Source organism: Paenibacillus rhizoryzae (assembly GCF_059686995.1).
Window position 1 is genome coordinate 173015 of sequence record NZ_JCAALT010000005.1, and the last position, 57671, is coordinate 230685.

A 57671-nucleotide genomic window follows, 5' to 3' on the forward strand; every position below is an offset into this window, starting at 1 on the left:
GTTGCTCCAGTTTTGTCTCGAGCTCCTGCTGTTCCTTCAGCAGATCCTGCAACGTAGCCGAGTCGCTGCTCGATACTTCCATCTTCGTTTGAACGGCTGCAAGCGCCGCTTCGGCTTTCTCGATATCCGAATCGATGGATTCGAATTCCTTCTGCTCTTTGTAGGTCATTTTGGTCGGAAGAGCAGGGTCGTTGCCGGTCGCGGCCGGCGGAGCCGAAACAGCTTCCGCCTTGCGCTCCGCAACTGCCGCGCCGCCTGTGCCGGCGTTCGTTCCGGAACGATTGCCGTACTGCGCCGCATACTGCTGATAATCCGAGAAGTTGCCCACATGCTGCTCGATGACGCCATCCCCTTCGAAAGCGAAGATGCGATCGGATGTGCGATCTAAGAAGTAACGGTCATGGGATACGGTGAACACGACGCCCGGGAAGTCGTCCAAATAATCCTCCAGCACCGTTAACGTTGTAATGTCCAAATCATTCGTCGGCTCATCGAGCAGCAGCACGTTCGGCGCTTCCATCAGCACACGCAGCAGCTGCAATCTGCGTTTCTCTCCGCCGGAGAGCTTCGCAATCGGCGTCCACTGCTGCGCTGGCGGGAACAGAAACCGCTCCAGCATTTGCCCAGCGGTTATGTTCGTTCCGTCGCCGGTCGTGACGCGCTCCGCACTCTCGCGGATGTAATCGATGACGCGCATCGTCTCATCCATTTCTTCGCGCTCCTGCGAGAAGACGCCGAGCTTCACCGTCGGGCCAAGCCGCACCTCGCCAGCATCCGGCTCCAGCTTGCCGGCGATCAGCTTCAGCAGCGTCGACTTGCCCAGACCGTTACGGCCAACGATACCTACGCGATCCTCGGGAACCGCAATGTAACTGAAATCGCGGATAACCGTCCGCCCCTCGAAGGCTTTAGTCAGCCCTTCCAGCTCGATTATCTTCTTACCGAGCCGCGTGGAAGCCACGGAAACCTCAAGCTTCCCGTTCGCTTTCTCCGGAGCTGCGGCGCTCAGTGCTTCAAAACGCTGAATGCGCGCCTGCTGCTTAGTCGACCGGGCCTGCGCACCTCTTCGCATCCAAGCAAGCTCGTTGCGAAGCAGATTCTTTCGCTTCGCTTCCGACGCCGCTTCCCGCTCCTCGCGGTCGAGCTTCAGTTCAATAAACTTGCTGTAGTTCGCCGTATAGAAATAAGCTTTCCCTTTGTCGAGCTCCAGCGTCCGGTTACTGACACGATCCAGGAAGTACCGATCATGCGTAATCATCAGCAGCGCGCCTTTGCGCTTCTGCAGCATACCTTCCAGCCATGCGACGGATTCGTTGTCGATATGGTTGGTAGGCTCATCGAGCAGCAGCACATCGGCTGGCTGAATCAGCGCCGCAGCCATCGCGACACGCTTGCGCTGACCGCCGGAGAGCGTACCGAGCTTGGCGCCATAGCTTGCGATGCCGAGCTTCGAGAGTGCGATCTTCGCCTCGCTCTCGATGCCCCAAGCATCCAGCTCCGCCATCCGCTGATTGGCGCGAACCAGCCGTTCCTGCAGCCCGGCGTCGCCCGGCAGCAGCTCCAACGCTTGCAGCGCCTCTTCATAGGCGCGCACCGCAACCATTTGCGGCGAATCGCCGCCGAGCACATGCTCCAGCACGGTCTGCTCGGGATCAAACTGCGGATCCTGCGAGAGCATCCGCACCCTTACGCCCCCAGCAACAAGAATAGAGCCCGAATCAGGGGGCTCTGTTCCTGCAACAACTTGAAGAAACGTCGATTTACCGGTGCCGTTGACGCCGATAATTCCGATTTTGTCGCCCGTTTCCACGCCGAACGACACGTCTTGAAACAATATTTTTTCACCGTAGGTCTTTGAAATATGATCAACCGTTAATACGTGCATCTTGTCATTCCCGCCCAACGTTAGTAAATCGCAAAACGCACCGCGCTACGCGTGATTGGTTCGAACATAGCGACAGCCGTTAATCCGTATCTACTCACTTTAAACGATCTGCTAAGCTTCAATCAAATCTTTCTTTGCAAAATCGCCCGCAGCTTGCTCCGCTTTGATCGCAATGGCCGCCATCGTACGAACCGCTTCAACCGGATAGTTACCCGAAGCTGTCTCGCCGGAGAGCATAACCGCATCTGTGCCATCCCATACCGCATTGGCAACATCGCATGCTTCAGCGCGTGTCGGACGCGGGTTGCTTTGCATGGAATCCAGCATTTGCGTAGCTGTAATAACGAATTTGCCTGCGCGGTTACACGCTGCAATCATCCGCTTCTGCGCCATCGGCACGTCTTCAATCGGAATCTCTACGCCAAGGTCGCCGCGAGCAACCATGATGCCCTCAGACGCTTCCACGATTGCGGCAAGCTCATCCAGACCTTCTTGGTTCTCGATTTTCGAAATAATTTGGATATGGCTCGCGCCCTTCTCTGCCAGCAGACGCTTCACTTCAAGCACATCCTCCGCGCGGCGGACGAACGACATCGCGATCATATCGACGCCTGTTTCGATACCGAAGGCGATATGCAGCTTGTCTTTCTCCGTTACGCCAGGCAGGCTTGTTTGAATACCCGGCAGGTTAACGCCTTTACGGGATTTAATGATGCCGCCGTTCAAAATAACGCAAACCACATCGCTGCCTTCAATACGAACCACTTGCAGCTCGATCAAACCGTCATCGATCATAATGCGCGAGCCGACGGCAACATCTTTCGCCAAGTCATAAGAAACCGAAATGCGCGAAGCCGTCCCTGCGATCTGTTCTGTCGTCAACGTCAGGAACTCACCGCTTCTAAGCATGTAAGACGATTCTTGAAGGACCCCTGTCCGAATTTCCGGTCCTTTAATATCCAACATAATCGAAACAGGTACGTTCAACTTGCTCGCTGCTGCCCGAACCGATAAGATCCGTCCGCGGTGGTCATCCAGCTCGCCATGCGCCAAATTCAGTCTTGCTATATTCATGCCTGCTTTCAGCATTTCTTCTAACATGTCAGCCGACATACAAGCAGGTCCCATCGTGCATACAATCGCCGTCTTTTTCATGTCGATCACTCCCAAGTCTAATATCGTTCTGTTACTTTTTATTGTAAGAGAACAATTGCACGATTACATAGGACTATAGTACAGTGGTTGTAAAATAGTACGATCATTGTCTGAAAGCGAGCGTTGCCCCATGTTCCATATCTTCGATATCCGGCAAGAACGCGGCATTCTGCAAGGGGAGCGGCGCGTGCTCGGAATGGATAGCTATACGCTGGTATGGGTCCGTTTCGGCCAAACCAGCTATACCTACTCCGGCCAAACGATCAGCTGCCGCAAAAACGAGCTGCTGCTTATCCCGGCCGGCGTTCCCGCCGCGGAGCTGCATGGCGCGGGGAGCGTCCGCGAGAGCGTTACGGTGCGCTTCAGCCCGGCCGATATTTCGGCGATGCAGCTGCTGCCTATTCTGGCGAGAAGGACACCGCTTCGCTGGGTCACGCATATGCCGGAGCTGTTGCTGGAGAAGCTGCTCTATATCGTGGAGCAGTGGAGTGCCCGCGACCGTTACTTCTCCGTCATGTGCTCGGCGCTGCTGACCGAGCTGATCGTGACGATCAGCCGGGAGTATGACGAGGGCGAGAAGGCGCCGTCCTCCATCCAGCACATTGAGCGGATGAAGCGCTACGTCGAAGACAATTACCGCGGCAAAATCACGAAGCTCGAGCTCGGCACCTGCATCAACGTCAGCCCGAATTACGCAGCGTCGCTATTTCGCAAAGTAACCGGCCTCACCATCAGCGAATACGTGCACCGCAGACGAATGAAGACGGCCCACTACATGCTGCGCCACTCCCAACTAACCGCACAGGATATCTCCGAGCATCTCGGTTATAGCGATCCCTCGTATTTCAATCGTATTTTCAAACGCATTATCGGCAAGCTGCCTTCCGATTTGATCGCGGAGCGCACGGCGCGGGAGTGAGTTGACGTGGTGCGCTCCGCTTGAGGAGGGGACCTCGGAGGCGAGCGTATGATATTCGAACTCTCGATTCCACACAGGGTGGCGAGATGGTTAGCTTGAACCCTGAGAGTTCGATTTCAGGACTCTCGGCTTTATTTCGCCGTAGTTTCGGTGACGAGAGTTCGAAATTGGAACTTTCGACTCCATACTTGGTAGTGGGATTGGTTAGCTTGAGCTCTGAGAGTTCGATTTCGGGACTCTCAGCTTCATTTCGGTGCAGTTTCAGTGATGAGAGTTCGATTTTCGAACTCTCAATTCAACAGAAAGTGGCGGGATTGACTGGTCGGTTCGAGGTGTAAGCAGAATAGCCGCTTACACGGCCCCTTTTCGACCGCTTATGGCGCGCAAATATGGCAGTTCGGAGCGGAACTTGCTGGTTAGTTCATCGCGTAAGCGAAATAGCCGCTTAAGCAGCCCATTTTCGGCGGTTTTGCAGGCCGAGAGCGGATATGCCGCTTATGGCGCGCAAATGCGGCAGTTCGTGAGGGGTTTGGCTGGTTTTGGTTCAATGTGTATAGCGGCATAGCCGCTTACACGGACCATATTCGGCGATAATGCATGCTGAGAGAGGATATGCGACTGGCGCTCGGAGGCAGCTATTGGCCGGAATAGTCATTTACTAGACGTTCTTCTTAAATCGCTAATCATAGAGCAAACGCAATGAAGAAACGTCTGATCCTCACTCGGCGCACACGTTCCTTCCCGCAACAAAAAGGCCGCCAATATAACCTTGGCGGCCTCCCACAAACGTCAACCCATTCCTCTGCCCCACTCCGTGCGCGGTGACTCGAAGTCGACCATATCGTCGATGCTCGGCGACAGCGGAATGGCGACCATACGCAGCGCATCCATTGGGCGAAGCATGGATCGCAACTCATACGGCGTCCGCTGCCCGCGCTGCAGCCAATCGCTGATGTCCTCTTGCTCCAGGATCGCCGGCATCAGCGGCTGATACGGAGACACATGCGAGTTCGCCTCCGTCATCAGCATCGTGCAGGTACGCATCTCTTCGCCGGAAGCCGGACGGAACACATCATAGAGCCCTGCGATCGCAAACGTCCCGCTTCGCATCGTAAGCTTCATCCGATGAACTTCCTTCCCGATGGTGCGGGTCACATAGAACCCTGTGCATGGAATGATGCAGCGCTGTTTATTCGCAATACGCTCATAAATCGGTTTTTCAAACAACTCCGAGCTGTCCATCCGCACCGAATCGCGAGCCCAGTACGGCACCATCCCCCACCTGAACTCATCCAGAATTCTTCCGTTCTTCGTCTCAATAATCGCCGAAACCGAATCCGTTGGGTTAACTTCATACCGGTTAGAAATATAGAACAGTACATTGTCGAGCTCGAACCGCTCCGTCAGCTCAGAAGCTTGAGCCGTTATGGATATTGACTGACACATGGGAAACACCTCCATCTATTTCGGCTATTATTTCCGGTTTAGCCAAAATCATGTGCGCCCATGGACAGATCCGCTATAATATTACTCAACAAGAGGAGGGGAAACGCGGCCAATGCCCGATAAATCCATTCAACATTTCTCCAAAGGAGAGCGGCTGCTGCCCTACTCCTCCCTATTCCAGGCGGATCACGGATCGGAGCAATTGCCGATCTTCGTCAACCGTGTACATGAATCTTTCGACCTCGTCATGCACGCGCATGATTTTATCGAAATCTGCATGGTAACGGAAGGTACCGGCTTTCATTATATCGGGGACGACCAAATGCCCGTATCCCGCGGCGACCTCTTCTTCATTCCGGTCGGCATCTCCCATGTATTCCGCCCCAGCTCCACGGCAAAAGGCCGATCGCTCATCATGTACAACTGCATCTTCACCACGGAACAGCTGGACAAGCTCTTGCAAGACGTTTACGCCGAACCACAAATAACAGACTCACTAAGAGAGCTGAATAAGGCCGGCCAATGGCTTCATGTGCGGGATCGCAACGAAGAAGGCCAGCAGCTGTTTCATAAATTGCATGACGAGTTCACGTCTCGCAAGCCCGGGTTCACCGCTAATCTATGTGCCGCAACCATAGAGCTGCTCATCATGGTCTACCGCAGATGGCTGGAGAAGTCGCAGCCGCAGACCATGCAGCAACAGCAGCCGATTCCCGCGGCATCCGCTTCGATGCAGCAGATCGTGGAGCAGATTGACGCCAACTGCACCTCAGAACTGCACGTAGCCGATATGGCGGCGCAGCTGGGCATAAGCGAGCGGCATTTTCAGCGCGGCTTCAAGAAGGCGACGGGCGTGACTTTTCTGGACTATGTACAGAGCGCACGAATTGATCTTAGCTGCAAGCTGCTGCTGCGCACAGATGCTAAGATCAGTGAAATTGCCGCCCAATCCGGCTACCAGGATATGAAGTTTTTTAACGAGCTGTTTAAGAAGAAAACCGGCGTAACGCCGCGCCAATACCGACGATTTCCCAAGTAACCAAGAGGGAGAGCAACAATCCAGCGATTCTGTGATTCAGCGGCCCAACGTGGCGAGAGTATGAGCGCCGACGAGCGATTCAGCACCGCTTGACGCGATGGTACCGCTTGCCACGATGATACTGCGCGCCTTGAGGTGCGCGCAGTCTGCACGACGCCCCCTCCACTCAGCGCATCTAACAAGCTGCTAACTCGTCAGTATAAAAGCCTCCCCATCCGTAATCGCCACCGTATGTTCATATTGCGCACCGATTGATCCATCCAGCGTCCGGGCCGTCCAGCCGTCCTGATCAATATTGATGTACGGCCTCCCCATGACGAAGATCGGTTCGATGGTGATGACCATGCCTTTGGCGAGTTTCTTGCCGGTACCCGCCTTCCCCTTGTGATGAACCTGCGGCTCCTCGTGTATGTTTCGTCCGATGCCGTGTCCAATGAACGCATCGACGATGGAGTATCCCTCCGTTTCCGCCACGCGCTGCACCGCATTGCCGATATCGCCTATCCGTTTGCCCGCAGTTGCCTGCGCAATCCCTTGATAGAGCGCATGTTTCGTCGCGTTCATCAGCCGCTGAAGATCCGGATTGACATGGCCAACCGCATAGGTCCATGCCGAATCCGCCATCCAGCCGTCAAGCTCCGCGACCATATCGATGGTCACGATTTCCCCTTCGCGAAGCGGAACATCCTTCGGGAAACCATGACAAACAACCTCGCCGGTCGAAGCGCAAGTCGCATAGGGGTAACCTTTGTAGCCTTTCTGCGCGGGCCGTGCCCCATTTTGGCGCATATAGGTGTCCACGAACCGGTCGATTTCAAGCGTTGTCACGCCGGGCCGAAGCCGTTTCGCAATCTCGGCGTGACAGCCCGAAACGATCCGGCCGGCTTTGCGAATAAGGAGCAGCTGTTCATCGGTCTTGTAATGAATCATACGGCATCCCTCCATACAGGATAAAACAAAAAAACCTTGTCCCTATCGTGCCGGGCAAGGTTAATGGTTCAACTTATTTAGCTTACGGATGATCGAAGTCGTCCCATCTCATGCTCAACGAGCATGGTCAGTTCCTCCTCATACCCGCCCATAATACGATACTTGCGGATATAGTCTCGGACAAACTTCCGTGAATCTTTCGGCTGAAAAATTCTTGTTAGTTCCTTGAGGCTTTCTTTGACTTCATTATGGCTGCGTTTCGCCATGAAATCCCCTCCTAGCATCGGCTTAGTGGTCCTAACAATTACTGCACGAGAACGCGCACGGCGGAACTTGAACCGCGGCTGGTACTCCTCATTGATGTCGAACGATCGGCTTGTATGAAGGTGGGTTAGGAGTTTAGGGAACGACAATGAAATCAAATGTTGAAATTGTATCATTGAAACAGTCTCATATGAATTGATGAAATTGTTTCATTTATCAATCAATTATAACATTTTAAACTTAGATATAAAAGCGAACAGAATTAATTTTACAATTCCTTCAGTTTTTGTCGTCTTCTGCAGTCTCTTGTCTGGTCGCAGCCGACTCTACAGCCGACTGAATGAGATCTTCGCTAGGTTGATCGGTTCGGTGAGAGTTCGATGGCGATGCGGCTGACCAGGCACTATTCTTATAGACTCGCAAATAGGCCACTACACCCACAATTGCGACAATGATGCCAAACAAGATAACCACGTTCGTCATCCATGGACTAACCACGTCATTCTCCCCTCTCCCCCGGTTCGTTTTCCAGATATGCTAATTATAGGGGAAAGGGATAACGCTTTCAATGTCACGAACAACCCTCTGCGAAAATGTAACATGTTACAATTAAGTTACTCTGCGAAACGTTCCGCTCCCCCATGCAAGCAGCTCTTCATTATTATCGACAATACGCCCCTGCATTGTGAGTGTTCTTCTCGATTTATGAATAAGAAGCGCTTCACAGCGGATAATTCCTATTCCCGTACTTTGCAAATAGTGGACATTCAGCTGCGTCGTCACCGTCTTCTCGCCCGGACACTCCAAAATAACGACAAGCCCCATCGCATTATCAAGCAATGAGGCCAGCACGCCGCCATGAACGATGCGGGCAAGATTCAGATGTTCCGGACGCACATCCAGCGACACGACCGCCTTCCCCGGTTCTGCATGATCCAGCTCACAGCCAAGGTGTCCCCAGAATGTCGGTTTGGCCGCCTCAGCCAGCGCATCAAGCGCCGCTCGCGCATTATGGGGGCGTATCAACCCCGGTTCCGGTCCCGGCCCCGTTTCCTTCTCGCTCATTCGCTTCCTCCTCCTGCAGCTTGCGCCGCAGCACCTTCCCAATCATCGTCATGGGAAGCTCGGTTCGAAATTCATACAGATGCGGCACCTTAAACACAGCTAACCGATCTCTGCACCACCGATCAAGCTGCATCGATGAAATATTCACATCCTTGCGCAGCACAATAAACGCCTTCACCGTCTCTCCCCGATACGCGTCCTTCACGCCAATAACGGCGGCATCACGCACACCGGGATGCTCGTAGAGCACCTCTTCCACCTCGCGCGGATAGATATTAAAGCCGCCTGCGATAATGATATCTTTGATCCGGTCCACGATCGCGAAGAAGCCGTCACTGTCCATTTGCGCCAAGTCTCCGGTACGCAGCCACCCGTCCTGAATTGTCGCAGCGGTAGCCTCCGGCCTCCCCCAATAACCGAGCATTACCTGCGGGCCGCGCACGAGCAGCTCGCCGACCTCTCCCTGCGGGAGCTCTTCGCCTGTCGTCATATCGACGATTTTGGCTTCTGTGTTAGGGAAGGGCAGACCGACCGTACCGATTTTGCGTTTGGTCCAGATCGGATTGACATGCGTTACCGGCGACGCTTCCGTTAGGCCGTAGCCTTCAATAATTTTGCCGCCGGTTAACGCTTCGAACTGCGTCTGCACCTCTAGCGGCAAGGGAGAAGACCCGCTGACGCATACTCGAATAGAGGATAAGTCATATTTTTTCACATCGGGATGGTTTAAGAGGGCGATGTACATCGTCGGCGCGCCTGGAAAAAGCGTCGGTTTCAGCTTCTTGATCGTCTCCAGCACCACACCCACCTCAAAGCGGGGGAGCAGTATAATCGTGCCGCCAATCATCACGGACAAATTCATAATGACCGTCAATCCGAATACATGAAAGAGCGGCAGCGCGGCAAGAAAACGTTCCTTCCCCTCCTCCATCCGGTAAAACCACGCCACAGACTGCTTGGCATTCGCGATTAAGTTCCGGTTCGTGAGCATGACGCCTTTTGCAATTCCCGTGGTGCCCCCGGTGTATTGAATTAGTGCAACGTCATTAGCGGGATCAACATCCACCTCGGACGGCAGCTTAGGCGCTTTCGACATAAAGGAGGTGTAACGCGTCACGCCGTGCTTACCATAAGCAACTTTCGGATTATTGCCGGAGCGTCTTTGTTTGATCGGGAAAAGCAGGTTCTTGGGAAAAGGGAGCGCGTCTTGAATAGAGGTGACGATGACGGAAAGCAGCTTGGGTACGGGGCCTTCCTCAGGCGTCTTGCCCCGCACCCGTTCCAAACGGGGGTACAGCAGATCCAGCGTCAGTATCGCTGCCGCGCCGCTATCCTTGAGCTGATGCTCCAGCTCCCGCTCCACATAGAGCGGGTTTGTCATGACGACAACGGCGCCGGCGAGCATCACGCCAAAGTAAGCGATGATGGTCTGCGGGCAGTTCGGCAGCATAATCGCGACGCGGTCGCCTCTGCTGATGCCGGCAGCCTGCAGCCCTGCGGCGAATCGCTGGGAAGCGGCCAGCAGCTCGCGGTAGGTTGTTTTTTTGCCGTAGAAATGCAGCGCTTCATGGTTAGGGTATTTGGCGGCGGTTTGAAGCAGCATATCGCTTATGCTTATATTCGGAATTTCCACATCAGGCGCAATTTCACCGGGGTAGCAGCGAAGCCAGGGCCTCTCTTGCGGTTGTTCCATCTCCAAACGCCTCCCCCTACAACGTATATTGCTGGCTGCGGATGACGCGCGCGGCAATGCCGCGTTTAAGCGAGATCGTATCGACAAGCGGGGAGCGTGTCAGCTTCTTCATGACGGCCAGCTGGGTTTGGAGCGCATCCCCTTCTTCCAGGGCAGCTAGCGTTGTTTTGGCGTACCGCTCGATCCGTTCCATCGCCTCCTGAACGAATACGACTGTCATGTCGATTGCATTTTGCGTGGCCGCAGCTGACGCGGAATCGCCGCGCAGCAGCATTTTGCGTGTACGCAGATTGGCGCTTTCCATCGCGAACACTTGAATCATCATATCGGCTAAGAGACACAGCACCTCTTGCTGCTGCTCCAATGCAAGTCCGTACTTCTGCACTGCCATGCCGCCGACGGCGAGGAAGATTTTTTTGGCCTGCTGAATGCGGAACGTTTCTTTACTGAGCGGCTCATCGAATAGAGGAAGAGGCATAGGCTGCAGCAGCTCCGCCTGCAAAGCTCGCGCTTTACGCAGGAGCGGCAGCTCGCCCTTGAGCGCCTTCTTCATCAGAGTGCCGGGAATGAGCATCCGATTGATCTCGTTCGTACCCTCGAAAATGCGGTTGATCCGAGAATCGCGGTAGATTCGCTCTACCTTATACTCCTTGATGTAGCCGTAGCCCCCATGGATTTGGACGCCTTCGTCCGCCACATAGTCGAGCACTTCCGTCGCAAAAACTTTGTTAATGGAGCATTCCAGCGCATACTCGGAAATGGCTCTTGCCGCAATCGCCCCGGCATCCGCGCCTTCGCTCGCCGAACCCTCTACCTCGCTCTCCTTGAGCATTTCGTCGATCCAGCCTGCTGTTCGATAGACCATACTCTCCAGCACGTACGTGGCGATATTCATATCCGCCAGCTTCGCGCCAATCAGCGGGAAGGATGCGATTGCCCGGCCGAACTGCTTGCGCGTATTGGCATATTTGACGGCAAGCCCAACCGTTTCCTTCGCCCCTCCGACGCATGCTGCCGCCAGCTTGAAACGGCCGATATTCAGAATATTAAAGGCGATGAGATGGCCTTTGCCCACTTCGCCCAGCACGTTCCCAACGGGAACCGGCGTATCGTCGAAGAAAATCGGACAGGTCGAGGAGCCTTTAATGCCCATCTTGTGCTCCTCCGGTCCAATGCTGAAGCCCGGCAAGCCGCGTTCCACGATGAAGGCGGTAAAGTGGTCCCCGTTCACCTTCGCGTACACGATGAACAAATCCGCAAATCCGGAGTTCGTAATATATAATTTCGAGCCGTTCAAAATATAGTGCTTCCCGTCCGGCGTCAGCCTTGCCGTTGTGCGCGCACCGAGTGCATCCGAGCCGGAAGCGGGCTCCGTCAGGCAGTAAGCGGCGATTTTCTTGCCGACGGCGAGGTCGGGCAAATACTTTTCCTTCTGCGCCTGCGAGCCAAAGAAGACGATCGGCAATGTGCCAATCCCTACATGTGCCCCGACGGAGAGCGCGAAGGACGAGGCTTCCGCCAATGTTTCCGCGAGCAGCGTCGAGCTTACTTTATCGAGACCCAGCCCGCCGTATGCTTCCGGCACGTCAGCACCGAGCAAGCCGAGCTCGCCGGCCTTCTGCATCAGCTCCACCGTCAGCTTGTAATCGAGCGCTTCGATTTCGGCATCGCGGGGGCGAATTTCGCCCACAAGAAAAGCGCGCGCCGCATCTGCAATCATCCGCTGCTCATCGGTAAAATCCTCCGGGGTGACGACTGCGCCCGGCGACATATCCTCCACGACAAACCGGCCGCCCCATCGATTGTTTTGCGCCATCTGACTTTCACTCCTTTCTATCTGCTTCCTGTAAGGATGCAGCCTGCTTGCCACAAGCGGCTAATGAACCGCTTTGGGGAGAAATGTTTCACTTTGTGCAACATTTCTCCGTTTCTCGTGATGAATACGGGCAAATGATGCTCATTCTGCAACACTTTCGCCCGCTATGGGCTAAATGGCTTGATCCAATTGGGAAATGATGCATTTAGCGCAGCATTTCTCCGTTTTTCGTTGGGAGCCAGCGTAAATGTTGTAATTTGTGCAACATTTACAGCCCAAAGCTGCTAGCTGCCAGCTTTGGGGGAATTAGTAGAGCGCCGGATGAAGGTTTTCGCGACATTTCCCCTCAATCGCGTCTCCTCGGTTCGTTAGAGCCGATTTCCGGCTAAATAAGAACTTCAAGGTTCGTTAGACCGAAAGCAGGGGGGGAAAATCAGGTTCGTTCGGGTGAGTGAGTGAGTGAGTGAGTGATGAGTTAGAATGGTTAATGTGGTTGGTATGGTTGGCTCAAGGTGAAACCTCGAACACGCCTGCCGCGCCCATGCCGCCGCCGATGCACATCGAGACGACGCCGATTCCGCCGCCGCGGCGCTGCAGCTCGTGGATAAGCGAGACGGTCAGCTTCGTTCCCGTACAGCCAAGCGGGTGACCGAGCGCAATGGCGCCGCCGTTTACATTGACGCGATCCGGATCTAAGCCCAGCTGTTCAATAATAGGCAGGCATTGCGCGGCAAAAGCTTCGTTCAGCTCGAACACATCCACCTGCTCTTTCGTAATACCGGCACGGTCCAGCGCCTTCGGAATTGCTTCAATGGGGCCGATTCCCATAACCTCAGGAGCAACGCCCGCTACGCTATAGGCGCGGAAGACGGCAAGCGGCTTCGTAATCCCCAGCTTCTCCGCACGCGCACGGCTCATCACGATTACGGCTGCGGCGCCGTCGCTCATCTGCGAGGTATTGCCCGCCGTAACCGTCCCTTCGCGCGCGAAGGAAGGCTTCAGCTTCGCCAGCACCTCCGGGGTCGTATCTGCCCTGACCCCTTCGTCCCGGTCAAAGAGCAAGCTGCGCGCCCACGGCCGGCCGTTATCGTCTACCCCTTCCCGCTGCACCTGAAGGGGAACGATCTCGCCTTGGAACCGGCCTTCCGCTTGCGCCCGCGCCGCCTTGCGGTGGCTCCCCGCAGCGAAAGCATCCTGCGCCTCGCGGCTGATCCCATAGCGCCGGGCCACCTCCTCGGCGGTGTGGCCCATGCCCATGTACACCTCCGGCATCGCATCGGCAATGCCGGGATGCGGCGAAAGCTTGAAGCCGGTCATCGGGACATGGCTCATGCTTTCCACCCCGCCGGCGAGCACGACCTCTGCCTCGCCGAGCCGGATTCGCTCCGCCGCGTAAGCGATCGCCTGCAAGCCGGAGGCACAGAAGCGATTCACGGTAACGGCCGGCGTCGTTACCGGATAGCCCGCATACAGCGTCATGATGCGGGCGAAGTTCAAGCCCTGCTCGCCTTCGGGCATGGCGCACCCGATAATAACGTCCTGCACATCGCCGTACGTCAGTCCGGGCACGCGGTCAACCGCAGCACGGAGCACCGCTCGGCCAAGATCCTCAGCTCTCGTATCAGCCAGACTGCCTTTCTTTGCTTTGCCTACAGCCGTCCGTACCGCCGACACAATGACAGCGTCGAGCGGATGGTTTGCTTTCAACATTGGCGGTCACCTCCTTGAGCTTAACTTCCTGCTTCTCGCTAATTCCGCAGCGGCTTACCCGTTGCAAGCATATGCCGCATCCTCGCCTGCGTCAGCGGCTCCCCGCACAGGCTGAGGAACGCCTCGCGTTCCAAATCGAGCAAATACTGCTCGCTCACTTCCGCGCCCGGCGCGGCATCGCCTCCGGCGAGTACATGCGCGAGCTTGCGGCCGATGCGCACGTCATGCTCGCTTACTTGCCCGCCAAGGCGCATCGCGTCGACGGCCAGCTGCAGCACGGCACGGCCTTCGCGCCCCGCTACGCGGATGCGGACTCCCGCAGGCTGCGGCGTGTAGCCCGCTTGATCAAGTTCAAGGACGCGCCGCTTCGCCTCCGCCACGCGACTCTCGCCGCGGATAATGACGCGATCCTGCGGCCGCATCAGGCCGATGCGCTGCACGTCGTAGCCGCTGCCCGAAGTCTTCGCCATCGCGATGGTCTCGAACAGCGCATTCACATGCGGCTGCAGATCGCCCCCCGCTCCGGCGCGCGAAGCTGCCAAAGCCGCCGCTTCCTTACAGCCGCCTCCGGCAGGAATGAGCCCAACACCGGTCTCAACGAGACCAAAATACGTCTCCGCAGCGTAGATAATTTCATCCGCAGGCAGGCAGGCTTCCACCCCGCCGCCAAGCGTCATCCGATGAGGTGCGGCAACGACCGGACGGTCCAGCCGTTTGAGCAGCAGCATGCTGTCTTGGAACAAGCGAATGATGTCGTCCACTTCATCGAAATCGCCGTTTTGCGCTTCCATCAGCAGCATCATGAGGTTAGCGCCGACACAGAAATGCCGGCCCTCATTCGCGACGACAAGTCCGCGCCAATTGCGGCTAACCTCGTCTGCGCTTTGGCGAATCGCTGTCAGAATGTCCCCGCCAATCGCATTGTTCGGGGAGTGGAAAGCCAAGCAAGCGACTTCATCGCCCAAATCGAGCAGCGACGCGCCGGAATTGCCCAGAATGACTTTGCCGGCTCGTTTGAGACCAGCCAGAGAAATGACATCCGGCTCCTCCTGCAGCACCCGATACTCTTCGCGATTCACAAAGAACCTGCGCTGGCCCTCTTCTTTGTAGAAGCTTGCGTTTCCCGATGCCAGCCACTCGGAGAGCCACGTCGGAATATCGTCACCTTCGGCGCGCATCCGCTGTACCGACCGTTCAAGGCCAATGGCATCCCACAGCTCGAAAGGTCCAAGCTCCCAATTAAAGCCCCAGACGAGCGCGCGGTCCACATCATGGACCGTGTCGGCCACAACGCCGATCTGATGAGCCGCATAGAGCAGCACCGTCTTGATCGACTGCCATGCAAACTGCGCGTAGCGGTCGTTCGTATCCGTGAAGAGCAGCGCTTTCACCTTGCCGGCCGCGCCTTTTGCCGATTTCGACGCTTCAATGATCGGCGAATTCACGCTCTTCTTCGGTGCGTAAGTCATCGTATCCAGCTGCAAGGTTTCGATATCGCTGCCGCCGCCGGGCCGCTTGATTTTGCGATAAAATCCAGCTCCCGCCTTCTCCCCAATCCAGCCGCGCGCTACAAGCGCTTCAAGCTCCGGAGGTCTTGTGAACGCTTCTTGGTCAATGGCATCCTCACTGCGCTCCCGCACATTATCCACAACATGAAGCAGCGTATCGAGTCCGACTAAATCGAGCATGCGGAACGTAGCCGTCTTCGGACGCCCCATTGCCGGACCTGTCAGGGCATCAACCTCATCGACGCTTAGCCCATATTGCTTCATTGCCGCAATCGTGGTCAGCATGCCATACGTTCCGATCCGATTGGCAATGAAATTCGGCGTATCCTTCGCAATGACGACACCTTTGCCGAGCTGAAGCTCGCAGATACGCGTCAGGCGACTCATAACAGCAGCATCCGTATCCGGACCTGCCACAAGTTCGACCAGCTTCATATGGCGAGGCGGATTGAAGAAATGCGCCGCCGCAAAATGGTTCCGAAACGCCTGGCTCCGCCCCTCCGACATCGCCGCTACCGACAGTCCGGAGGTGTTCGTCGTAATGAGCGTCCCCGGTTTCAGCACTGTCTCTACACGGGCAAACACATTTCGTTTCACATCGAGCCGCTCCACCACCGCTTCAACAATCCACTCTACGCCAGCCAGCTTGGCGAGATCATCCTCCAGATTGCCCGCCGTAATCCGCTGCGCAAATGCCAAATCATACAGAGCAGGCGGCTGCTGGCCCGCCAGCTTCGCAATGCTGCCCGCTGCCAGTCGATTGCGGACGCTTCGATCCTCCAGCGTCAAGCCGGCACGGCTCTCCTGCTCGGTCAACGTCGCAGGCGGTACGTCGAGCAGCAGCACGCTGATGCCTGCATTGGCAAGATGAGCGGCGATGCCGGCTCCCATAACACCCGATCCAATAACAGCCGCGCGGCGAATTGGCGTCGACCGTGAAGCTCGTACTCCCACATAGCTCCCCCCTTTTAAGTGACTGTGCTTGCTTGCGGTTTGCCGAATACGCTCTCCGCCAGCAGTTCTGCGACATCCCTTGCTCTTACGGTCTCCTCCACGCCAAGCTGCTTGATACCATCCTCCATCATCGTGAGGCAGTACGGGCAAGCCGAACCGATCACCGTTGGCGAGGTTTCCAGAGCCTGTGCGGTTCTGGCCTCATTCACGCGCAGACCGGTGCGTTCTTCCATCCACATGAGGCCGCCGCCGGCTCCGCAGCACATCCCGTTCTGCCGGCTTCGCTCCATCTCGACCAGCTTGACGCCCGGGATCGAAGTAAGTACTTGGCGCGGCGCATCATAGATGCCGTTGTACCTGCCTAAGTAGCAGGAATCGTGATACACGATCCGCTCCTTCACCTGATGAACGGGCCGCAGCTTACCTTGAGCGACAAGACGGGCAAGCATTGTCGTATGATGCTCGACAACGACCGAAGCGCTTAAGCCGAAGTCGGAGTACTCGTTTTTCAAAGAATTGAATGTATGCGGGCAAATCGTGACGATTCGCCGGATGCCATACCGCTGCAGCGTCTCGACATTGTCGCGGCAAAGCGTCTGGAACAGCAGCTCGTTGCCCATGCGCCGCGCCGTATCCCCGGAATTTTTCTCCTCGCCGCCAAGCACGGCAAACGGAATCCCAACCTCCTGAAGCAAACGGACGAAAGCAAAAAGTACCTTGCGGCTTCGCTGATCGTAAGCCCCCATCGTGCCGGCCCACAGCAGCAGCTCGGGCTGCTCGCCTTGCCGAACGGCTTCCTGCATCGTACGCACCGGCCTCGCTGATGGTTGCGTACCGCCGCTTAGAGCAGCAGACTCCGCCTCGTACGCCTTTAGCCATGCAGCACGTTCGCCCCGCGGCAATCCCCACGGATTGCCCTGACGTTCAATATTGTTCATCGCGCGCTGGCCCTCTGCCGGAATGCGGCCTTCCATGAGGACGAGGTATCGGCGCATGTCGATGATTTTGTCCACGTGCTCATTACCGACAGGACATTGCTCCTCGCAGCTGCGGCAAGTGGTGCAAGCCCACAGCTCTGACTCCGTCATTACCTCGCCGATCAGCGCCACTTCCGAAACCGCCGTATCCTCATGCAGGTTCCACGCTTGCTGCTGCACGGTCATCGTAGGCTCGATCGTCGTCGTCGTTGCAGCCGAGTGGTGAACGCTGCGCTGCACCCATACCGGCGTAGCGCTGGTCATGACATGCGCGCTTGTCTGCAGCTTATCGACTTGAACTCCGAACGAAGGGACCCACGGGGATTTGGAAGTAATCGCCGCGCCTTTCTCGGTCAAGTGGTCACGCAGCTTCACGATCAGATGCATCGGCGACAGCAGCTTGCCGGTGTTGGAAGCGGGACAAACATTGGTACAGCGACCGCATTCGACGCATGCGTAGAGATCCAGCAGCTGTTTGGACGTAAATTGCTCCACCGCGCCGACGCCGAAGGACTCCGCTTCCTCATCCTCCAGATCGAGCGGCACCAGTTTACCGGGGGGCGTTTTGCGACGAAGCCATAAATTAATAGGAGCTGTAATAATGTGAAAATGCTTCGATTGCGGCACATACACCAGAAAAGCCAACAGCACCGCATAATGCAGCCACCAGAAAAACTCGTAGAAAACGCTGGCCACCGCAGCCGTCATACCGATGTCCCGCAGCGCTTCCGCTATTGTGGAGGAAACGGGAGCATGGCTTGTGTAAAGCGAGTTCGCTTGGAGCTGCGACTGCCCCGCCGCATGCAGTCTGTCGAACGATTGGGTGAGAAGGACCGTCACCATCAGCCCGCCGATAAACCAAAGCACGAGAGAGGGCTTCCATCCCCTCTTGAGCCGTCTCAGCTGCTCGACGTAACGCCTGAAGCCGCCGTACAGAATAGCCAGAAGGACGAGCAGCACGGTCACTTCCTGAGATTGGACAAAAGCATCATAGGCCGGGAGCGGCAGCGGTTTTCCGCTAATTCCTTTCCAGATGATATCGATCGCGCCGAATTGCAGCACGATAAACCCGTAGAAGATGACAACATGCATAAGCCCGCTGCGAATATCCTTCAGCAGCTTCCGGTGGCCAAACACCTGAAACACCCATTCCCAGCCTCTGCGCGTACTTTCGTTTCCCGTTGCCGCCGATGCAAGCGCTGCGTTTGCCGTAAAGGAAGAGGTTTGCAGCATCTCCTCACGGTTATCATTTTCGGGATCGGACGGATCGTGGGGAGCCGAAGATGGACGATAGGGTCCACCGCTGCGGCCCATCCGGATGTACCCCACCCGCCTCATCACGACGGTGTAGAAGCACCAGAGCGCCGTTCCCGTCATCCCTGCAAAAAGCAGCCATCGCAACAACGCCGCAAGCAGATGCGCACTTAAAAACCCCACAAGGATCCCTCCTTTTCTGGAATCGCGGAGTGATTCAGTATATGTCCTCCCAAGCGGTAACATGCGGAAAGGGCTCCATCGAAGGGTCCCGCTGCGGTCTATTTCGAGGGCCAAGTTCATAAGGTAACACTGGGCGAAGCATGTATAGAGGGCTTAGTTTATCGTATTCGGACGCGGAGCGGACGTATGACTGATGCCTTCAATTCGAACGAACGATCGGGAGGTGTTTGGTACCGATGCAGGTAGTGGTTCTGATGAAGCAAACCTTTGATACGGAGGAAAAAATCGAGCTCGTTGGCGGGGCTGTATCCGAGCATAGCGTGAAATACATCATTAATCCGTATGACGAGTACGCGCTCGAAGAAGCGCTTCGGCTGCGCGAAACCCATGGCGGCAGCGTCATTGTCGTCAGCTGCGGACCGGAGCGCGCCGTCGAAGCGCTTCGCACCGGTCTTGCGATGGGAGCCGACGAAGCGGTGCATGTGAGCGATGAGGGGCTGCAAGGAAACGACCGCGCCATCGCGGCGGCGCTGGCCGCAGTCGTAAAGTCGCTGCAGCCGGACCTCCTGTTGGCCGGCCTGTTTGCCGTTGACCGCGGAGCGGGAAGTGTCGCCTTGCAGGCCGCGGAGCTGCTCGGTTTGCCGCATGCGTCCGCGGCGCTGAAGGTTGAGGTGCGGGATGGCGGTGGCGGCGCGGGAAGTAGTGCCGGAAGTGCTAAAAGCGGAGCAGCTTGGGCAGGCAGCGGCGGGTTGACCGCGGTTGTGGAGCGGGATACCGAGTGGGGCCTGGAGACGGTGGAGGTCCCCCTCCCTGCGCTCATCACCGCGCAGCAAGGGCTGAACGAGCCGCGCTACCCTTCGCTGCCGGGCATCATGAAAGCGAAGCGCAAGCCGCTTCGGCAGGTGGCCGCAGCGGAGCTCGGGCTGTCCGCCGACGACCTGGCGCCGCGGACGGAGCGGGTTGCGCTGCTCGCGCCGCCGGTTCGCGCCGCGGGCCGCAAGCTCGCCGGCACGCCGGGCGAGCAGGCCGCGGCGCTGGCGGATTTGCTGCAGCGCGAAGCGAAGCTGTTCTGAGCACGGTGAAGCAACTGTAGAGTGAAAACGGTGCTGAACCTGAGGCTATCCTTTCGATGTCCATGTAGATCCCTGGGTGATCTACTTCCTCTCAATTTCCTGATTTCCCGCTAATGTAGATCCCTAGATAAGCTACATTCTTGCCTTTTCATGAATTACCGCCGATGTGGATCCCTACGCATGCTACTTTGTTGCTAACAAGCCACGGCGCTGGCGGACGGAGCAGGCCGCGGCGCTGGCGGATTTGCTGCAGCGCGAAGCGAAGCTGTTCTGAGCACCACTATTTATTCCGTGGAGGTATACGAGCGATGAGCGATCAATTGAAACGAACGGCACTCGTGTATGCCGAGTGCGCGGAGGGCAAGCTGCGGCGCGTGGCGCTGGAAGCGCTCGGCGCCGCCAGGCTGCTGGCCGGAGACGGCGGCAGCGTGCATGCCGTCTTGGCCGGCGGCGGTTCGGCTGCAAGCTCGGCGGCACTCGCTGCAGCTGCCGCCGAGCTTGCAGCCCGGGGGGCGGGGGTCGTCCATGTCGTTGACGACCCCGCCCTGGCGGGCTTTGCGCCCGAGGCGTACGCCGCCGCCATCGGCGCAGCCATTGCTGCGGTGCAGCCGAGCATCATTTTGCTCGGCCACACCGCGGCGGGGCGCGAGCTCGCGCCCCGCGTGGCCGCCGCCGTGCAAGGCGGCCACATCGCGGATGTGACTGCCGTCACCGTGCCGGAGGACGGCGATGTCGCAGACGCGATCTTTACTCGCCCGCTCTACGCCGGCAAGGCGTTCGAGCAGCGGCGCATCGAGCGAGGCGCACCGTGCGTCATAACGGTGCGCCCGAATAACTTGCCCGTCGCAGAGCCGGTCGACGCCGGCAGCGAGGGCACGGTTGCGGCGCTTCCCTTCGCCGCGCCGCCTCTATGGACCATCGTCCGCGACGTCGTGCGCAAAGCCAGCGGACGGGTCGATCTCGCCGAGGCGGATATCATCATCGCCGGCGGCAGAGGTGTGCGCAGCGCAGACGGCTTCGCGCCTCTCGAAGCGCTGGCACGGGTGCTCGGCGGCGCAGTCGGCGCCTCGCGCGGCGCCTGCGATGCCGGCTACTGCGACTACGCGCTGCAGATCGGACAGACCGGCAAAACAGTCACGCCAAAGCTCTACATCGCCTGCGGCATCAGCGGCGCTATCCAGCATCTCGCCGGCATGAGCCAATCCCGCGTCATCGTCGCGATTAACAAAGACCCCGACGCCCCCATCTTCGGCGTCGCCGATTACGGCATCGTCGGAGACTTGTTCGAGGTCGTGCCCCTTCTCACCACGGAGTTCGAGCGGATCCTATCGAATCCGAGCAGCTAACTTAGAAACTATGAGTAGCTCCCAGAACAACACATCAGTACAATTCCGACGAATTATTCTCATGAGTAGCTCCCAGAGCCACACATTCTCTCACCAATTCACTCATCGCACACCTCACACACTCACCAAGCCGGCAAGCACTCATTCCAACTAACATTTACTCAACTTGATCCATCTGAACGGTACCTGTTACCTCTCTCCCCTGCACCCCTCCCACAAACACAAAAAAGGAGCTGCCTTCTACCATCCAACCCGGATGATAAGGCAGCCCCTTTTATTTTTGCTAACCGATCCTCTTCCTCATCACATACCAGCTGTCCGTGCCTTCGGGGTAGAATAGATGCTCCCTTACCTCATATTGCATTCCCGCGTAGAAGTTTACGTTGCCCGGAATCGACAGCCTCACTCCCACTTCGGTTTCCGAGCAGCCGCGTTCGCCTGCGAAAGCCTCCAAATACGTCATGATCTCGCGTCCAATGCCCTTTCCTCGCCACCCCGGCTTCACCGAAACTCTGCCGATGTACAGGCATGTACCCTTGTACGAGTATACCGCCGTCCCAATCGGTTCGGCACCTTCCCAGACGATCACAGCACCGCCGCCTGCCGTGATTCCGCTGCGAATGCTCGCCTCGGTTTCCCTCAGCGCCCCCGATTGCGGAACCAGCTTCCCCTCGAACTCTTGAAAAGCTTCCCGAATCGTAGATAACACGATTCCTGCTTCATGAAGCTCAGCATGCTTAATTAGACGCGACATCGCAGACCACCGCCCACTTCGGTTTTACAGCCAACTTCCGTTTGTCCTTTTCCCAAGGTTTGTTCTTCTCCCGAGGTACTTAGTCGCCTCTTCCGAGCCGTTTCAGGAACCGATAGCCGGCAACCCCAATCGTATAAAACACCATCACAACCGCTGCACAAGCCATGTAGCCGCCCCATCCGACATGCATCACCAGAAAGTAACTATCATGATAAGCGAAATCCTGCGGTTGCCTATTCTTCAGTTCTACAATGGCGTAAAGAATGGCATACACTACTCCCGGAAAAGCAAGCGAGAGCAAAGCGCCTGCAGCGGCTTGCCTCCTTGTCATTCTGTATCCCTCCAGCCTGCTTGAAAGCTACATCTTGTCCCAGCCAACCTCCGCTAGGTTGCGCATGCGGATAGCCTCTCTATCTATCGTTCTATAGCTTCTTAAAATCAATCTCAAGGAATCGGTCAACTTCCGGAATCCATCTGTTCTCCACAAAATCAACGTGCACCGGATGCGCATTGTAAGTCTCGTAATCTTCCTGGCTGCCGAACACCATGGAGAAACCGTAGTCGTAGTCGTTCTTCACGCTAACTTGCTTGAACACGCTGAACTCCCGCACAACCGGAATCGAGGTCAACAGACGTTCCCCGTCCTTCAAGAACTGCTCCGCCGCAGCCGATCCTTGCTCGTGCTTCAAATTGAAAATAACCATGTGCTGAATGCTTGCCTGATTCATTTGGTTATGCCTCCTAGTTTTTAATGATATCTATGGGACTTGCAGCTAACGCCTCTTTTAAAAGAGTTGCATACTACGCAACATGTATCCGACTCTCTCCTCGGAAACAAATAAATGTTGCTTGAATGCCAACAATCTCCTTCTACTTCGGTCCATACAGACAAGCTAAAGCCAAAATGTTGCATTTTGTGCAGCATTAGCATTCATCTCTGATTATTAGACGGGTAATGTTGCCTTTCGTGCAACATTTTACTGCCTCTGATTTGGCTGTACCTGCCACCCAGCTGACAATACTCACACTAAGTATCCGCCGAATAAATCGCAATGCCCGACCTTTTCGTCCAGCCCGACCGCGCCCAGAAGCGATTGCCAATCTCGTTGTTCTCCAGCACGAACAGGTGGCATTTCTGAATGCCCGCTTCGCGCAGCTTGTCCAGGCTCCGCTTCACCAGCTGCCCGCCAATCCCTTGACCGCGTTGATCCGGCGACACGGCCACATGATAGATGAAACCGCGCCTGCCGTCATGCCCGCCTAATATCGTGCCAACTACCTGCCCGCCGCTATCCTCACAGACGAAGCTGCAGCCGGGGTTGCGCACTAAGTAGCCCTCAATTTCCTCGCGGGAATCGGCATCGCTCAGTACCATTCCTTCTGTCCTCAGCCACAACGCGTGTGATTCATCATAGTCGGCTATCAGCATCTCTCTGTAAGTTAGCTCCATAAACGCTCCACTCCTACCAGCTCATCTAGTTGAAACTCCAATCGGTATACATCTGGCATCGAAGTGCTCTTCCAGAACTCCCAGCCGTAACGTGCATCAAACGCATGCAAAATCATACTCATCACATTCCCATGCGTGCCAACAACGACTGACTTTCCCCGATAATCATGAAGCAGCCCTTTAATAACCGGAACTGCCCGCTGCTGCGCCTGCCTGAAAGATTCTCCGCCGGGAAGCACCGCATCATGATCCGCGAAGGATCGCTCAATGGCCGCTTGAAACTCACCCTTCGGAAGCAGGTAGTCGACACCGTGAAGCTGTCGCTCTCGCAGCTCCTCAAACGGAACAATCGGCAATTCGCGCTGCTCGGCGATTCCCTGTACGGTCAGCAGCGCTCTGGCATACGGACTGGAAACGACTGCATCGATAACTCTATCTCGTAGCAGCTTTGTCACTCGGTGAACTTCCTGTTGTCCTCGTTCCGACAAGCCGCGCGCACGGTCCTCTCCAGCCGAGTAAGAAGACTCAGCATGCCTGACCATATAAAGCCGCGTATTCATACCGCACCTCTTCTCGTCGCGCTCCTCATTCCCATGCCCTCCATTATAATCCAAGCCGTCTTGCAGCAACACCCTCTTTTGAATGCAATAAAAAAAGGCGCCCGCTCCAGTCTAGTCGGACAACCTCTCTTACCTTGATTAAACAGTCTTGCGTATTTTTCTGTATACATACACCCAAAGCATCGTAATAATCGCACCGTACAGCGTGACCTCCATATCGTGCTGGGCATCCCATTTGTCTCCTTGCGCACCTAGAAACATGTTCCCCTTCTCCGGAGGGGCAGCAAATACCACATACATCTCGCCAATTTCATAGATCGCTGCAAAGCCCAGAAGCAACCACGGAACAAGCAGGTAGGACCAGCCTCTGCGTAAACCGGTGACGCCGGTTAACACTTCGACTGCCGGATAAGCAAGCAGCAGGCCAAAAGCAAAATGAACCACCCGATCATACTGGTTCCGCTTAAAATCAAAAACATGGTGCATGAATCGATCCAGCGGCGTTATCCCGTATGCGTAGTGGGCTCCAACTGTATGCAGCAAGATAAAGACCGTGATCAGCGTATAGGCGATGTTGCTGAGTTTGTAATAACGATAACCGATCACCAGTCCGATTACCGCCAGGAAGTTCATTATATTTTCCATCCACCAATCAAATGGGTTGACCGGATAAAGCGCGAGCAGCCCCCACAGAATGATAAACGCAATGATATCCGCCTGGAGCCATCGATTGCTTCGAAAAGGCATGTATTTTCACTCCTAACTAGCGTGTTCCCTCATCTTTACCAACTGCTGGCTAAATATCCTAGGCAAATGCCCGTTGACAATTGCACGGCTTGGGAGTATAACAAGGTTAATTGAAATGTTGAAATTCGTTGATGGGAACACGCACATCGCTATGGACAATCCCCAGAGAGTCGGCGCACCGCTGAAAGCCGACGTTTGCCGGGCTATGCCGCATCCTCCCGAAGAAGCCTTGCAGAACCCGCCCGCTTCAAGTTTGCTTGGAGTTTGGTTAGTAAGCATGGACGGTATCCGCCGTTATACGGAGCGCGTATGTTAGTACGTGACAAAGAGCCGTTTCAGCCTTCGATGATGAAGGGTTTAACGGAAGTAGGGTGGTAACGCGAGATCAATCTCGTCCCTTGAGGGGCGGGATTTTTTTGTTGTTTATAAGTATCCGGGGAGGAATGGGCTGTCATGGGAAATGAATGGAATGTAAGTTCGACGATCTCTGTTGGTTTGACCGAAATTGCACAAGCGCAAATGCACGTAAAGGAAGTGGCGGCACGTACACCTCTGCAGCATAACCGAGTGCTGTCCGAGCGCTACGGCTGCAACGTTTATTTGAAACGAGAGGATCTGCAGGTTGTCCGTTCGTTCAAGCTGCGGGGTGCGTATCACTTGATCAAATCGCTTCCCGAAGAGCGTGTGATGCGCGGCGTCGTATGCGCCAGTGCCGGCAATCACGCCCAAGGCGTCGCTTATTCCTGCCATACGCTCGGTATCCCCGGCAAAATCTATATGCCAAGCACTACGCCTCGGCAGAAGGTCAATCAAGTCGCTTTCTTCGGCGGCGCTGATGTTGAAATTATTCTAACCGGCGATACCTTCGACGATGCGTTCAATGAAGCCATTGCAGCGAGCCGCAAGGACGACCTGGCCTTCATTCATCCCTTCGACGATCCGAAGATCATTGCCGGCAACGGAACCATTGGCAAAGAGATCATGGAAGCGATCGAGTCGGCGCCGGACTTCGTATTCGTCACGATTGGCGGAGGCGGCCTTGCTGCAGGCGTTGGCGCTTATGTCAAAGCCGTCTCCCCAAGCACGAAGCTGATCGGCATTGAGCCGGAAGGCGCCGCGTCCATGCGTGCCTCGCTCGATGCGGGCGAAGTACAGACGATGGATACGATCGATAAGTTCGTAGACGGCGCTGCCGTTAAACGTGTCGGCGAGCTCACCTTCCGCATGTGCCGCGATATGATTGACGACATTATTCTCGTACCGGAAGGCAAAGCATGCACAGCGATGCTGGATCTGTATAACGAGAATGCGATCGTCGTCGAGCCGGCAGGCTCCCTGCCGATTGCGGCGCTCGATCTGTACCGGGATCAAATCGCCGGTAAAACCGTCGTTTGCGTCGTCAGCGGCGGCAATAACGATGTCGATCGGATGCAGGAAATCAAGGAGCGCTCGCTCGTATTCGAAGGGCTGAAGCATTACTTCATGGTCAACTTCCCGCAGCGTGCAGGCGCTTTGCGCGAATTCCTCGACGAGGTGCTCGGACCCGATGATGATATCACCCGCTTCGAGTATACGAAGAAGCACAACAAAGACAACGGTCCTGCGCTCGTCGGCATTGAGCTTAAGAACCGTAACGATTATGAACCGCTCGTTGCGCGCATGCACAAGAAGGGACTCAACTTCCTTGAACTGAACAAGGATCCGGTTTTGTTCAATCTGCTCATTTAATGTTTTTTGTAAAGCCCGGCTGCTCCTCCCTTGGAGCGGTCAGGCTTTTTTTGCTATATGCCGATCAAACAAGCAATGATCCGTTACTTTTTGGGAATCCTATAGCTTACCTGCTATGGGGGCGTAACTTGGATTTTTGTTCCAGCTTGCATATAATGAAGAGGACGTCTGCCCACTGGTGATTGCATTTCGATTAACCTGCGCAAAGGGGATGTGACATCATTACTACTCGTCTGTTCGGCCGTGAGATTGTGCTGTTCTCGGTCATTTTATTTCTGGTTGAATTTGTCCGCGGCGCTGCATTAATCAGCTTCCTTCCGATCTTCGGAGAGAAGACGCTCGGTTTGTCCCTCGACATCATTGGCATTGCCATTACCGCCCACTACTTAACCGACACAGCGCTCAAAATGGCCATCGGCTATTTACTCGACCGCTTCTCTATTCGGTTCGTTGTACATACCGGCCTGTTAGCTTCGCTCGTCGGCATCTTCCTCCTTCAATTTGCGCAGCAGCCCTGGCTGTTCATTACCGCTGCCGCCCTATATGGCGTCGGTATATCGCCGATTTGGATCGTTTGTCTGACTAAGGTTTCCGAGGATCGCCGGGCCATGCAGATGGGTTTTTTCTACACGATTTGGTTTATCGGCATCGGTTCCGGACCGATCGTTACGAATATTTTGCTCGATCACAGCACGGCTTGGACCTATTATTTATTGCTTGGATTGGCACTGCTCTGCTGGCTGCTTTCCCTATTCATCACCAACCAGAAGTCAAGCGGCGCAACTTCTTCGCTACCATTACGAGAACAGCTCGTAATACTAAAGGAACGTCTTCGGCATATGCGTCTGCTGCTGCCGGGAATGGTACTGCAAACGATGGGTGCGGGCATGCTTGTGCCTATTCTGCCGAGCTTCGCCGAGAACAAGCTTGGCATGAACGGAGCGCAATATTCGCTGCTCTTGCTGGCAGGCGGCGCTTGCACCGTTGCCGGTCTTATCCCCCTCGGACGTTTGTCGGACATCCTTGGCGGGAAGAAATGGTTTCTCGTCCTCGGCTTCGTCATGATCGGCGCAGCCCTATACTTCTTATCGCTTGCTCCGCCTATGTGGCAATGCATCGTGCTTACCGCCATTCTCGGCTTGTCCTACGCTACGCTGCTGCCTGCGTGGAATGCGCTTCTGGCCAATTACGTGCCGCCTAAGCAGCAGGGGCTCGGATGGGGCATTTTCTCTACCGTAGAGGGCATTGGCGGGATGATCGGTCCTGTTGTCGGCGGCACGCTGGCTACATGGCAGGGGCAGTCTGCCGTGCTTTGGTACAGCGGAATCATGTATGCATTGATCGGCTTTTTCTACATTTGGTTCCCATTCCGTGCGTTTAAAGACAGCAGCCACGGCAAAACGTGATGATAGCAAGGAGAGAACAACGGAATGAATGTTTTACAAGATTGGATCACTTCCCTGAAGAAAATGGATCTCGAGCACCTGCAGCGGACCCTGGAAAGCTACAAAGCCTACGGCCCGCTGCCGGGCATCCTGCTGCCGTTGGCGGAATCGTTCCTGCCGATTCTGCCCTTGCTTGTTTTCGTGGCAGCAAACGCTAATATTTACGGACTCTGGCTCGGTTCGTTATATTCTTGGATTGGGGTCTGCAGCGGATCGCTCTTGTTGTTCTGGATCTCGCGCAGGCTAGGCGGTCATTTCAGCGAATGGCTTCGCCGTCGTTTCCCGAAGGCCTCGAAGCTGCTTTCATTTATTGAACGCCGCGGCTTTTCGCCGATTTTTCTATTCGCCTGCTTTCCTTTCTCGCCTTCCGCCATCATTAACGTCGTATCCGGCCTCAGCGGTATTTCCTTCGGTTCCTTTGCGCTTGCCATCTTACTAGGTAAAGCGGTGATGATACTCAGCGTATCGCTGCTTAGCTTTAACATTGGCGATTTGCTCGAAGAACCGTGGCGCATTATCATCACCCTCGTGCTGCTCGTCGTCATGTGGTTTGGCGGCAAGAAGCTGGAGTCCCGCTATCATCTGAAATAATCCCGTGGAGGGTCCGCGTCTATGATGAATGTATTTGCAACCAGCATCGTCTTGCTTTTCGCTGGCGGACTTGTCGCAGCTATGATTTATATGATTCGCCTGTCGACCGATGATTCCGGCAAACATCCGGAGATCAAACAATTCGTGGAAGCCTTGTTTGGAGGGAGCTCCTCTACCCGAACTGACACCGCTGCCGCCGGCCAACATGAAAGCGCTGCAGCTCGCGCTCCCGAATCGGACGAACCCTTCAACGAGCCTTGCCCCGCTTGCGGCGATCCCGTCACTCACGAGCATCAAGAGTGTCCCTCTTGCGGGCTGCGACTGTTGTAGTCGACCTCCGCAAACGTTCTCCACTGGTTAGATTCGCACATAGTTTCCCTCTCCCTGTGGCAAACTGTTAAAGGATTTTCATGACAAACCGCATATCAGGAGGCCACCACTATGTCAGGTGAACAACCGTCCCACTTGCAGAATAAAGCGAGTAAGGCCCAGTCCAAGGCAGATCGAACAGGAGTAGGCAAAGCGCAGGCAAGCGCGGCGCAATCCGAGGCCGACAGTGCCGCTGTTACGAAGCATGGGCTGTAGTCTTTTCATCAGGAGGAGAACGTTATGAGCGAAGAAAAAGGCCATTTTGAAATGGATCCCATGTCCGGTGAACCGGTTGAAGTAGACGGTGTATATACGAATGAGTGGGGCCGCGAGGAGAAGCTGAAGCGAGGGGACGTGTTCCCGGCTGATCCTACGCTTGGCACCACGGAATGGGAGCTCACCCAGCTCGAGATCAATACGCATGAGACCGGAGAAACCGATCCGCGTCTCTATCCGAAGAAGGATGCCACCGCGCATGAAGCGCACCTTCAGCATCCGAAGCGGCATAAGAGCAACCAAGGCGACGATTAGCGTTACATGCGCTGATCGCAATACAATTAGAAACGCCCTTGTACCACGATTTGACGAACTTTCGTCAGTGTCGTGCGAAACAAGGGCGTTTCTTTTATGTACGGCTTGGTTCGTTATCCAATCCTCGCTGCTGCACTTGGTCCGACACGTGTTCCAGACGGCGCAGGTGGTACGCGTACTCCAGCATTGCAGATGCGACGAAGACAAGCCGCTTATGCTCGTCCGGATCCTCGCGCATGTAATCGTTCAGCTGCTTGATCAGCCTCGCTTCGCGTTCTTCCTCCGGCTCAATCGAAGCGCTGGGCTTCATTTTCCCCTCGATCTTCAGCAGAATCTGCTCGTGATACTTGGTCAGCTCTTCAATTTGACGATCGAATTGCTTCGCCCATGCTTCTGCCCCGGCAGCTGCAAAGTAATGCTCTTCCACAACCTCAAGCAAATCGACGCCTTGATGCAGCGCCTTGATAAGATGCTTGGACAGGATGAGCTGCCGTGCACGTACCTGCCTGCGCTGCGGCATAAGCGAGCGCTCTTCTTCAAACAGCAGATACGCCTCGTCCAGCTTGCGAAGGGTTCCTTGCAGCTTCTCTTTCTCCTTGCGATGCACGTCCTCACGCATTTCATTCGAAATCGCCATACGCAGCAGCAATGACAATTGCGTATACGCTTCCTGCACCTGGACGGTGAACAGCTTGCGCGGACGCGGCGGAATGACGAGAATGTTAACCGCGAAGGCAGCAGCCATTCCTGTCAGTACCATGAGGAAACGCTCAACCGCAAAGTACCAGCCTCCCTGGTTCGCTTCCATCACCGCTACTACAGTCACTAGCGTCAGTCCAATCGTATTCTCCATGCGCAGCCGAATACTGATCAGAATGACGATAATACAGACCAAGCCAACCGCAATCGGGGTATGCCCGAATAACCGAACGGCCGCAAGTGCCACGATAGCCCCGAGCACATTCGTTTGCAGCTGATCCACGATCTGCTGCCAAGAGCGCGAGATGGAGGGCTGAATCGTAAATATCGATGCGACGGCCGCGATAATCGGGGAAGGGAATTCCAGCAAATTGCTTAGATAAACAGCCAGCGCTACCGCGAGGCCCGTTTTCAACACGCGTGCGCCAATGGTCATTCCGCTTCGCTCCCCTTCCCGTTAGGTTCAGCGGCAGAAACATAGACCATGACTGCAGTTTCAGCAACAGGTGCACCGTTCACGACCAGCTCAAGGCGATGCAGCCCCGCATAGTGCTTGCGTGTCGTTAAGTCGGTAAAGTCCAGCTTCTTCCCGCCGGCCAATCTCGTTCCCGGCGCTGCACTCTTGTCGCTTAGCAGGAAACGCTTCTGCGATACCTTGCCTCCCGCCTTTACATAGAAGACGCCTAGCTCGACACGAAGCTTGACCGGACCGCTTGTGGTGTCATGCAACCGCAGAGCGTACTTGACCTCGACGATTCCGCCGAGCTCGACTTTATCTTGCAAGACTTCAATCTCTGCGGCATCTACGCAGCCTTGCGCTGCTCCTTCCTCATAGCCGAACAGCGCCATAATTTCAGGATCGGCAGCTTTGATCAGCGTCCGACAGCCGTGGCGAACGATCCAGTCTGTGAGCGTATGTTGTCCCTTCCAGCGCGCAGCGATTGCTTTTACGACGTCAGGATGATCTTTGGCGATATCGTTCAGATTGTTCGCGACGCTCTTGCGCACATAGAGGGATGGATCACATTTGAGCAGTTCAAGAAGCGGAACGATCGGGGACGGATCACGCTTGAACATCGTGAGCGCCTGCGCCCACGGCAGTCGCGGTCTGCAGCCTTCACTCGCAAGACGGCGCAAATGCTCATTATCGCTCCGTGCCCATTCCATCATTCGGGCCATTGTCCGCTCCGTCTCTTGCAATAGAAACGGCCGGATCGCAAACTCCGCCGACGATTGCATCGTGAACTTCTCCAGCGCATGCATGGAACGCTCCCAATCGGAAAGTCCATACCGCTCTACAAAATCGGGGAAGAATAAATAAGGAAATCCGGCGCACCGCCCATGAATCGCAAGCAGTATATCCAGTGCCTCCGGGTAAGATGCGGGCAGTACGGCCCCTAATGATTCCGTAATTCGGCGGATCCGGCCTTTGAGCTCAAGCGCCTCCCAGCCTTCTCCTGTAACCAGGGCGATGAAACGTTCACGCTCGAAGGCCGGCCACTCAGATGCGGTTAGCTCCGCAAATTGCCGCAGGAACGGCATGTCATACATCAACTTCAACGGTTCTGCCATATCTCTGTTCTCGCCTCCTTTCGCTATTATACTTGAGTCTTCCGAATTTTTTGCAACACTCAAGTATTATAGCCCATTCTTCAGCAAAAAGAAGTTTTCAACCTGCTTATCCCCCTTTATAATGAGCACATCAGAGGAGGCGTCAAGCACATGTGGATTTTTGCCGTAAATGACAAGTCCGGCGGCGGCCGGGGCAAGAAAGTTTGGCAGCTCGTGGAGGCTGAACTGCTCCGCCGCAAGCTCCCATACCAAACGATCATGGCACAAACGCCGGAAGAAGCATGCGCGGAAATCCGCAAGCAACTCGCCTTACGCTCAAGCAGCGGTACGGACTCATCAATTAAAGGCGTCATTGTCATTGGCGGAGATGGCACGATCCACAGCATACTCCCCGCTTTGCATGAAAGCGGTGTGCCGCTTGGCATCATCCCTTCCGGATCGGGCAACGACACTGCGCGCGCCTTCGATATTCCCGCGGAGCCGATCGAAGCGCTCAATCGCATCCTCACTTCCGAAAGCGTTTTACCTGTTGATCTTATCCAGCTGCGCAGCAGCCCTGCAGACGGACTGTCAACAACGCGGCCCGTGCTCACCGCTCTTGCCGTCGGCTTCGACGCGGCCATTGCCGCAGCCGTTAACCGTTCTGCCTACAAGAAAATATGCAATCTGCTCGGAGCCGGCTCCTTCGCTTACGTCATCGGCCTCTTCCAGATGCTGATGTCCTATCGCCCCCGTCCGATAACGGTGACGGTAGACGGTACAGCACATGAATTCGCGCGCGGCTGGATGGCAGCCGTTTGCAATGTGCCTGCCTATGGCGGCGGCTTGCGCATCTGCCCGGATGCTTCTCCAACCGACGGCTTGCTTGATGTGTGCGTCATCCACACCTGTACGCCACTGCAAATGCTGCGCGTATTCCCAACGCTGCTAAGCGGCAAACATGTACATCTGCCCTACGTAAAGATGCTGCGCGGCAAAGTCGTAACCGTCACGGCCCAGCAGCAAGCCCATGCAGAGCCGATTGCCATATTCGGCGACGGCGAGCCTGCCGGTTCCACTCCCTTATACGCAGAAGCAGCCGGCAACCGCATTCGCTTGCTGCGGTAACCGGCTGCTTGTTTGCAGCTTATGGCGCATCATGACCCGGTCATGATGCGCTTTCGTCTTCTTCTTGGCGCAGCCGATGAATCGGCGTGACCTTGTTCCACATCTCAACATCCGTAACCTCTGCCGGAATCTGATAGGGCAATATAATGTCAAACGTCGTTCCATCCCCAACACAGCTTTTCACTTCGATGCTGCCCTGGTGATTGTCTACGATTTTGTAAGTCACCATCAGCCCCAGACCTGTGCCCTTCTCCTTCGTCGTATAGAACGGCTGACCGATCTTCGCAAGCTGATCCTGCGGTATACCCGGTCCTCGATCCGCAATGCGCGCGATAATACGCGAGCCTTCGCGCAAACAAGTCACCGTAATTCTGCCGCCGTCCATCATGACCTCAATCGCGTTCTTGAGCACATTGATAAACACTTGCTTGAGCTGATTCTCGACGCCTCTCACCCACAGCGCTTCCTCGCCTAAATCCGATTCAATTTCAATATTATGCAAAATCGCCTGTGCTTCCAACAAGGTAATCGTATCCGCCATAACGGAGCGGATATCTTTGTAGGCCAGCTCATAGATTTGCGGTTTGGACAGCATCAGCAGCTCGCTTACGATGGATTCGATTCGATTCAATTCCGACTTCATGATGTCGTAATAGTTCTTGCTATTATTGCGACCCGATGCAATAAGCTGCAGGAAGCCTTTCAAGGAGGTCAGCGGATTGCGGATTTCATGCGCGATTCCGGCCGCCAGTTGGCCTGCCACATATAGCTTCTCGGAGTTAATGAGCAGCTCTTCGTTCTTCTTACGTTCCGAGATATCGCGGATAATGATTTGAAAAACCGGCTTGCCCGACAGCTTCGTGCTTGTCTCAATGACTTCCGTATGCAGCGGTTTTCCTTGCACCGTATACCAATCCAGCTCGATCGGACTCTGCCGAACCCGCTGCTTCGTCACTTGGAGCATTCTTTTCAATACCGTGTGAAATTTGGGCTGCAGGAACTGGTACACCGGCTTGCCGAGCATATCGGCCTCGCTGTCCGCCGCAAACATCTGAAGGCCGGAACGGTTAATATATTCCCATTTCTCGTCATGTATGATGGCAATCATATCAATGGACGTTTCAACAAGCAGCTTATAGCGCTCATTCATGGAGGTATAACGGCGGTCTACATATCGGGCTACGAGGCTGAACACAAAGATGACCAGCGTAGCCAGGCCAAGCACAATGGAGAGCAGCTGCATGTAATCATTCAATCGATCGGCGGTAAGCACAACCGAATAGATCACGGTGACCGTTTCCAGTCCCAACAGCTGCATGATAATGCCGGTGAAGCCGAGCAGCAAGCCCGAAAGCAGCATAGAGCCGTTCTTCCGCTCGAAGATATAGAAAGAGCATGCCGTCCCGAAGAAGCTAAACAGAAACGAGAGGCATGCCAAGCTGAAATGAATGCTGTATCCTTCCACCTGTGCACTCATCAGCGTGGAGTATATTAAAGAGCTCGTTCCGAGCGCCATCAGCAAGCTGCAGCCTAACAAGCGGATCGTACGCGGTACCCTTGAACCGAGCAGCCGGAAGGAGCCGTAAGCGCTTGCCATGATGCTGAACAGTTTGACGATGATGGTCCAATCGATGAGAACCATGGTGTCCGATGTCAGTAGTATGATGAAGTGGCTGACCCACAAACCGAGGCCATACACAAGCGCACCGCTAAGCAGCCAATATTGCCGCATGACACGGAGCATTTGGAGATGGCCGATCATGCTGTACATCGTGATGGAGGCAAATAAATTGATCGTAAGAGCCAACATCAACAGCATCCACTTATCGCCAATCATAAGTTCACTCATTACGATTCTCCGATAACGATAGATTTTTTTGGAAGTCTATTCGTTCTGGAATTCGACATATTTCCAAATTATCCTTTTTTCTTCGCCAGGAAACTGTAGGAATATCCTTCCTATGACATCTGGACTGTTCCTGAACTGGGAGGTGCGCTATAATATTGCAAGTAAAGGAGTGAACTTATGGTTAAAATTTTAAAAGAGTTTAGAGAATTTGCCGTCCGCGGCAACGTGCTTGATTTGGCAGTCGGTGTTATCATCGGCGGAGCCTTCGGCAAAATTGTTACCTCCATGGTAAACGACATTATTATGCCGCCCATTAGCAAGCTGCTTGGCAACGTCAACTTGGCCGATAAATATATCAGCCTGTCTGCTGATGATTCTGTGAAAATCGCTTACGGCAATTTTCTTAACGTCATTCTCGATTTTACGATTGTCGCCTTCTGTATATTTATGATTGTTAAAGGAGCCAATACCCTTCGTCGCCTCAATGTCAAAGAGACCGAATCGAAGCCGGCTGAGCCAACGGATAAGACATGCCCTTACTGCTTGTCCAAAATCCCGGTCAAAGCTACTCGCTGCGGTCACTGTACATCTCATCTGACCGATGAGCCCGCCGAGCTTCAAGAAGGCTTGTCCTAAGGCGATGACTACCCTAACTCCAACCCCAGGGCACCCTCCTGAAGAAGAGCACTTCGACATTTACGACGAAGCCGGTGTATGGCTCGGAACGGCACCTCGCAGCGAGGTGCATGCACGAGGCTTATGGCATCGTTCCATTCACTGCTGGCTGGTGCGGCGCGAAGGCAATCGCAAGCTGGTGCTGTTTCAGCAGCGGAGCTCGGACAAGGATACGTTTCCCGGCTTCTACGATATAACGGCGGCCGGACATCTGGCGGCCGGTGAATCGATGCGCGACGCTGCACGCGAAATCGAAGAGGAGCTCGGCGCATCCATCCCGTTCGAAGCGCTTATACCGCTTGGCGAGGCGCGTAAAGAAGCTTCAGGCTTCGCCAAGGGTGCAGCGTTTGTGGATCGCGAGGTCAGCGGGGTGTACGGTTTCGTTTATGACGCGCCGCTCGGTTCGCTGACCCTGCAAGTCGAAGAAGTGGCCGGGGTGTACGAAGCCGACCTCGAGGAGATGATTGCCCTGTTTGAAGGAAAGCAGGATCTTGCAGCGGCGGCCGGTTTCCGGCTTGGCCACGATCGCCAGCATATCCCTTCGACGGTGCAAGTGAAGGCCTCCGACTTTGTAACACGGCCTTCAAGCTATTATTCAGGCGTATTCCGCGCTTTGCTGCTCCATTTGTGAGCAGCAGGGCGGAATTGCGCCTTTTTTTGCCTTTTCCGGGCTGACTCGCCACGGAGCTAGAGTTGACCTGCCCCCGATTCCCCGTAGATGCTGACTTCCGGGTCGCCCCTCTGCCTCCTCCCACGAAGCCATTCTGTCCCGCCAGCCGTTCCCACTGCTTATACCACTGATCAATCATGCCATGTATTTGGTAGAAGTACGTGCTCTGCGGAGCAAGATCGAAATCGTTCAGAAAGTCTTCGCCCAGAATTCTAGATGCCTCTTGATGAATGCATCCATGCAAATTCGAGCCTTCAATAAACAGCCCGAGCTGATCCAGCGTGCTGAAAGATTGCAGGTTATTGATGAGGCGCGATTCTGCGGATTTGTTATAGCAGCGCGTGTTGCGGATCGCCTCAGGCACACTTGGCCACGGCGCGACGAGCTGCGGGTCATACCCTTGCTGATAGTACCACTGCAGCGCCTTATTGATAAAATACCGATGGAACTGCATAAACTTCGCGCCATAGCCAGCCGGCAGCTGCGACGGATCATCGTGATGATTGGCATGGTGCCATTGCATATGCTCCTGCAGAAGCGCTTGCGGAAAATTCGGAATTAACGGCATACCTGTCCCCTCCTATGCCAAACTTCCATTTCCAGTTAGTCTATGCCAGTGTCATGGGAGGGGTTCATAACAAATAAGGGCTGTCTCACCGAAGTGAAGACAGCCCTTACAGAGGAAGACGGTTCGCCAATCAAATTCAGAAGTTGTTACAATTTCCCATCGATATGCAAATATCGAATGTAATGCGCACGTCGCAGCAGTTACCGAATACACAGGCAATCCGTACACAAGCCATACGGCCTTGGTGGAAGAAACAGACAACATTACAGTTAGGGCCGATCAAGTCTTCGATGACTTTACGGTTTCTGCAGCGAATGGCACGAACGAGCTTAGCCGCTACCTCCGGCGAACGAAGCTGACAGAACAATTCGGAAAGATCATTGCCTGCCTCTTGGATACCTTCTACAGCGCCATCGCGTTGTTTACAACAATGGCTGCTGCTTCTGTGTCCCATGTTGCCCATCATCTGGTCATTGGAAACTTTTGCGCTGCGGGATTTCCGGGATCTGGTTGCCACCTTTTGAACACTCTTCACTTTCAATTTAATTGACACCTTATTTCCTCCTTTCGAGCGAACTACAATACACTATGAAAGGAGAGGTGTTCTAGTATAAGACAAGATTCCCGCGGCAATCGCATAACCTGTAAGCCGCTGTTTCTGCGTAGTCGATCGCCTTCCCCTCTATCAGCCTGCTTCTAAAAGCCGATTTAGTGTCATGACGGTACAACAGCCGCTAATTTGCAATCTGATCGAGATTCAATCTGTCCAACACCTCATAGTTGCCAATAGGGTTATTCTTGAACTTCAACCCCTTCAGCTAAGACAGCGTGAACAGCAAAAAAACGCCGCTTCCGAACTCCCGGAAACCGCGCCTCTAGTTGAAATATGATGGTGCTGGTGAAGGGAATTGAACCCCCGGCCTACGCATTACGAGTGCGTTGCTCTGCCCCTGAGCTACACCAGCATGAGTCTGCTATTGCTCCATAGAACTGCAACTTTTTTTAATATACTGCAACCGTTTCCCATCGTCAATCCTCTTTCTGGCATTCATCCTGCACCGCTGCGAGCCCCCTATTGAGCAAGAATCCCCCGTGATTCATCACGGGGGATTCGCCTTATTATCTGTAATCTACTACTATCCGTTCGCAATGAATTCAACTTAGGTGCTGCAGCATTCTAACGAACTCCAGAGACCTTATTTACGCCAAATGGCCCCATTAAAAACGCTAACGAACCATACAGGCGTTATTACGTACCAAAATATCAATATAGGCTCCATTTCCTCACAATAAGGCTCCTACGGTTCGTTAGAATAAATAGTTAGCCCATTTTTCCGCAAATAAGACCCGTACGGTTCGTTAGAGCGAATAAGAGCAGCATACCTGTTACCCGGATCACCTATTTCCACACATCCGTTAGATCCCAGGCTGCTTACCGAGCTAGAGCTAATCAGCATAGTCTCGAACTGCGCCGGCAGCGGCATGGCCGGAGCAGCGTCTACTCCGACGCCACCGTCGGTACGCCATAAGGCGCAACCGGAAGCCGCAGCGTGAACTTGCTTCCCTCGCCCTTGCGGCTCTCGAGCGACAACGTTCCGCCCAGCAGTCTAGCCAGCTGCAAGCTGATCGACAGGCCAAGCCCTGTCCCGCCATAGTTCCGATTAATGGAGCCATCCTCCTGCTGGAACGCCTCGAAGATCAGCTGCTGCTTCTCCTCCTCGATTCCAATGCCTGAATCGATGATGGAGAACAGAATGCGCTGCGGCGGCACCACTCGCACGGCCGGGCGGCCCCACGACACCGGATTCCAATTCCGCAGCGTCCGCTTCTTCAGCGCTGACGGTTCGATCGGCACGCCTCCCTCAACTTTGACAACGAGCTTAACCGAGCCTGTTTCCGTAAATTTGAACGCGTTCACCAGCAGGTTTCGCAAGATCTGATTGACCCGCAGCGCATCGGATTGCATAGCCTCCGGCACAGCCGGAGAAATTTCGGTTTCGAAGAGCAGCTTCTTCTGTCCTGCGACGGGCAGAAACTGCTGATGCAGCGTTTGGACAAGCTCTTCAATCGATAGCGGCTCAAAGTTGATGTCCATCTTCCCGGCTTCCACCTTGGAGAGATCGAGAATGTCATTGATCAGCTGCAGCAGATCGTTCCCTGCCCCATTTATCAGCTCCGCATAACGGACATCCTCGGCGCTATACCGATCCGTATCCTCTTCCTGCATGAGCTGGGACAGCAAAATAATACTGTTTAGCGGCGTCTTCAGCTCATGCGACATGTTCGCCAGAAACTCGGATTTGTATTTACTCGCCAGCATCAGCTCGCGCGCCTTTTCTTCGACCTCTCGTTTAGCCTCTCGAAGCTCTCGCGTCTGTCTGCGAAGAAGCATATTCATGGTCCGAAGCTCGTCAACCCGCTGCTGCTCCTTCTGGAAATCGCGAATGATGAAGATCAGCAGTGCACATAACAAAAGGCGCAGCGGCAGCGCGTAAATGCCAAACTCCAGCCAATACGTACGAACATTCATGAGATCCAGATGAAGCAGTGTCAGGGTCACAATTAAGGCATACACTACATTTACTACAAGTAAGGTGGCTGTACTTTTCCAGACGAAACGCCATGGTTTCCATTTCAACCAATTGCTCAGCCAAGCGCTTACGAGACCAACGACGACCATGTTCAGAAACCCTGCAATTGCTGCATCATCGAAGTCGAGGAACAGCCGTCCGAAGCCGATTCCAACGCCGATCAGAGCGATAACGAATGGGGATGGAAAGACGAGCACAGCAATGATAAGCGGCGCAATGCGCAGATCGAGCAAGTGCAAATCACCCAATTGGGGGCCAAATGCCATCGCGAACCAACCGCCGGTAATGAACATCGCTATAGTCAGACCATATTTGACACGATTCGATGCATATTGAAACAGGTATCTGTAGCCCAAATCAAACAAATACGCGAGGGCGATAAGCAAACTGATATTGGCGAACAATGCTTTTGCATTAGTCAAAACGTGATCCCCCTGCCTTCCGATTGTTGGTTATTACCCTATATTTGGTGGAATGACACACAGGCGGATTAATATTGTGCCTCTTCGCAAATAATACCATTACCCCCTGCACGAATTGCCGAAATTTGTTTGAATTTGTTAGAAAAGGTTAAGTAAATCAAACAAAAGTCTCATTTCGATTTTATAAGCGACTAAAAGATTTTGTTTACAATGAGGTTATTAAAGTAAACGGAGGCGCATTCCCCAATGACAAAGGTCATTACCTTCAAAAATCGTTCCGTTCCAGTCCACTACCCATCCGAGCAACTGTCCTATATGGAACTCCTGCATAATAAATTGTTGGAAATGGAATATAACTTTGATTTCCGTAAGAAGTGGAAACGAATTAAGTCGGTCGAAATGATTCGTGACGTGGCTATTTTACAATACAGCGACGGTACAAAGCTATATCTGGAAGTGTGCTAACGACTCCCCCTCCGCGGCATACACCGTAACGAGAAGGGCAGTCCGCATGTTGCTAACATTCGATCATGCATTCGAATGTACGCTCGTGCAGACTGCCCTTTTATTTTCATCTATAGTGATCGCCTTACACCGGCTGAAGCTGCAGCAGATGCGTGCCGATAGCTTCTTCCTGCATTGGCACGCCGAGCAGATAACCTTGATAGAAGTCGCAGCCCCACTGCTTCAACAGATCCAGCTGTCCCTCGTACTCCACGCCTTCCGCTACAACTTCAAAGCCCAGCTCATGCGTAAGTGCTATCAACGCCTTTACGATTGCAGCATCGGCATGTTCTTCGCATATATGCCTGATATAAGAGGTTTCCAGCTTCAACGTATGCAGTGGCAGCGTCCGTAAATAAGTCAAAGAGGCATACCCAATCCCGAAATCATCCAGCGCAATGCGGATGCCCAAATCTCGCAGCTGCTTCAGAACCCCGCAGGCCCGTTCGCCGCTGTCGATCATGCTTCTCTCGGTAATTTCAATTTCCAAGCCTTCCGTCGACGTCGCCGTTTCTTCCAGAATACGCTGCAAAGACTGAACGAAATCCGGCAAAACAAGCTGATTAGGCGATAGATTAACCGATACGATAAGGTTCGTCAGCCCTCTGGCTTTAGTCCTGTTCAACATCCCGCAAGCTTCGCGGATGACCCATTCGCCGATCTCCACAATCTGGCCGCTCTGCTCAGCGAGCGGAACAAATTCATTTGGCAATAGCAGGCCGAGCTGTGGATGCTGCCAGCGCAGCAGCGCTTCAAAGCCTCTCAAACGCCCCTGCACTTCGTATAGCGGTTGATAATAGAGCGACAGCTCATTGTTCTGCAGAACGCTGCGCAGCGCGATTCTGATCGCTTCCACGCGAAGCATCTGCGCAGCATCGTCCTCGGCATAGTTGACAACCTGGTTGCCGCCTGCTGCCTTCGCTTGCTGAAGCGCAGTTTCAGCATGACGCACAAGCCGCTCTGCCGTCTCACCGTCTGCAGGATAGCTGCTTACACCGATGCTGCAGAACGGCTGCAGATTCTGACCTCGGACCTGCAGCCACTCCTCTGCCGTCTTCTTCAGCTCTTCGATGAGCTTGTCCGATTCTACAGGCGCATCGTCGATCTTGACGATCCGGAATAAGAGAAATGTATTGCCGCTGAGCCGGAACACCGAGCCCGACCAATGGGTAAGCTCGCACAAGCGATTGGCCATCTGACGAAGCGCCTCGTCGCCGAACGCAGTTCCTCTGGTTTCATTGATGAGATAAAAGCGATCCATATCTACAAGCGCCGCAATCACGCCTCTATTGCAGCTTCTTGCCAAGGAAACCGCTCTCGCGAGCATCGCAAATGCGGCCTTACGCCCCGGTAAGCCTGTTAGTGAATCATATACTTGATCAGCTGGCACATTCCCGCGGCGCTGCTGACCAGCCCGCTGAGAGAATGGATCCCTGACTTCCATCGCAAATCACCCGCCCTTCCGACCTATTTCCAACATTACTATACTAGGTAAATTATCACATAAATTCAGTAGGAATAAAGTAGGTATGTAAGGTTGCTGCATTAATTTTACCTAAAAATAAGCGTAAAAAAGCGCTCTGCCGCACGAGTTTCGTGCCCCGGCACAGAGCTTCTGTTATTTATGTCATAAATTGGTTGGATTCATAGAAAAAGCAGCGCGTTGTTGATGCGCTGCTTTTAATAGTAAATATTGCGATTCTATTGCTTGGTTAACACAATTTAATTTGCATATACACGCAAATCAACATGAGTTGTTAATGAACCGATTCCACCTCGGTCACATACTTATACCCGACTCCCCATACGGTTCGGATATAGTGCGGTTCCTTCGGATTCTTCTCTACTTTGCGTCGTAGATTCACGATATGTACATCGATTGCTCGATCCGTAACAAAGGAGTCAAACCCTCGAATCGCATTAATTAAGTCTTCTCGGCTGAATACTTTACCCGGATGCGTAAGAAAGAGCTTCATCAGTTCAAACTCCGAGAAGGTCGTTTCGACAAGCGTACCGCGCACAAGCAGCAGCCGCCGCTCCGAATCCAGCCTGATCGTCGTCTCCGATTTCTCATTGTCCTCTCCCGCTTGAAGGGCACCTTCAGCGACCGCCGTTTGCATCAGCTTCGCTCTGCGAATAAGCGCTTCTACGCGGGCACTCAGCTCATGCATGGAGAAAGGTTTGCATAAGTAATCGTCTGCTCCTGCACGCAGTGCCTGGACGCGCTCCGACACTTCTGATTTCATAGAAACAATCATGATGGGAACCGAGGAATGCTGGCGTATTTGGAGGCACAGCTCTGTACCATCCCAGTCGGGAAGCATGAGATCCAATAAAACGACATCCGGGGCGAATTGTTCCAGCAGCTTCAATCCTTGCCCGCCGGTAGCGGCCTGTTTAATTTCATAGCCCTCTTCAGACATGTACATGGACAGCATATCGCTCATCATCACATCATCTTCGATAACCAGTATTTTGTACATGCTTCTCACCTCATGAAGGGATTCATGACTCGACTAATCTTCCTACTACTAATATACAATAGGAAGATCAACCCAACAATAGACTGTTAGAAATTTGTTAGGACATATTGTCGAATTCTGTCAATTCTGACAAGTGAGCTACTAGCTCCTTTAGAATCTCATTCACCTCTGATGCGGCCTTGTACACTGTATCAATTTCCAGTAATTCTTCCGATATTTTGAGCAGTTGCTCAAGCTCCTGCGCAGCTGCAGCCAGCTTGACTGCCGACAAATTGCCTGCCACTCCTTTGAGCGTATGCGCCATTCTGCGGGCCAGCGTGAAATCCCCGTTCGTCAATGCTTCGTGCAGCCGTTCATCAAAACTTACGTAATCCTTTACAAACAGCTTTAACATGTGATTCAAAATATCCCGCTTCCCGTTTACCCGCTGCAGCGCTTCTTCCAGCTGCAAGCCGGGTATCCCCTTATGAAGCAATTCGTCATCAAGCGATTGCACCGGCACATAAACAGCACCTACGGCATCACGATCTCTGGACTTCGTCTTGGCCGGTTCGATGCGAAGCTCACCTCCATAACGAATCCATTTCGATATGATCTGCAGCAGCGCATCCGGAGGAATCGGTTTCGTCAGTACATCGTTCATGCCCAGCTGCATATACCGGTCATGATCCTCCTGCATAATATTCGCAGTAAGCGCGACGATCGGCAGCCGGTCATACTTCGAGTCAAGGCGAATAATACGCGCCGCCTCATCGCCGTCCATTTCCGGCATATGGATGTCCATCAGAATGAGGTCATAACGTCTTGTGGTCAGCTTCCGAAGCACTTCGGTTCCGGTCTCCGCCACATCCACCGTAAAGCCCCATTCCTTCAGTTGTTCCACCGCAACCAGCTGATTGATATCGTTATCCTCAGCGAGCAGAATCGCTCCGCTCGGCCGTTTCGGCTTCTCTACGGCGGCAACTGCCACCTCGGCATTGGCCGCCATTACAACCCGCTCTGTATGCTCAAACAACGTCAATAGCGATTGATAGAGACTCACTCGCGTAGCCGGCTTCACAAGAATCGCATCCGGACGTTTCTCCTCCGGCAGCTTGAGAAGCTCCTCACGGCCGTATGCCGTCGTCAGCGCAATCGTCTTCACTCCGGCATCCCTTGCCGTTTCGTGCATGTTATGCCATGTCTCTTCGCCATACATATCAGGCATTTCAAAATCGAGCAGCAGCGCAAACGGACGCACGCCGATACCTGAACGAAGCAGCCTCTCCTGGGCTGTTTTCCATGAAGTCAGCGCAATTGGCGTCAAGCCGCAATCTTCAAGGCCCACGCAAAGCCGCTGGCTCAGCAGCTCGTAATCCTCGACGACCCAGACGGAATATTCCTCGCCTTGCCCGAGCACGAATCGGCCCTGCTGCCGCTCCTCCGCTATTGGAAGCTCAATCATAAAGGTAAACTGACTGCCGTTGCCGATCTCGCTCTTCACTTGAATCGTGCCGCCCATCAGTTCAACCAAACGCTTCACAATGACAAGGCCAAGGCCCGTACCGCCATATTTGCGATTCGTGGCAGCGTCCGCTTGGACAAACGGCTTAAACAGCTTGGAGAGCTGCTCTACCGTCATGCCAATTCCGGTATCCTCCACGAGGAAAGCAAGTTTTACATTCTTCTCAAAGCGTCCGCGCGGAAGCAATTGAACCTGCAGCTTGACATGTCCGTGCTCCGTAAACTTAATCGCATTCACACATAAATTGAGCAGCACCTGCTCAATTCGCAGCCAATCCCCGATCAACTGCTCCGGTAAGTCATTAGGCGTATCAATGATAAACTGGAACCGTTCCTTGCCGCCTACAAACATGCTCAGCAGCTCCGTCAGCTTATGAATCATACTGTACGGGTCAAACGGCATTTCATTCAGCTCGATTTTGCCGGCCTCGACTTTAGCGAAGTCCAAAATATCATTAATAATCGAGAGCAGCGCTTCGGAGGAATCTCTTGTTTTATGAAGGTAATCCAGCTGCAGGGAAGTTAACTCCGTCTTCTGAAGCAGTCCGGTTAGCCCAATAATGCCTGCCAGCGGCGTTCTGATCTCATGGCTGATTTGCGCTAAGAAGTGGCTCTTCGCCAGATTGGCGCTCTCCGCCTCGCGCCTTGCGTGCTCCAGTTCGAATTGCACCCGTTTATGCTCCGAGATGTCGCGTGCGATACAAGAATAGAAGGTCTCGCCGGTCTCATCGTCACGATGAACGACGAGGATCTTGGAAACAGGAATGAACTCGCCTTGAACCGTCCGCAGCAGCACCTCATCCTCTTGATAGCCATAAGCTTGCGCGTCCTCAATTCCTTGCAGCAGCTCGCCAATGGTCCGCATCGGCATTTCATCATTGTCATTATAGAATTTATGTATGCCAAGGAGCGTGCGCCCTGCCGCATTAATATAAAGCAAACGGCCTTGATCATCGAACATCGCGATCAGATCCTTCGCGGCCCCCATGACCTTGAACTGCCGATTGCGAGCCTTCTCTGCTTGCTTCTGCATCGTAATATCGCGGGCAATCGCAGCCACGCCGATAAATCGCCCTTCCCGGTCCCTCATCCCATTAGAGCTGTGGGCAACCGGGAAGCTGGTTCCGTCTTTACGAAGATAGTTCCACTCCCGTTCATAGGAGAACCGCTCCGATCGAAGCATTTCGAAAACCGTTATATCCGCAGGAACCGGATAGCCATGCCGAATGGAAAGCCGCTCAGCCTCCCGCTCGATATCCGCCGGATCAATAAACAATAAACCCGTCGCTTTATTGATGACCTCTTCTGCCTTGTACCCCAGCATTAACTCTGCCGCCTTACTGAAATAAGTAACCCGGTATTGATCGTCCAGCACGATGAAGGCAAATTGATTCTGGTTAATCATGGCATCCATGCGGCCGAACATGCCGCTCAGCTGCACTTTCATTTCATTGACCGAATGCGACAGCTGCGAGATCTCATCGCCGCTGTCATCCAGCACGTTGTTCACGTCAAACCTGCCGGCAGCAGCCGCTTCCGTTACATTGATAACGCGTTTGATACGCCTGATAATATGATCCGAGAATAAGAAGAAGAGAATCGTCAGCATAGCCTCTGCAATGGCGATCGATAAGACAGAACGCCACTTAATCGCTTCCAGCGGCTGTTGAATCTCAGACAGGGATACGTTCAATCCAATATGCCAAGACGTCCCCTTCACAGCGGAGAAGAAAAGAATGGAGGAGCCGGATTGCCCATCCAGCTCAAAATAACCCTTATCATTCACGAGCATATCCAGCGCAGCCGGCTGGAAGGGCAGCTCTTCGGACAGAATCGATTTCGAAGACAAGTCCGGCAACCCGCTCTCCGACGGTGCTTCAATGATTTCTGCCTTATCGTTATACATGAATAACCGATCCGTAGTCCCAACCCGAATATTTAAATGTTCGCTGTACATACGCTCTGCGAGCAAGGAGGCATAGATAATGCCTATAACCTCGTTGGTCGTGCCGTATACCGGAACTTGAATGACTATGATTTTGGCTTTGGTGCTGCCGTTTGTCATCGGATCTGTCACGACGACACGGCCGCTCATGGCAATAGGGAAGGAGGGGTCATTAGCTAATTCGATTATTCTACCGTCGCTTAGCAGCGCTTTACCGCTTGGATCGGCGAACCCGATCGTCTCAAACGGTGAACCTGTTCTGCGCGTTTCATTCCAGAAGTAAGCTTCCCGCTCAAAATTAGCACCGAAGCGAACCTGATCGGTTCGGCTCATCACTTCTACCTCTGCCCGGCGGGTATCAATCCAAGAAGACAAATTGTTCGCTGTATTTTGAACCTTCGTATTCGCCTTTTCGATAAGCGCTTCCATAATGGTGTGCTGGGCTGCTGAGTAATTGCCATAACCGACAATTGTCAGAGCGCCAGAGGTCACAACGAGGATAAGGACAAGCACTTTGGTTCGCAATGAGAAACTTCCCAATCTAAGCCCTCCAGTAAGGAACAATGGTAGTAATTCCCCTATTATACCTTGAGAGGAAATAGCTTCATAGATCTATTGAGGGAGTTTCATGTTCGCTATGTACTAGGAATTTGTTTGCATTTGCAAAAGCTGCATACGATGAATGTAGTAATGTTTGGAGCAATACCCCTTACTAATCGATGATTTCTCGCATTTCACCCACTTGCACAGGGTTGGCTCCGCGGATTGGCGAACCTTGGTCACGATCGGATCACCGTGTCTGCGCCAGCGCTGATGGTGCATGGAGCACATGTTCTTCGCCTTCACCGGTTTGTCACATTCATTAATGGTACAATTCTGCATTCAAATTCGCCCTCTCGATGTAAATACAAAGATGCAACTCTATGTATTATTATGAGTGAAAATGCTTCATTTGGAAAGTTCACGAAATAGCAAATTTGCTGGTAAATGTAGCACTGCACGAACCACATGGATTATATTAGAAAGACCGAATAATAAAAATATTCATAAATAATCATAATTACTTATAAATAATCAGTTGATAATTCAGTTTTTCACTCTTATACTGTTCTATAAACGACAACTGGATTGCGCTTACAGCCATCAGATTGTATACGCACTCAACAGCCAAAGCCGATTGCGAGGGATAGCCAAAGTGACACTATTGACCGCTATATTTCATACCATACGAACGCCATTAGCTGTTGTTGTAGGACGGGGTGACGACATACGGTTTAACAGCGCAAACAAGGCCTTCTCCAATCTTGTAGGCTGCTCTGAAGCAGAACTGGCGGGCTTGCCGCCAAGCAGGTTATTCTCAGCCTGGAACAATAACAATCTGCTCAACTCTATTAGCTCCGAGACGGTCCTATTGGATCGGCCGAAACCCGAAGAGCCGCAGCGGCTGCTCCTCACCTGGGAAGCTGTCAGGGACACGGAAGAACCCGCTTACCTGATTACAGCCGAAGATATTACGGCCAAGACCTGGATCGACACGATAAGCAGCTCGAAGAAGGTGCTGTTCTCCGGCATTTTAAGCGATTCCTATGTCATTGAGCGATACTATCAGCATGATACCGCACCGTTGTTCGACCGACTCTTTCGAATCGAGCGAGAGTCTCTCCATATGTTCTTCAATAACACTGACCGCGAACGTCTGGTCTATGCACTTGAGCAAGCCGCGCTTCACAATCGGATGGACCGTATCGTCGTTCAAACCAAGCTGGCAGCCAATACCGCCCAGCTGGAGCTGCATATCACCTTCCGTCCGTTCTATAGCGGCGATGGTGTCCTGAAGCATTTTGGATTTATCGTGACAGATGTCCAGACGATTTCGGAGGCCGTGGACCCTTCGGTGACGTTAAAAGTGTTGATGGCGCGCAGTTATATGTCGGCTCAGCAGCTGTCTATTGAAACCGGAATCTCGCTTCAGACGATTTCGAAGCTTCGCAATGGTAAGATCGGGAAACCGCAGCGGCAGACCGCGATGCTCATTGCATCCAAATTGAACGTGACGCCTCAAGATATTTGGCCTTAAACAAGGTATAACAGTTGCCTCCGTCCTCTTGGTGGCGGTCGCAACGTATTTGCACAAAAAAGCGGAGATCCCTAGGATCTCCGCTTTTTTGTATTATTGCGCTGCTTTATGTATGAGCTTCAAGCTGCGGCTGTTCGCCGCAATCTCTTCGAAAAACTCCGCATCCGCAGCGGCCAAGCGCCGCCATGCTTTCACGCAAGCCGGGTCGAAGTGGGCTCCGCTGCCTTGAATGATGATGTTCATCGCTTCCTCATGCGACATCGCCTGGCGGTAGGATCTCGATGAGGTCAGTGCATCGTATACGTCCGCGATGGCCGTTATCCGTGCCAGCAACGGAATGCTCTCGCCGCTCAGCCGATCCGGATACCCCGTTCCATCCCATTTCTCATGATGGGAGCGGATCACCGACAGCTCGTCTTTCAGGAACCCGAGCCGCTTGCACATGTCATAACCGGAAACCGGATGCCGCTCGATGACAAGCCGTTCCTCCGGCGAAAGCTTCCCTGCCTTGTTCAAGATCGCATCAGGGACTCTCAGCTTCCCAACGTCGTGCACAACGCCGCCCTGCGCAATAGCTCGCAGCTGATGTTTATTGAGCTCCATCTCCTCGCCGAGCCGAAGGGCATACAGCGCTACGCGATTGTTATGGCCGGCTGTATAGGCATCTCGCGCCTCCGTAGCCATAATAAGCGCTTGAACGCTTGGCGTCTTGCAGGCTTCAAGCCAAGCACGCGGATCGGATTGGAACAATACTTTCAGGGAATTGCTGAAGGAACCTTGTGAGAAATACTGCTTGAGCAGTCCAACTAGCATAATGACCATAGAGACCAATAGCAATACATGATAGAGCCACCAGCTTAAATGCCACGACGTGCCCATGACGATGATATATTGAGCCGCGATAATAAGTCCGACACTATAAACAATGGCGCGCTGCAGCGGGAATCCCGCACTTTGGTACGATTGCCAGTACCGATACATCGTCCACACGCAAGTAATACAGGTGATGGATGAGGCGATCCATTTATAAGGATCTATATTAAGCGGGATTTCATCTATCATATGCGGCTGCTGCAGCGCCAACAGGCAGATAAAGCCCAGCAGCACCAGCCACGCCGGTATGAGCCACGTTCGAATCCTCGATAGCTGCCTTATGATGAAGCGATCCGTTGATACGGATGACAAGAACAGCCACACCGAGGTAACCAGCACGCTAAGCTGAGCTAATACGCTCGGCAAGTGTCCGGCATGAATGATAAAGCCCGGCGTAGTCAGTCCATGCAAGACGAATATCCCGGCTAAGGATACATATGCAAGCGACATGAAGCCTACTTTAATATTCCGCAGACGATGTCCGGCAATACCAACTGCAATGGCAGCCACAATCGCCAGCGCTGCAACAAGCGTTACGATTTGAAAATGCCGCTCCGGCGCCTCAACAGAAATATCGAGCGTCTTAAAGGAGCGCAGCCCTTCAAAAAATAAAATCGGCAGTAAGACGCCCAGAATCGGTCCGATGGCGGATTTTTCTTTCATCTGCATGGGTTTAAGCTCCTTCTCATAGTTCTGCCTCTTACATACCGCTGCTTTAATTGCCGACTTGAATGGTCGTAAACATCCCACCGGCCGCTAGTGTGAAATTATTCGAGGTATGATGCGGAATATGGCAATGAAACGGCCAGCGGCCCGGGTTCCATGCATCAAACTGAATATCGCGCGTCTCGCCCGGCGCAACGAATACGGTGCTTTTGCGAAGTTGGTTCCAAGGCGGTACTTCATTACCGTCATAAGCGGTTTCCAGCATTTGCACCCCATGAAGATGCATGGGATGCCCTTGCATCCCTAAATTAGCTAATCGAATCCGAACACGGTCCCTCAGCCCCACATAAAGCGGCGACGTATGCGGGAAACAGCGACCATTCATCGTAAAGAAATTAAACCCGTCCGATAGTGGATCCACGCCATAAACACCCGGATGGAGCTCGCCTTTGGGAATACCGTTCAAATGAAACTCCTGAAGCATATAGGCAAAGTCTCTGGTGACTTGCTTCTCATGTCGATTCCGAATGATGAACAACCCGCCTAGCCCCATCATTTCTTGCCGTATGGATTCATAATGACTGTGATACATATGTGTACCGGGCGGATTAATAATCCGAAAGCGGTAATCAAAGCCGTAGCCGGGCTGTATGAGCGGTGAAGGCTCAAACGGCGGTACACCGTCCATCGCATTAGGCACATCAAGCCCATGCCAATGAACGCTTGTCGGCTCCGGCAAGTTGTTGATCACTCGAATTTGAACGAAATCCCCTCGCTCCACAATAATGGTTGGCCCCGGAATAGATCCGTTATATCCATAGCCTTGCATAAATACTCCTGGCAGAATTTCCTGCTGAACCACACCGGCGAACAACTCAAAGCATTTTACCCCATTCATTACACGATAGGGCAGAAGCGGTAAATCCGGCGATTCTACCATTCATATCTCCCCCTGTTCATAAACAACGAAGTTTATGCCGGGAAGTGCTAGAATATGACTTCTGCCTGATAGGTCTATTATCCTTCTTTCAGAATATCGGTTTTTCGACAATAAATTTGTAGTTCTGCGGACATAAAGAAAACAGGGCTCCGCTTGCTTCAATAAGCAAACGTAACCCTGTTCATGCACTTACTTGGCGCCAACCGATAAATCGCCGGATCCTGTATGAATATGCAGCGGAATGGATCCACTGCCGAAGAGCAGCACGTCGCGATCATCCTTGTCCGTCGATAGCTCCCCGCCATCCCAATCATTGTCGAGGCTGCCGGAGCCGTGACTAAACGTAATGCGAGCCGATGCGGGCTGTTCGTCTGTCTGAATCGAAACATCACCGCTGCCGGTCTCCAGCTCAGCAGGCTGTTCGAGCGACTTTAGAATTAAGTCAATGTCACCGCTGTTCGTTTCAATCTGAAGCTCTGCAACAGCATTCGTCAATTCGACATCGCCGCTGCCGACATCAACCGTGAACTTCTTTGCCTTTAGACCTTCAGTGGTGACATTGCCCGAGCCTGCATTTACCGCAATGAGATCTGTGGCCGTTACGTCTTCGAAGCTGATGTCGCCGCTGCCAATCTTCGCTTCAATGGATTGCGCATTCAGTTGCTTGAGTGTCATATCGCCCGAACCGGAATCAAGCTTAATTTGATCCGCCTTGAGCTGCGCAATATCGATATCTCCACTGCCTGCATCCAGCATCAGCTTCCGATACTGCTGCTCCGGCAGCTCCAACTTCAAGTCCAGATTGCGAATGTTGATACCAATCGTGAAACCGACGCGATCCTGTACGGATACATGAAGTACATTGCCTTCTCTCTGAAGCTCAAGCTTCAGTTTATCCCGGTATTTCTTGCTGGCGCGGCCTGTCAGCTCTGCCTTCACTTCATTATTCGGGCTAGGAACAACGGTGAGGTCCAAGCTGCCGGTATTGATCTCAACCTCTTCAATACCACCTCCCGCTACCGTTTGCTCTTGGGCCACCTTCTCCGTTCCGAAGGAGAGCGCTCCATCTTTCCGGAATGTGCCGAAGGCGCCAATCAAACCGACAACGAGCAGTATCAACGCGACAACGATCCAATTTCTCATCCTTTTTTCACCCTTATCACTCTGGAATTAAATTTCAAATAACTTAAGGTCATCTTCGCAAAAGCTCTAGTCAACCAGTGCGCTCCGGCACCGATCAGCATTCCAAGTGCAATTAGCACCATGGAGAGGAAGGTACCTTGCAGCAGCGTAATGCCGCCTCCAAATGCGCCTTCATAGATCGCCATAACGGAGGAGAGTCCAACGCCAATGGCTGTCGCCCATATCGCTACAAGCACGCCAAGCAGTGCAACATAGGGACCTAGCACGAATACGAGGTTGAAGAAGCCTAAGCTGACAGCAGCGAGCACGGCCCGTGATACGAGGGTGATGCTTCCGCTCTTATTCGACGCTTGGTCGACGCGATAATTAAGCAGCATTTCCTTCGCAATTAATCGCGGATCGCCAAGCTCGTCGGCTGCCTCCGATTCAGAGCGTCCATGCTCGGCTGCCATGCGGAAATGCTCCTCGTAATCGTACATCCACTCCCTGCGAAGCGGCTCCGGCACAGGCGACAGCAGCTCCCATAGCTGTCCCAAATACTGCTCTCTGATCATCGTTCGACACCTTCCTTAATCAATTCATCTACTGCGACGGAGAATGTCCGCCATTCACTGATTAGCCCCATGAGATGCGTATGTCCTTTTGGCGTGAGCTTGTAATACTTCCGAGGCGGACCTTCTGATGATTCTTTGAGATAGGTTGAAAAATAACCCTCCTGCGTCAAGCGGCTGAGCAGCGGATAAACGCTGCCGACGGCGACCTCGAATTTCGCGGACATGGTGACCGCAAGCTCGTAGCCGTAACGGTCCTCCCAAGCGGTTAACGCAAGAACGCACAAATCGAGCACGCCTTTCTTAAACTGTACATTCATAGTCGACGCTCCTATACCATATCGTTAGGTATTCATTAATGTAGAATAGCGGGGCAAAAAAAATGTTCCTGCTGCTATAGTATATCGCTCACTATTCGTTTATGCAATATAGCGTCGGAAAAATAGTTATTCGCCCATGATGAGGCCTCGTCATTTTAGTACATTGCCGCAATATGGTATGCTTGTTCGCATAAAACCATACTTGGGAGGCTTTCAACCATGAGTCAGAACCGCTATGAAGTGAAATCACATCACGATGGAACCTATATGCTCTATACGTTAACGGATTCCGTTACGAATTCCTCCGTTACGATCTGTCCTGAGCGAGGCGCTATTGCAACCAGCTGCATTCTGGGCGGCGAGGAGCTGTTCTATCTCGATCAAGCGACCTACCTTGATCCGGAGGCGAATATCCGCGGCGGCAATCCGATTCTTTTCCCCATTTGCGGTCAGCTCCCCGGTGGGCAATATGAATGGAACGGCACAGTTTATTCCATGCGCAATCACGGCGTTGCGCGAAACCGCGCCTGGGAAGTTGTAGCCGACTCCGATGCGGGCGAAGCCGCTGTGACCGTGCGCTTGCGCAGCAGCGAAGGAACGCTGGCCGAGTATCCATGGCAGTTCGAGCTGTTGTTCACTTATGCGTTGGTCGAAGGTGAGCTGCAAATCCGCCAAACGTACAGCAACCAATCGGATTCCGCTATGCCGTTCTACGCAGGCTTTCATCCGTACTTCCGCTCCGAGTCGAAGGATCTCGTATATGGAACGGATGCCACCTCCTATCTGGACTATAACGATAACGTTGTAAAATCGATCGATGGCGCTATCTCCCTTGATGGGTTGAAAGAATCCGTCGCTTTGCTGGACGCTAAAGCGCGTTCGATTACGTTCCCTGGTCCTGATGGCCGCGGAACCATTTCATTGTCTTACAGTGATGCGTTCAAGTACGTGGTGCTGTGGCAGGTGAACGGATCGCCATTCGTCTGTGTCGAGCCATGGATGGCGCTGAACGGCGAGCTTGTGAGCAAGGATGAACTGCCAATGCTTGAGGCTGGCGGGAAGATGGAGCTGCTCGTGAAGATTGGGTACAGCGGTTAAGGGAGCGAGATATGGAGGAGCAAACGATGCAACAGGTAAAGCTTCGGCGATTGGGCAATTCAGACTTGATGCTATCGCCGCTCGGACTTGGCTGCTGGCAGTTTAGCAAGGGCAGCGGCTTGATCGGGAGATTTTGGCCTGTCCTGAGCGATGATCTCATTCAGGATATTGTGAGGACAAGTCTCGCCGGCGGCATCAATTGGTTCGATACGGCTGAAATTTACGGCGGCGGCAAATCCGAGGAAGTGCTGGCACAAGCGCTGCTAGCCCTTGGCGATGAAGCCAAGGATGCCTATGTTGCGACCAAATGGTGGCCGATGATGCGAACGGCAGGCAGCATATCTCGGACCATTGAGGAGCGGATGCGCCGGTTGAAGGGATGGCCGATCGCACTGCATCAGGTGCATCAGCCCTTCTCCTTCTCCTCGGCAGCGGCAGAGATGAAGGAAATGGCCGCACTCGTGAAGCAAGGCAAAATCCGCCATGTAGGCGTTAGCAATTTCTCCGCTGAGCGGATGCGCGAGGCAGACCGAGCCCTTCGCGAGCACGGGCTTCGATTGGCGTCCAACCAGGTGAAATACAGCCTGCTGGACCGCCGCGTCGAGCGAAATGGCATCATGGAAACCGCCAAGGAGCTTGGCGTTGCCATCATCGCCTATTCGCCGCTCGAGCAAGGGACTCTGAGCGGCAAGTTCCATGCCGATCCCGCGCTAGTCGCCGGCATTGGCGGGATGCGCAAGCTCTCCGGCGGCTTCAAACCCGCCGCGCTGGCACGCACGCGTCCTTTAATTGCCCGGCTGCAGGAGCTGGCCGACAAGTACGAGGCTTCCCCGAGCCAGGTGGCCTTAAATTGGCTCATCCATGCCAATGGCGAAACCGTCTTCGCCATTCCCGGCGCCTCCAAGCCGCATCACGCGAAGGAAAACGTGCGCGCCATGACGTTCGCAATCAGCCGCGACGAGCAGCGCGAGCTATCCGAGCTCGCCGACCGCTGCGGCGCTCGTTAATGGTTTGAACTGCGAAGGGCCAGACATCCTGTGGATGTCTGGCCCTTCTTCTTATATTTAAACTAGCTAACCGCCGGCCTGATCTTCGATGATCGGATCCAAGCTGTTCGGACGGGCAGAAGATGAGCGGTGCTGCGTACCTCTCTTTAGGTGAAAACCACCATTTGCTGCTCATGAACGGTAACTGTTACCTCTCACAACCGCCAAAAGTTACTCCAAAGACCGTTCTTCAACTAACTACGCCCTACCTACTTCTTTCGTCGCTCCCGCACCAATGCACTAAACTGAAAGTCGCTATCCTGCAATATATTAGCTACTTTGGTTTCCATGTAGATCCCTAGGTGTGCTTCTTGCACGATATTCGCTACTTTGGCTTCCATGTAGATCCCCAGGTGTCCTTCTTGCGGCGAAACTAGCTACTTGGCTTCCATGTAGATCCCTAGGTGTGCTTCTTGCACGATAATCGCTACTTTGGCTTCCATGTAGATCCCTAGGTGTGCTTCTTGCACGATATTCGCTACTTTGGCTTCCATGTAGATCCCCAGGTGTCCTTCTTGCTCGATATTCGCTACTTTGGCTTCCATGTAGATCCCCAGGTGTGCTTCTTGCGGTGAAATTAGCTACTTGGCTTCCATGTAGATCCCCAGGTGTGCTTCTTGCGGCGAAACTAGCTAATTTGGCTTCCATGTGGACCTCTAGATGTGCTTCAAGTACTTAACTCTTGCGCCACTTTCACAACTTCTCCAACCAATGTGTTGCCCAGAGAGTTACACTTACGCAAAACTAACCAATTCTCCACCAATGTGTTGCCCTGGAAGCTACTCTTCCCGCCCTAAGCTACTCCCCGCGGCAGGCAATCACCTGCCGCTCGAATTTGCCCTTGCGGACGATGCAGCGGTCGGTGATGGCAAAGCCGGCTTCAGCGATGTCAGCGTCGATTAGCTCCGTCGTGACGATGATGACGCGTTCTGCCAAGCGTCCCGCGCTGCGAAGCATAGCCAATCGCTCCGCCGATGGCAGCTTCGAGCAGAGATTGTAGGGCAGATCGATAATCGCCGAATCGAACACTCGCCGACCGTCCGACACTGCGCCGCCAGCCTCCGGCGGGACAAAATCCAGCGGTTCAAGCGTCATCATATCCGCGAGCTTGACCACATCCGGCATGCCGAAGTGAGCCAGATTAACACGGGCTCCCTTCAGCGCCAGCGGGTTGTTGTCGAAGCCCACGATGGAGATCCCCATCGACAACGCCTCGATTATGACCGTGCCGATCCCGCAGCAAGGGTCGATGACCCGCTCCTCCGTCGTCGGCGCGGCGATATTCACAACCGCCCGGGCTACACGCGTGCTAAGCGCGGTGGAATACGGCCGCGGCTTATCGTTATACTTCAGCCACAGCGCCTCGCTTTTCTCATACGCCCCGAACAGGTAGCGCCCGTCTACGTAGGCTACGCCAAATACCAGATCTGGCCGACGCATTTCCGCTTTGCCAACAATCCGCCAGCCGATCTCCTTCTCAATCGCCCGCTGGCGGTCGAAAGCGAACGACTCCCGCTCATCGCCGCCCCCGACAAACATGACTTTGAACGTACGTCCCTCAAGCCGAACGGCATCCGCAACCTGTGCCGCAATACCGGCAGGGTCATCCGCTACGAGCTGGATAGCCAGCTTTCCTCGGATAAACGGACTTCTGGTCGGATCTATATTTTTATCGCTTATCACACAACCATTATTTGGATTAAAACCGAATAACGCGCGCATTTCCATACCGCACAAGTCGAATTCATCCTCATGAGATGTGACTGGATAATAAAAATTACCAACAGATCGAGCCTCGACCAGCTCTGAAGCATCTACCACTTTTTGCACATTTCCACCCTCATCATCTAGCTGCATTTAAGCCTTAATGCCCCGAACTGCGGTAGGTTCGAAATACAATCGATTGATTGTAGTTGCCAAAGCCTTCACCGTAGATGGTCAATCCGCCGACATGCTCGGCACCTTCGGGTACGGCCAATCGGAGCAGCCAGTCGTTGCGCGTCATCACGATATCCTGCAGCGACACATCCGATAAACGTTGACCATCGATGAATGTCCCGCGGTCCGTGATCCGTATCACTTTTAGCCAGCCATATTGATTGACACTCCACCAGGATGGGGTTAAGCGGCCGCGCCCCTCGCCGGAATCGCCAGGACTGGTCCATACGCCAAGCAGCGTATCGTTTAAATAAAAATGGATGTCTGATGGCCAATCCACTCGGACGCCAGGAGCTTCCGAGCCGATCTCGACGGAGAGTTCAATCTCCTCCAGCGCTTGTCCCTGCAGCACGTAATTGGGGACGCGGTATTCCACATACCCTTTGCCGAACCATAAAATTTGCGCATGCATCCGTTCCGGCTCCATGAAATAACGCGGATCATCGAACTGGCCTATGATATGCTCGGAGGTTGCAAGACCACAGGTGGGATGCACTTCAAAAGAGGTATAGTGGCCAACCGGAATCGACACCTCATGAAATTCGCGTTTCGGCTCCATAGTCTGCGGAATGGTAATCTCCACGTTGCCGGCAGCAAGGGAGCAAATTTTGTGTGTACCGCCTCCTCGCCGCACAAGCTTCGTCTCAATTAACCCGCCTTTCTCCAGTTTCTTAGCGTGCATTGTCAAGATCGCACTGCTTAAGCCAAGCGCGGCTGCGAGCTCCTTAATATTCATAGGCTGCACGGCAAGCAGCTCTAGGATGCGCAGTCTCACATCACTGGAAAGCGCTTCGTAGAGAGGGAGCCATTTGCGGTCCAAATTCGCTTTTATCATCATGCACGGTTCCTTCCGTCTCGCTTTAGTTAACAGATATATTAATTCAATTCCTGCAAAAAGAAAAGCTTGCACGTGCTGCCCGAATTGCGGTTTAATTAGCGATAGATGGATCTATTATATATTAATCAATTAATTATTTCATTAATCCAATCTAATTCATTGAAGAGGTGAATCCCCGCATGTCACAGAAAGCGAAAATGA

54 protein-coding genes, 1 tRNA gene and 1 pseudogene (2 of these 56 running past the window's edge) are annotated in these 57671 nt (G+C 53.7%); 20 read left to right on the forward strand and 36 right to left on the reverse strand.

The window, feature by feature from the left end; translation table 11 throughout:
• On the reverse strand, positions 1-1885 hold the 5' portion of the coding sequence (locus AC6ESO_RS16335; protein ID WP_497092273.1) for an ABC-F family ATP-binding cassette domain-containing protein. The gene continues 65 nt to the left of window position 1, outside the view; the window shows 1885 of its 1950 coding nt (coding positions 1-1885); its start codon is at positions 1883-1885; its stop codon lies beyond the left edge, outside the window.
• Positions 1886-2041: 156 nt separating this feature from the next.
• A pseudogene (gene pyk / locus AC6ESO_RS16340) lies at positions 2042-3040 on the reverse strand (pyruvate kinase); the annotation flags it as partial.
• 130 nt (positions 3041-3170) lie between these two features.
• Between pyk and AC6ESO_RS16345 the strand changes: the two are divergent.
• Entirely contained in the window at positions 3171-3959 is a 789-nt protein-coding gene (locus AC6ESO_RS16345; RefSeq protein WP_497092274.1) for an AraC family transcriptional regulator, read from the forward strand.
• 789 nt (positions 3960-4748) lie between these two features.
• On the opposite strand, the gene AC6ESO_RS16350 is transcribed toward AC6ESO_RS16345, so the two are convergent.
• The gene (locus AC6ESO_RS16350) at positions 4749-5405 is read right to left on the reverse strand and encodes an SOS response-associated peptidase (protein ID WP_497092275.1); all 657 of its coding nucleotides are present in this window, start codon (positions 5403-5405) and stop codon (positions 4749-4751) included.
• 112 nt (positions 5406-5517) lie between these two features.
• Between AC6ESO_RS16350 and AC6ESO_RS16355 the strand changes: the two genes are divergently transcribed.
• Positions 5518-6444 (forward strand): helix-turn-helix domain-containing protein, encoded by a 927-nt coding sequence (locus AC6ESO_RS16355; RefSeq protein WP_497092276.1) that lies wholly within the window; start codon positions 5518-5520, stop codon positions 6442-6444.
• A gap of 186 nt (positions 6445-6630) precedes the next feature.
• On the opposite strand, the gene map is transcribed toward AC6ESO_RS16355, so the two are convergent.
• The 9 genes from map to AC6ESO_RS16400 all read right to left on the reverse strand — a co-directional run bounded on the left by map (position 6631) and on the right by AC6ESO_RS16400 (position 18738).
• Positions 6631-7374: a type I methionyl aminopeptidase gene (map, locus tag AC6ESO_RS16360; RefSeq protein WP_497092277.1), complete on the reverse strand. Its 744-nt coding sequence runs from the start codon at positions 7372-7374 to the stop codon at positions 6631-6633.
• Positions 7375-7451: 77 nt separating this feature from the next.
• Positions 7452-7640, reverse strand: coding sequence for a hypothetical protein (locus AC6ESO_RS16365; protein WP_090978737.1), 189 nt, complete (start codon positions 7638-7640; stop codon positions 7452-7454).
• Between the two features lie 277 nt (positions 7641-7917).
• Positions 7918-8136 (reverse strand): hypothetical protein, encoded by a 219-nt coding sequence (locus tag AC6ESO_RS16370; protein WP_497092278.1) that lies wholly within the window; start codon positions 8134-8136, stop codon positions 7918-7920.
• Between the two features lie 111 nt (positions 8137-8247).
• Positions 8248-8703 carry a PaaI family thioesterase gene (locus tag AC6ESO_RS16375; RefSeq protein ID WP_497092279.1) on the reverse strand — a complete coding sequence of 152 codons (456 nt, stop codon included), beginning with the start codon at positions 8701-8703 and terminating at the stop codon, positions 8248-8250.
• Positions 8648-10396: a long-chain-fatty-acid--CoA ligase gene (locus tag AC6ESO_RS16380; protein ID WP_497092280.1), complete on the reverse strand. Its 1749-nt coding sequence runs from the start codon at positions 10394-10396 to the stop codon at positions 8648-8650. The genes AC6ESO_RS16375 and AC6ESO_RS16380 overlap by 56 nt, the downstream gene beginning before the upstream one ends.
• Before the next feature lie 16 nt (positions 10397-10412).
• Positions 10413-12212 (reverse strand): acyl-CoA dehydrogenase FadE, encoded by a 1800-nt coding sequence (locus AC6ESO_RS16385; RefSeq protein ID WP_497092281.1) that lies wholly within the window; start codon positions 12210-12212, stop codon positions 10413-10415.
• 507 nt (positions 12213-12719) lie between these two features.
• Positions 12720-13922 (reverse strand): acetyl-CoA C-acyltransferase, encoded by a 1203-nt coding sequence (locus AC6ESO_RS16390; protein WP_497092282.1) that lies wholly within the window; start codon positions 13920-13922, stop codon positions 12720-12722.
• 38 nt (positions 13923-13960) lie between these two features.
• Positions 13961-16384: a 3-hydroxyacyl-CoA dehydrogenase/enoyl-CoA hydratase family protein gene (locus tag AC6ESO_RS16395; protein WP_497092283.1), complete on the reverse strand. Its 2424-nt coding sequence runs from the start codon at positions 16382-16384 to the stop codon at positions 13961-13963.
• Positions 16385-16398: 14 nt separating this feature from the next.
• A complete protein-coding gene (locus AC6ESO_RS16400; protein ID WP_497092576.1) occupies positions 16399-18738 on the reverse strand; it encodes a (Fe-S)-binding protein in 2340 nt (779 codons plus the stop codon).
• A gap of 296 nt (positions 18739-19034) precedes the next feature.
• Between AC6ESO_RS16400 and AC6ESO_RS16405 the strand changes: the two genes are divergently transcribed.
• Both AC6ESO_RS16405 and AC6ESO_RS16410 read left to right on the forward strand, forming a co-directional pair.
• Positions 19035-19871, forward strand: a complete 837-nt coding sequence (locus tag AC6ESO_RS16405; RefSeq protein ID WP_497092284.1) for an electron transfer flavoprotein subunit beta/FixA family protein — start codon at positions 19035-19037, stop codon at positions 19869-19871.
• 320 nt (positions 19872-20191) lie between these two features.
• Positions 20192-21217 carry an electron transfer flavoprotein subunit alpha/FixB family protein gene (locus tag AC6ESO_RS16410; RefSeq protein WP_497092577.1) on the forward strand — a complete coding sequence of 342 codons (1026 nt, stop codon included), beginning with the start codon at positions 20192-20194 and terminating at the stop codon, positions 21215-21217.
• Positions 21218-21500: 283 nt separating this feature from the next.
• Here the strand turns inward: AC6ESO_RS16410 and AC6ESO_RS16415 are convergent, their stop codons facing one another.
• From AC6ESO_RS16415 to AC6ESO_RS16440, 6 genes are all read right to left on the reverse strand, one after another.
• Positions 21501-21971, reverse strand: coding sequence for a GNAT family N-acetyltransferase (locus AC6ESO_RS16415; protein ID WP_497092285.1), 471 nt, complete (start codon positions 21969-21971; stop codon positions 21501-21503).
• Positions 21972-22050: 79 nt separating this feature from the next.
• The gene (locus AC6ESO_RS16420; protein WP_497092286.1) at positions 22051-22302 is read right to left on the reverse strand and encodes a hypothetical protein; all 252 of its coding nucleotides are present in this window, start codon (positions 22300-22302) and stop codon (positions 22051-22053) included.
• Positions 22303-22393: 91 nt separating this feature from the next.
• Positions 22394-22699, reverse strand: coding sequence for a Dabb family protein (locus AC6ESO_RS16425; protein ID WP_497092287.1), 306 nt, complete (start codon positions 22697-22699; stop codon positions 22394-22396).
• A gap of 299 nt (positions 22700-22998) precedes the next feature.
• Positions 22999-23421 carry a GNAT family N-acetyltransferase gene (locus AC6ESO_RS16430; protein WP_497092288.1) on the reverse strand — a complete coding sequence of 141 codons (423 nt, stop codon included), beginning with the start codon at positions 23419-23421 and terminating at the stop codon, positions 22999-23001.
• Positions 23412-23981 (reverse strand): histidine phosphatase family protein, encoded by a 570-nt coding sequence (locus AC6ESO_RS16435; RefSeq protein WP_497092289.1) that lies wholly within the window; start codon positions 23979-23981, stop codon positions 23412-23414. Before AC6ESO_RS16435 ends, AC6ESO_RS16430 begins: the two co-directional genes overlap by 10 nt.
• Positions 23982-24119: 138 nt before the next feature.
• The gene (locus tag AC6ESO_RS16440; protein ID WP_497092290.1) at positions 24120-24728 is read right to left on the reverse strand and encodes a DUF2238 domain-containing protein; all 609 of its coding nucleotides are present in this window, start codon (positions 24726-24728) and stop codon (positions 24120-24122) included.
• 115 nt (positions 24729-24843) lie between these two features.
• Here AC6ESO_RS16440 and AC6ESO_RS16445 point away from each other — a divergent pair, with 115 nt between their 5' ends.
• The 7 genes from AC6ESO_RS16445 (at position 24844) to AC6ESO_RS16475 (ending at position 29392) form a co-directional block, all read left to right on the forward strand.
• Positions 24844-25044 carry a hypothetical protein gene (locus tag AC6ESO_RS16445; RefSeq protein ID WP_497092291.1) on the forward strand — a complete coding sequence of 67 codons (201 nt, stop codon included), beginning with the start codon at positions 24844-24846 and terminating at the stop codon, positions 25042-25044.
• 137 nt (positions 25045-25181) lie between these two features.
• Complete coding sequence (ilvA, locus tag AC6ESO_RS16450; RefSeq protein WP_494821185.1) at positions 25182-26456, forward strand: threonine ammonia-lyase IlvA; 1275 nt, start codon at positions 25182-25184, stop codon at positions 26454-26456.
• 251 nt (positions 26457-26707) lie between these two features.
• A complete protein-coding gene (locus AC6ESO_RS16455; protein WP_497092292.1) occupies positions 26708-27862 on the forward strand; it encodes an MFS transporter in 1155 nt (384 codons plus the stop codon).
• A gap of 24 nt (positions 27863-27886) precedes the next feature.
• The gene (locus AC6ESO_RS16460; RefSeq protein ID WP_497092293.1) at positions 27887-28492 is read left to right on the forward strand and encodes a TVP38/TMEM64 family protein; all 606 of its coding nucleotides are present in this window, start codon (positions 27887-27889) and stop codon (positions 28490-28492) included.
• 21 nt (positions 28493-28513) lie between these two features.
• Complete coding sequence (locus AC6ESO_RS16465; RefSeq protein WP_497092294.1) at positions 28514-28822, forward strand: hypothetical protein; 309 nt, start codon at positions 28514-28516, stop codon at positions 28820-28822.
• Between the two features lie 111 nt (positions 28823-28933).
• Positions 28934-29077: a hypothetical protein gene (locus AC6ESO_RS16470; protein ID WP_497092295.1), complete on the forward strand. Its 144-nt coding sequence runs from the start codon at positions 28934-28936 to the stop codon at positions 29075-29077.
• Positions 29078-29101: 24 nt separating this feature from the next.
• Positions 29102-29392 carry a transposase gene (locus AC6ESO_RS16475; RefSeq protein ID WP_494821190.1) on the forward strand — a complete coding sequence of 97 codons (291 nt, stop codon included), beginning with the start codon at positions 29102-29104 and terminating at the stop codon, positions 29390-29392.
• A 94-nt stretch (positions 29393-29486) separates the two neighbouring features.
• Here AC6ESO_RS16475 and AC6ESO_RS16480 read toward each other — a convergent pair whose 3' ends face one another.
• A complete protein-coding gene (locus AC6ESO_RS16480) occupies positions 29487-30527 on the reverse strand; it encodes an FUSC family protein (RefSeq protein ID WP_497092296.1) in 1041 nt (346 codons plus the stop codon).
• The gene (locus tag AC6ESO_RS16485) at positions 30524-31663 is read right to left on the reverse strand and encodes a DNA alkylation repair protein (protein WP_497092297.1); all 1140 of its coding nucleotides are present in this window, start codon (positions 31661-31663) and stop codon (positions 30524-30526) included. The genes AC6ESO_RS16480 and AC6ESO_RS16485 overlap by 4 nt, the downstream gene beginning before the upstream one ends.
• A gap of 150 nt (positions 31664-31813) precedes the next feature.
• Here AC6ESO_RS16485 and AC6ESO_RS16490 point away from each other — a divergent pair, with 150 nt between their 5' ends.
• The gene (locus AC6ESO_RS16490) at positions 31814-32770 is read left to right on the forward strand and encodes a diacylglycerol/lipid kinase family protein (protein ID WP_497092298.1); all 957 of its coding nucleotides are present in this window, start codon (positions 31814-31816) and stop codon (positions 32768-32770) included.
• Positions 32771-32810: 40 nt separating this feature from the next.
• On the opposite strand, the gene AC6ESO_RS16495 is transcribed toward AC6ESO_RS16490, so the two are convergent.
• Positions 32811-34619: an ATP-binding protein gene (locus tag AC6ESO_RS16495; protein WP_497092299.1), complete on the reverse strand. Its 1809-nt coding sequence runs from the start codon at positions 34617-34619 to the stop codon at positions 32811-32813.
• A gap of 177 nt (positions 34620-34796) precedes the next feature.
• On the opposite strand from AC6ESO_RS16495, the gene mscL reads away from it, so the two are divergent.
• The 3 genes from mscL to AC6ESO_RS16510 all read left to right on the forward strand — a co-directional run bounded on the left by mscL (position 34797) and on the right by AC6ESO_RS16510 (position 36526).
• Complete coding sequence (gene mscL / locus AC6ESO_RS16500) at positions 34797-35255, forward strand: large-conductance mechanosensitive channel protein MscL (protein ID WP_494821195.1); 459 nt, start codon at positions 34797-34799, stop codon at positions 35253-35255.
• Positions 35256-35259: 4 nt separating this feature from the next.
• Positions 35260-35925: an NUDIX hydrolase gene (locus tag AC6ESO_RS16505; protein WP_497092300.1), complete on the forward strand. Its 666-nt coding sequence runs from the start codon at positions 35260-35262 to the stop codon at positions 35923-35925.
• Between the two features lie 265 nt (positions 35926-36190).
• Positions 36191-36526 (forward strand): hypothetical protein, encoded by a 336-nt coding sequence (locus AC6ESO_RS16510; protein WP_497092301.1) that lies wholly within the window; start codon positions 36191-36193, stop codon positions 36524-36526.
• 142 nt (positions 36527-36668) lie between these two features.
• Here AC6ESO_RS16510 and AC6ESO_RS16515 read toward each other — a convergent pair whose 3' ends face one another.
• The 3 genes from AC6ESO_RS16515 to AC6ESO_RS16525 form a co-directional block, all read right to left on the reverse strand.
• On the reverse strand, positions 36669-37085 hold the full coding sequence (locus AC6ESO_RS16515; protein WP_497092302.1) for a hypothetical protein: 417 nt from the start codon (positions 37083-37085) through the stop codon (positions 36669-36671).
• Positions 37086-37422: 337 nt separating this feature from the next.
• Positions 37423-37497: transfer RNA gene (locus tag AC6ESO_RS16520), tRNA-Thr, on the reverse strand.
• A 533-nt stretch (positions 37498-38030) separates the two neighbouring features.
• A complete protein-coding gene (locus AC6ESO_RS16525) occupies positions 38031-39545 on the reverse strand; it encodes a sensor histidine kinase (RefSeq protein WP_497092303.1) in 1515 nt (504 codons plus the stop codon).
• Positions 39546-39791: 246 nt separating this feature from the next.
• Here AC6ESO_RS16525 and AC6ESO_RS16530 point away from each other — a divergent pair, with 246 nt between their 5' ends.
• On the forward strand, positions 39792-40010 hold the full coding sequence (locus AC6ESO_RS16530; RefSeq protein ID WP_091224188.1) for a hypothetical protein: 219 nt from the start codon (positions 39792-39794) through the stop codon (positions 40008-40010).
• A 124-nt stretch (positions 40011-40134) separates the two neighbouring features.
• Here AC6ESO_RS16530 and AC6ESO_RS16535 read toward each other — a convergent pair whose 3' ends face one another.
• The 4 genes from AC6ESO_RS16535 to AC6ESO_RS16550 all read right to left on the reverse strand — a co-directional run bounded on the left by AC6ESO_RS16535 (position 40135) and on the right by AC6ESO_RS16550 (position 46862).
• Positions 40135-41493, reverse strand: a complete 1359-nt coding sequence (locus tag AC6ESO_RS16535; protein ID WP_497092304.1) for a putative bifunctional diguanylate cyclase/phosphodiesterase — start codon at positions 41491-41493, stop codon at positions 40135-40137.
• Between the two features lie 313 nt (positions 41494-41806).
• The gene (locus tag AC6ESO_RS16540; protein ID WP_497092305.1) at positions 41807-42532 is read right to left on the reverse strand and encodes a response regulator transcription factor; all 726 of its coding nucleotides are present in this window, start codon (positions 42530-42532) and stop codon (positions 41807-41809) included.
• 97 nt (positions 42533-42629) lie between these two features.
• Positions 42630-46520, reverse strand: a complete 3891-nt coding sequence (locus AC6ESO_RS16545) for a response regulator (RefSeq protein ID WP_497092306.1) — start codon at positions 46518-46520, stop codon at positions 42630-42632.
• Positions 46521-46622: 102 nt separating this feature from the next.
• Complete coding sequence (locus AC6ESO_RS16550) at positions 46623-46862, reverse strand: hypothetical protein (protein ID WP_497092307.1); 240 nt, start codon at positions 46860-46862, stop codon at positions 46623-46625.
• Between the two features lie 313 nt (positions 46863-47175).
• Between AC6ESO_RS16550 and AC6ESO_RS16555 the strand changes: the two genes are divergently transcribed.
• The gene (locus AC6ESO_RS16555) at positions 47176-48057 is read left to right on the forward strand and encodes a helix-turn-helix domain-containing protein (protein WP_497092308.1); all 882 of its coding nucleotides are present in this window, start codon (positions 47176-47178) and stop codon (positions 48055-48057) included.
• Positions 48058-48150: 93 nt separating this feature from the next.
• Here AC6ESO_RS16555 and AC6ESO_RS16560 read toward each other — a convergent pair whose 3' ends face one another.
• The 5 genes from AC6ESO_RS16560 to AC6ESO_RS16580 form a co-directional block, all read right to left on the reverse strand.
• On the reverse strand, positions 48151-49599 hold the full coding sequence (locus AC6ESO_RS16560) for an HD-GYP domain-containing protein (RefSeq protein WP_497092309.1): 1449 nt from the start codon (positions 49597-49599) through the stop codon (positions 48151-48153).
• 46 nt (positions 49600-49645) lie between these two features.
• Positions 49646-50536, reverse strand: a complete 891-nt coding sequence (locus tag AC6ESO_RS16565; RefSeq protein WP_497092310.1) for a multicopper oxidase family protein — start codon at positions 50534-50536, stop codon at positions 49646-49648.
• A 189-nt stretch (positions 50537-50725) separates the two neighbouring features.
• Positions 50726-51679, reverse strand: a complete 954-nt coding sequence (locus tag AC6ESO_RS16570) for a DUF4097 family beta strand repeat-containing protein (protein ID WP_497092311.1) — start codon at positions 51677-51679, stop codon at positions 50726-50728.
• Entirely contained in the window at positions 51676-52233 is a 558-nt protein-coding gene (locus AC6ESO_RS16575; protein ID WP_497092312.1) for an HAAS signaling domain-containing protein, read from the reverse strand. Before AC6ESO_RS16575 ends, AC6ESO_RS16570 begins: the two co-directional genes overlap by 4 nt.
• A complete protein-coding gene (locus AC6ESO_RS16580) occupies positions 52230-52550 on the reverse strand; it encodes a PadR family transcriptional regulator (RefSeq protein ID WP_091224208.1) in 321 nt (106 codons plus the stop codon). Before AC6ESO_RS16580 ends, AC6ESO_RS16575 begins: the two co-directional genes overlap by 4 nt.
• A gap of 219 nt (positions 52551-52769) precedes the next feature.
• Between AC6ESO_RS16580 and AC6ESO_RS16585 the strand changes: the two genes are divergently transcribed.
• Positions 52770-53648, forward strand: coding sequence for an aldose epimerase family protein (locus tag AC6ESO_RS16585; protein WP_497092313.1), 879 nt, complete (start codon positions 52770-52772; stop codon positions 53646-53648).
• Between the two features lie 26 nt (positions 53649-53674).
• Positions 53675-54655, forward strand: coding sequence for an aldo/keto reductase (locus AC6ESO_RS16590; RefSeq protein ID WP_497092314.1), 981 nt, complete (start codon positions 53675-53677; stop codon positions 54653-54655).
• Between the two features lie 416 nt (positions 54656-55071).
• Here AC6ESO_RS16590 and AC6ESO_RS16595 read toward each other — a convergent pair whose 3' ends face one another.
• From AC6ESO_RS16595 to AC6ESO_RS16605, 3 genes are all read right to left on the reverse strand, one after another.
• Positions 55072-55239, reverse strand: a complete 168-nt coding sequence (locus AC6ESO_RS16595) for a hypothetical protein (protein WP_497092315.1) — start codon at positions 55237-55239, stop codon at positions 55072-55074.
• 253 nt (positions 55240-55492) lie between these two features.
• Entirely contained in the window at positions 55493-56524 is a 1032-nt protein-coding gene (locus AC6ESO_RS16600) for an RsmD family RNA methyltransferase (protein ID WP_497092316.1), read from the reverse strand.
• Positions 56525-56558: 34 nt separating this feature from the next.
• A complete protein-coding gene (locus AC6ESO_RS16605) occupies positions 56559-57470 on the reverse strand; it encodes an ArsR/SmtB family transcription factor (protein WP_497092317.1) in 912 nt (303 codons plus the stop codon).
• A 179-nt stretch (positions 57471-57649) separates the two neighbouring features.
• On the opposite strand from AC6ESO_RS16605, the gene arfA reads away from it, so the two are divergent.
• Positions 57650-57671 carry the 5' portion of an arabinosylfuranosidase ArfA gene (gene arfA / locus AC6ESO_RS16610; RefSeq protein ID WP_497092318.1) on the forward strand. The gene runs 1487 nt beyond the window's last position, so the window shows 22 of its 1509 coding nt (coding positions 1-22); it begins with the start codon at positions 57650-57652; the stop codon falls past the right edge of the window.

Bases quoted from the DNA above. Each gene is read 5' to 3' on its own strand.
- AC6ESO_RS16510 (WP_497092301.1), top strand. From the start codon at position 36,191: ATGAATGCATCCATGCAAATTCGAGCCTTCAATAAACAGCCCGAGCTG.
- AC6ESO_RS16445 (WP_497092291.1), top strand. From the start codon at position 24,844: ATGTTGAAATTCGTTGATGGGAACACGCACATCGCTATGGACAATCCC.
- AC6ESO_RS16585 (WP_497092313.1), top strand. From the start codon at position 52,770: ATGAGTCAGAACCGCTATGAAGTGAAATCACATCACGATGGAACCTAT.
- AC6ESO_RS16480 (WP_497092296.1), bottom strand. From the start codon at position 30,527: ATGACCATTGGCGCACGCGTGTTGAAAACGGGCCTCGCGGTAGCGCTG.
- AC6ESO_RS16365 (WP_090978737.1), bottom strand. From the start codon at position 7,640: ATGGCGAAACGCAGCCATAATGAAGTCAAAGAAAGCCTCAAGGAACTA.
- AC6ESO_RS16505 (WP_497092300.1), top strand. From the start codon at position 35,260: ATGACTACCCTAACTCCAACCCCAGGGCACCCTCCTGAAGAAGAGCAC.
- AC6ESO_RS16475 (WP_494821190.1), top strand. From the start codon at position 29,102: ATGAGCGAAGAAAAAGGCCATTTTGAAATGGATCCCATGTCCGGTGAA.
- AC6ESO_RS16385 (WP_497092281.1), bottom strand. From the start codon at position 12,212: ATGGCGCAAAACAATCGATGGGGCGGCCGGTTTGTCGTGGAGGATATG.
- AC6ESO_RS16560 (WP_497092309.1), bottom strand. From the start codon at position 49,599: ATGCAGATGAAAGAAAAATCCGCCATCGGACCGATTCTGGGCGTCTTA.
- AC6ESO_RS16355 (WP_497092276.1), top strand. From the start codon at position 5,518: ATGCCCGATAAATCCATTCAACATTTCTCCAAAGGAGAGCGGCTGCTG.
- AC6ESO_RS16470 (WP_497092295.1), top strand. From the start codon at position 28,934: ATGTCAGGTGAACAACCGTCCCACTTGCAGAATAAAGCGAGTAAGGCC.
- AC6ESO_RS16575 (WP_497092312.1), bottom strand. From the start codon at position 52,233: ATGATCAGAGAGCAGTATTTGGGACAGCTATGGGAGCTGCTGTCGCCT.
- AC6ESO_RS16400 (WP_497092576.1), bottom strand. From the start codon at position 18,738: ATGACGGGAACGGCGCTCTGGTGCTTCTACACCGTCGTGATGAGGCGG.
- AC6ESO_RS16530 (WP_091224188.1), top strand. From the start codon at position 39,792: ATGACAAAGGTCATTACCTTCAAAAATCGTTCCGTTCCAGTCCACTAC.
- AC6ESO_RS16430 (WP_497092288.1), bottom strand. From the start codon at position 23,421: ATGGAGCTAACTTACAGAGAGATGCTGATAGCCGACTATGATGAATCA.
- AC6ESO_RS16420 (WP_497092286.1), bottom strand. From the start codon at position 22,302: ATGACAAGGAGGCAAGCCGCTGCAGGCGCTTTGCTCTCGCTTGCTTTT.
- AC6ESO_RS16590 (WP_497092314.1), top strand. From the start codon at position 53,675: ATGCAACAGGTAAAGCTTCGGCGATTGGGCAATTCAGACTTGATGCTA.
- mscL (WP_494821195.1), top strand. From the start codon at position 34,797: ATGGTTAAAATTTTAAAAGAGTTTAGAGAATTTGCCGTCCGCGGCAAC.
- AC6ESO_RS16490 (WP_497092298.1), top strand. From the start codon at position 31,814: ATGTGGATTTTTGCCGTAAATGACAAGTCCGGCGGCGGCCGGGGCAAG.
- AC6ESO_RS16565 (WP_497092310.1), bottom strand. From the start codon at position 50,536: ATGGTAGAATCGCCGGATTTACCGCTTCTGCCCTATCGTGTAATGAAT.
- AC6ESO_RS16465 (WP_497092294.1), top strand. From the start codon at position 28,514: ATGATGAATGTATTTGCAACCAGCATCGTCTTGCTTTTCGCTGGCGGA.
- AC6ESO_RS16540 (WP_497092305.1), bottom strand. From the start codon at position 42,532: ATGTACAAAATACTGGTTATCGAAGATGATGTGATGATGAGCGATATG.
- AC6ESO_RS16390 (WP_497092282.1), bottom strand. From the start codon at position 13,922: ATGTTGAAAGCAAACCATCCGCTCGACGCTGTCATTGTGTCGGCGGTA.
- AC6ESO_RS16415 (WP_497092285.1), bottom strand. From the start codon at position 21,971: ATGTCGCGTCTAATTAAGCATGCTGAGCTTCATGAAGCAGGAATCGTG.
- AC6ESO_RS16570 (WP_497092311.1), bottom strand. From the start codon at position 51,679: ATGAGAAATTGGATCGTTGTCGCGTTGATACTGCTCGTTGTCGGTTTG.
- AC6ESO_RS16485 (WP_497092297.1), bottom strand. From the start codon at position 31,663: ATGGCAGAACCGTTGAAGTTGATGTATGACATGCCGTTCCTGCGGCAA.
- AC6ESO_RS16580 (WP_091224208.1), bottom strand. From the start codon at position 52,550: ATGAATGTACAGTTTAAGAAAGGCGTGCTCGATTTGTGCGTTCTTGCG.
- AC6ESO_RS16350 (WP_497092275.1), bottom strand. From the start codon at position 5,405: ATGTGTCAGTCAATATCCATAACGGCTCAAGCTTCTGAGCTGACGGAG.
- AC6ESO_RS16595 (WP_497092315.1), bottom strand. From the start codon at position 55,239: ATGGAAGCCAAAGTAGCGAATATCGAGCAAGAAGGACACCTGGGGATC.
- AC6ESO_RS16605 (WP_497092317.1), bottom strand. From the start codon at position 57,470: ATGATGATAAAAGCGAATTTGGACCGCAAATGGCTCCCTCTCTACGAA.
- AC6ESO_RS16495 (WP_497092299.1), bottom strand. From the start codon at position 34,619: ATGAGTGAACTTATGATTGGCGATAAGTGGATGCTGTTGATGTTGGCT.
- AC6ESO_RS16425 (WP_497092287.1), bottom strand. From the start codon at position 22,699: ATGAATCAGGCAAGCATTCAGCACATGGTTATTTTCAATTTGAAGCAC.
- map (WP_497092277.1), bottom strand. From the start codon at position 7,374: ATGATTCATTACAAGACCGATGAACAGCTGCTCCTTATTCGCAAAGCC.
- AC6ESO_RS16380 (WP_497092280.1), bottom strand. From the start codon at position 10,396: ATGGAACAACCGCAAGAGAGGCCCTGGCTTCGCTGCTACCCCGGTGAA.
- AC6ESO_RS16535 (WP_497092304.1), bottom strand. From the start codon at position 41,493: ATGGAAGTCAGGGATCCATTCTCTCAGCGGGCTGGTCAGCAGCGCCGC.
- AC6ESO_RS16440 (WP_497092290.1), bottom strand. From the start codon at position 24,728: ATGCCTTTTCGAAGCAATCGATGGCTCCAGGCGGATATCATTGCGTTT.
- AC6ESO_RS16375 (WP_497092279.1), bottom strand. From the start codon at position 8,703: ATGAGCGAGAAGGAAACGGGGCCGGGACCGGAACCGGGGTTGATACGC.
- AC6ESO_RS16405 (WP_497092284.1), top strand. From the start codon at position 19,035: ATGCAGGTAGTGGTTCTGATGAAGCAAACCTTTGATACGGAGGAAAAA.
- AC6ESO_RS16460 (WP_497092293.1), top strand. From the start codon at position 27,887: ATGAATGTTTTACAAGATTGGATCACTTCCCTGAAGAAAATGGATCTC.
- AC6ESO_RS16550 (WP_497092307.1), bottom strand. From the start codon at position 46,862: ATGCAGAATTGTACCATTAATGAATGTGACAAACCGGTGAAGGCGAAG.
- AC6ESO_RS16345 (WP_497092274.1), top strand. From the start codon at position 3,171: ATGTTCCATATCTTCGATATCCGGCAAGAACGCGGCATTCTGCAAGGG.
- ilvA (WP_494821185.1), top strand. From the start codon at position 25,182: ATGGGAAATGAATGGAATGTAAGTTCGACGATCTCTGTTGGTTTGACC.
- AC6ESO_RS16435 (WP_497092289.1), bottom strand. From the start codon at position 23,981: ATGAATACGCGGCTTTATATGGTCAGGCATGCTGAGTCTTCTTACTCG.